Here is a 55,939-nt window from a genome sequence, read left to right as displayed (position 1 = left end):
GGGCGAATAGGTGGTTTGCGCCGTAGATTGGAGGCTGTTCATATCAAGAACCGGCGTCGGTCGCCCCTGGAGTGTCGAACAGCCCGACACGGATATTGCCGATAGAATAAGAATTGCTTTTTTCATTGGTATCCCCCTCCCCGGAAACGGTGAAGGCGGGCCTATATCACTATTTAAAATGTGAAAGAAGGGAGGGGCTAGATATTGCTGTTTCCTTCCATTTCTTCGAGTGCCTTGCGCATTGCCTCGCGGCGCCGCTGCATCGCGTCGCTGAACGCCGCCGCGACGATCCCTGTCGGCAGCGCCACCAGCAGCACGCCCCCGATGGCCACTACCATGCCGATCAGGCGTCCGGCGGGGGTAATCGGGTAGACATCGCCATAGCCTACCGTGGTCAGCGTAATCACCGCCCACCACAAGGCGCGGGGGATCGATCCGAAGGCCTGCGGCTGGATCGCCCCCTCGATCCAGTAGAGCCCCGCCGCGCCCAGCAAAACGAGCACGAAGGCCAGGGTCGCGCAGACCAGCAAATCGTAACTGCGTTCCTTCAGCGCGCCCGCAATTTCGCGCATGGCCGCGGAAAAGCGGCTGAATTTGAGGATCGAGACGATCCTGAGCAGCCGAATCACACGCAGCACAGCGGCATTGGCGATGAAGAAGGGGGCCAGGCTGACGATTACCACCAGCAGATCGACCAGCCCGATCGGCGAGATCACGAACCGCCAGCGCTTGGACCAGTCGGACCCTGGCCCCTCGCGCTCCGGCGCGGCATAGATGCGCGCCAGATATTCGAGCAGGAAGATCGTTCCGAAGATGAGTTCGGCGATCAGCACCTCGCGATTGTAAGGCTCGCGGATTAGCGGTTCGGTCGCCGCGATACTGACGCCCACTGCGGCAAGGATGGTCCAGACCACCACGATGTTGAGCCCCGTGAGCTTGCCGTTCGGCCACGAGCCGATATGCAATTGCTGGTGAAGGCGCTCGCGCAGGGTCATGGTGTCAGATGCCCAGGACTTCATCCATCGTGTAGCGTCCGGCACTGCGCCCGATCAGCCACTCGGCAGCCCGCACCGCCCCGCGCGCGAAAATGCTGCGGTTCTCGGCACTATGAGACAGGGTGATGCGCTCCTCTTCTCCGGCGAGAACGACGCTGTGTTCGCCCGCCACCGTTCCCCCGCGCAGCGCGGCAAAGCCGATCGCGCCTTCCCGCCGCGCGCCGGTATGCCCGTCGCGCCCGCGCTCGGAATGGTCGGCGAGGGTGATCCCGCGCCCCTTGGCTGCTGCCTCGCCCAGCAAAAGGGCGGTCCCGCTGGGTGCGTCGACCTTGCGGCGATGGTGCATTTCGACGATCTCGATATCCCAGTCAGGCCCCAGCCGCGATGCCGCCTCGCGCACCAGATGGGCGAGTAGGGTCACGCCAAGCGAGGTATTGCCCGTCTGCAAAACCGGAACCGCCCGTGCAGCGTCGTCGATCGCTGTGTGATGTCTGTCTTCCAGCCCGGTCGTGCCGATCACAATGGGAATGCCCGCACCGATCGCCGCGTGAAGGTTCGCCTCCAGCGCTGCGGGTGCGGAAAAATCGACCAGCGCGCTGCTTCGATCGGCAAGGCCGGCCACGTCCCCGCCCCTGTCTATGCCGCCGGCCACCGTGTGGCCGCTTTCCGCGATAACCTCGGCGAGCGCCTGGCCCATCGCGCCCTCGTTACCGACTATTCCGATCAGCGCCAATGTGGTCCCCCTTTGTGCGGCAATGGTTCTGTGTCGAGCACTAGCCGTGCGCCCGCAAGGGTCAAATGGTGGCTGTCGAAATAGAGCGGCCTGTCCGCAATTGCGATACGACCGTTTCCATCGTCGAACAAGGCGATGGCGGGATCGACGATAGCGACACCTTGCGCCCGCCATTCATCATAGCGGTGTGTGATCCATGCGGCGCGCTCGCGATACTCTTCCAACGTGCGGGGGGTGGGTAGGGCTGTGCCATAGGCGGCCGAACGGGCAAGGGCGCGCGGCACATCGTATGGCTGCGCGGGAACCGGACCGACCAGCACCACCTGTTTTCTTGCGGCAAGCAGGCGGGAGATGGTCGTATCGAGCAGGTCCACGGCCTGCGCCCGTTCGCTCTCGATCCCCGCCCAGAAGGCGGCGAAATAGACGGTCGTGATTTCCGGGCGGGTCAGTATTTCGGCCAGGACGGCATCGTTGAAGGTTCCGCAATCGCGGTTTCTCCCGTCGACGAAGCCCGGGATCGGCGGGCAACTGCCCAGCGTACGCTGTTCGATCGCACGATCTTCCCGCTCCGCGCGTTCTCCCAGTACCCACGCGAATTCCACCCCGTGACTATCGCCCCACACCACGGCATCCGGAGCGGTATTGGCTCCCAATGTGCAGGCGGCCTGGGGAGGTGCGTATTCGCTTTTGAGACATTGGTCGCGCAGAGGGCTGGTATCCTTCGCTCCACTGGCAATCCGGCCGACCGTTTCCGGAAAGCGCGACGCCCACGGCCCCTGGGCGATCAAGGCGAGGCACAAGGTGCCGAGACCGGCAAACCCGGCTGCGCTCATGGAGAAAATCCCTTTTCGCGAATGACGCTGGCCATCGCGCCAGGGCGTTTCGATCCATTTGAGGCTTGCCCAGGACACCAGGATCGACACCGCGATGACGAGCACCGATTGCCAGGGGGAAAGCGCCGACCCCTGCGCATATTCGGTGAAAACGATCAGGGGCCAGTGCCACAGGTAAAGCGAGTAGCTCATCAGGCCGATCCAGACTGCCGGCCTCCAGGCCAGCGCACGCCCCGCGCTGGTGCCTGGCGCGCAATGGATCAGCAGGGCAGCGCCCAGAACCGGCGGGACGGCGGTGAGGCCAGGGAAGATAGTGGTGCTGTCGTACGTGAAGACGGCGAAGACGATGAGCGCGATCCCGGCCCAGGCGAGCCCCTCTCGCAAGGGCCGGGATGCGACCGGCGGAATGGCCCCGAGTGCCAGCAGGGAACCGGCCAGCAGCTCCCAGCCTCGCGGCGGCAGCATGTAGAAGGCGAAGCCGTCGGGATCGGCTTGTGTGACCAAGGCCCATCCGAAACTCGCCATCGCCGCCAACCACACCATGGCAATGCGCCACCGCGGAACCACCGCCGCGATCAGGACCAGCCCCAGGGGGAAGAAGATGTAGAACTGTTCTTCCACGCCCAATGACCAGGTGTGCAGCAAGGGCATGGTCTCCGCCGCGCCCTGAAAATAGCCTGTCTGGCTGAAGAACCAGAGATTGCCGAGGAAGAACAGCGCAGCGAGGGCCGATTTCGGCACATCCTCGAAATCGCCCGGCAGGAACAGGGCCGAGGCGGCCGCCAGCACGAACAGGACGAGCGCGAACAGCGCGGGGAGAATGCGGCGCGCCCGGCGCTCGTAGAAGTGCCAGAGCGAGAACCGCCCTTCGTCCACCTCGCGCGCGATGATCCCCGCAATCAGGAAGCCGGAGATGACGAAAAAGATGTCGACCCCGACGAAACCGCCCGAAAAACCCGCAATACCCGCGTGATAGAGCACCACCGGGAGCACGGCGAGCGCGCGCAACCCGTCGATGTCGGCGCGGTAGGCGGATTTGCCCTTAGGTTGTATCACTGTTGACCTTGCCACCCTGTCCGTCAGATGGGCGTTCCATGACAGACATTCGCAATATCGTCATCCTTACCGGCGCCGGTGTCTCGGCAGAGAGCGGAATCGACACGTTCCGCGATGCGGGCGGGTTGTGGGAACAGCACAAGGTCGAGGATGTGGCCACGCCCGAAGGCTTTGCGCGCGATCCCGACTTGGTGCTGCGCTTTTACGACATGCGGCGCGAGGCGATCCAGACCAAGCAACCCAACGCCGCGCATGACGCGCTGGCACGGCTCGATGCCGAATGGGATGGCGAACTGCTGATCGTCACGCAGAATGTCGACGATCTGCACGAACGCGCCGGGGCCGGCCGGGTGCTGCATATGCACGGTACGCATCTCCAGGCGTGGTGTACGGCCTGCGACAGGCGCCTGCCCTGGACCGGGCCGATGATCGATCGGCCTGCTTGTCCTGCCTGCGGCGCGCGCAGCCTTCGCCCCGATGTCGTCTGGTTCGGAGAAATGCCCTATGGAATGGGGCGCATCCAGGCCGCCTTGCGGCAGGCCGATCTGTTCGTGAGCATCGGCACCAGCGGGGCGGTTTATCCCGCGGCCGGCTTCGTGCAGGATGCCCGCGCCATGCGTGTCCGGACGCTCGAGCTCAATCTCGAAGCCAGCATGGGGTCGCGCTGGTTCCACGAATCGCGCCATGGCCCGGCAACCCGGATCGTGCCGCAATGGGTCGATGAGCTGTTAGCCGGCTGAGCCGCAGCCCGTACAGGCTGGGTCCTTCGCAATGGTAAAACTCCGCATGCCGGGTTTAAGGCCTTCGAGGAGGTGAACGCGCCCCCAGTCGCCTTCGCCAAGCGCGCTGACCCCATCGAGCAGAATGCGTACCGCCTGCATCGCCGCGAAGGTGGCGACCCATCCGGCCATGGCGCCCAGCATCCCATCTTCGGCACAGGTGTCGCAATCTTCCGCATCGAAGGCGTCGCCGACAAAGCAGCGATAGCACGCCTCGCCTGCCAGATGGCCCGCAAAGGCGCCGACCTGCCCCTGAAAACGCCCCACGGCGGCGGAAAGCAGCGGCACACGTTCCGCGACGCAGGCGTCGGAGACGGCGAGACGGGTGGCGAAATTATCGGTCCCGTCGAGCACGAGGTCCGCCCCGACGACCAGGTCGTGCGCATTGTCGGTCGTGATCCGGCGATCGCTGATGCTCACTTCCAGCTCGGGGTCGAACCCCGTTACCCAGCGCTTGGCCACCACAGCCTTGCCGTGTCCGATATCGCGGGTGTTGAAGAGGGTCTGGCGCTGGAGGTTGCTGACATCGACCCGGTCGTCATCGACCAGCGTCAATTTCCCGATTCCCGCGCCAGCCAGATATTGCAGCGCGGGGCTGCCAATCCCGCCGAGCCCGACCAGCACCAAATGCCTGCCCGCCAGCGCGACCTGGCCCGCGCCACCGATCTCGGGCAGCACGATATGGCGCGCGAAACGGTCGAGCCGGGCGTTGTCGAGGGGCGGGGGCAGGGTCATGGCATCTCTTCCGTCCCGGCAGCCTCCGACGCGCGTTCCTGACGGAAACCATGCATGCCGTGCCACCACTGGAGCGCGATTACCGCGCCCTTGGCCGGTTGCAGCGTCACAAGCATGAAGATCACGGCAAGCGGGAGAGTGATCGCGAGGACGGCGGCGGTCGACAGCGCATAATCGCCTGCCAGCAGGATCAGCACCGGCGCGAGCAGATGCCCGGTCACGAAGATCGAAACATAGGCCGGGAAATCGTCCGCTCGCTGGCCCGAAATGTCGAGCGCGCAGGCCGGGCAATTGTCATGCGGCTTGAGCCATTTGCGAAACAGCTTTGCCTCGCCGCAGCGCGGGCACAGGCAGCGCGTCCCGCGCCACAGCGCATCGCCAAAGGAACGGGGTAGCGAAACGTAGGGACGCATCGGAACAGGGGGGTCTTGCACCATGCGCGCTCCTTGACGCCTCGCGCCGCGCCTGTCGACAGCTCTGTTGAGAAACTGTCGATCGGCGGCGGACGATGTGTGGAGCGGTAGGCGCGTGCCGCCGACTTATCCCCTCAGCTTTCGAGCTGTCTCAACAGGCTACGCACATCGCCATCCATATCGGCATCGCGCTGGCGCAGGTCCTCGATCAGGCGCACGGCGTGGATAACGGTGGAATGGTCGCGCCCGCCGAACTTGCGCCCGATCTCGGGATAGCTGCGCGGCGTGAGAACCTTCGAGAGATACATTGCTACCTGGCGCGGGCGGACCACGGCGCGTGCACGGCGTTTGCTGCTCATTTCTGAGCGGTCGATCCGGTAGAACTGGCAGACCGTGCGCTGGATTTCGTCGATCGTAATCCGGCGGCGATTGGCCGACAGGATGTCGGTCAGCTGTTCCTCTGCCAGTTGGAGCGAGACTTCCTGACCCGTCAACTGGGCATAGGCGATCAGCTTGTTGAGCCCGCCCACCAGCTCGCGGATATTGCGCGTGATGGTTCGTGCGAGGAAATCGAGCACGTCGCCGGGCACCTCGAGCGGCGCGAAACGCGTCAGCTTGGAGGTGAGAATTTTCTTCCTGAGTTCGATGTCGGCCGCCTGGATATCGGCGACCAGACCCATCGAGAGACGGCTCAGCAGGCGCGGTTCGACGCCGTCGAGTGCCTGCGGTGCACGGTCTGCCGCGAAGACCAGACGCTTGCCTTCGGCCAGCAGCGCATCGATCGTATAAAGCAGCTCTTCCTGCGCCGAAGCCTTGCCGATGATGAACTGGATGTCGTCGACCAGCAGCAGGTCGAAGCTGCGCAGGCGGGCTTTGAATTCGAGCATCTGGTTGGCTTTGAGCGCCTGGACGAATTCGACCATGAACCGTTCGGCGCTGCAGTAGAAAATGCGGCTGCGCGGATGGGCCTGCAAAAAGCTGTGGCCGATCGCGTGGAGCAGATGCGTCTTGCCCTGGCCGGTCGCGGCCTTGAGATAGAGCGGCGAGAATTGCGGCTTTTCCGTTGCGCCCATGCGCTGTGCCGCGTTGAACGCGAGCACATTTGCCTCGCCGGTGATAAAGGCGGCGAAGGTCAGGCTCGGGTCGAGACCGACCGAGCTGGTAAAACCGGTGTCGCCCAGCGTGTCCGCACCGATTGCCATCATCGACGTGTCGGCCCCGTCATTGGCCGGACGGCGGCCATCGGCATGCAGCCGCAGATCGGCGACCTGGCGGCGGCCCGGATGCACCTGGATACGCACGTCGCGCACTTCGCTGCGGGCAATCTTCCATGCCAGGCTCAGCCGGTCGGCAAAGCGATCCTTGACCCAGTTGGCGCTGAATTCGGTGGGCAGGAACAGGTCGAGCGTGCCCGTGTCCTTGTCGATGCCGCCAACCTGGATCGGCCTGATCCACTGGCTGTGCAATTGGTGGCCAAGATCCTTGCGGAGCCCCTGGCTGATATCGGCCCAATCCGCAGCCAGGTTTACCGCTTCTTGATCTTCCATGAAATCGTCCTGTGACTGCCGGGCGCCATTATTCGATGCCTTACGCATTCTCTTACCATCCCCCGATCGGCGTCTCGCGACGCCTGTTTCGTTCGCCCGATAGCCACAAGGGCAGGCACAGCACGGCCTCGTCCGGAAAAGGCGTTTCCGGAAGTCCCCTTGGCATATTCGGTTTTTAAAGGGCCCGGGCTGTCCCGCCCCGGGCTGAGAACCATTGTGTAGGTCTCACGCCGGATGAGTCGCAAGGGGGATAACTGCAAAAAATCTGAAATATACTTGTTGACTCGTGCCTAAGCCGCAGACCTTCGTTCAACCCTATGGTTTTATTGGGAAAGGTCCGATTTGACGCTACGAATCGCGGGATTTGCGTGGGTTCGATTACTATGCCGTGACAGGTCCGTATCGGAATGAAACCGGAATACGACAAAGGGGCCGCCGGCAACCCGGCGACCCCTTTCGTTTTCGCGTCCGGACGAGCCGGAAAAGCGAATCAGAGCGCGGCGACGCGCTTCGTCAGACGGCTCATCTTCCGGGCCGCGGTGTTCTTGTGCAATACGCCGCGCGCGACACCGCGGGCGAGTTCGGGCTGGGCGGTCTTGAGCGCGGATTGTGCGCCATCCTTGTCGCCCCCTTCGATCGCGACTTCCACCTTCTTGAGGAAGTTGCGGATACGGCTCATGCGGGCACCGTTGATTTCGGCCCGGCGGGCGTTGCGACGGATGCGCTTCTTGGCTTGCGGCGTGTTGGCCATAAAGGTTCTCGGGTCTGTCCTCGTCAGGCCGCACGAGATGCGCGGCGGGTAATATTATACGATGCGTGCGAAAAGGCGGCACGGGCCGCCGGAAAGCGGCGCACTTAGCGCTGCCCCCCCGAATCGTCAAGCAATTCGTCGACCATTTCCGGAACCGTGTGCACTGGCTCCGGTTGGCCCTATATGAGGTGTTCCACAGGAAAGGACAAGGCGTGCGCGACAAGCCCGAATTGAGCGATGCCGAATGGCGTGAGAAGCTGACGCCCGAACAATACCACATCCTGCGCGAGGCAGGGACCGAACGCGCATTCACCGGAAAGTACGACAAGCATTACGATGCCGGCGAATATTACTGCGCAGGCTGTGGCCAGAAGCTGTTCGAAAGCGACGACAAGTATAATAGCGGGTGTGGCTGGCCGGCCTTTACCGAACCCGCCGGGGGAGAGGCCGTGGATGAGCATCGCGACACCTCGCACGGGATGATCCGCACCGAGGTTACCTGTGCCAATTGCGGCGGCCATCTGGGGCATGTGTTTCCGGACGGACCTCGCGATCGCGGTGGCTTGCGCTATTGCATCAATTCCGCAGCGCTCGATTTCGAACCCGGGGATTGATTGGCCGGATTATGCGCTTTGGCCGTTCACGCGGTGTTAGACCTCGCCATGCGAGTTTGTGACACTTATAGGGCCGCGAACAACAAGGGTGCCTGTATAGCCGATGGATAAAAGAGGGAGCCGCCGCAAGAGCGCGGCGCGCACGAAACGCGCTGGACGGGCGTCCGCCGACAAGCCGCACAGCCGCGTCAGGTTCTGGGCGCGCCGCGTGGCGATCTGGGGCGGCGCGCTGGCGTTACTGGCCGCCTTGTTCGTCGGACTCGCCGTGGCCTTCGCGGCACGCTCCATGCCCAGCTACTATCAGCTCAAAGCGACGCAAACCGCGCAGACCATCGTGGTCCGCGCGCGCGATGGCACGGAAATTGTCGAGCTTGGGCCGAGCTTCGGCAAATGGCTTACAGCGGACGAAATTCCGCAGGTCATGAAGGATGCGATGATCTCGGTCGAGGATCGGCGCTATTATTCCCACTTCGGGATCGACTTCTGGCGCACGGGCGGCGCGATCGTGGAGGGCATTACCGGGTCGCGCTCGCGCGTGGGCGGGACATCGACGATTTCCCAGCAGCTCGCCCGCAATGTCTTTCTCAACACCAACCGCACGCTCGATCGCAAGCTGCGCGAGGCCGTTCTGGCCATGGCGCTGGAAGCGAAGTTTTCAAAGGAACAGATCCTCGAGCTCTATCTCAACAAGGTCTATTTCGGCGGCGGAGCTTATGGCATCGACAGCGCCAGCCGGAAGTTCTTCAGCCATCCCGCTACCGAACTGTCGGTTGCCGAAGCGGCGATCATCGCCGGCCTGGTCAAGGCGCCCAGCCGCTATTCCCCGACCGCCGATATCGATGCCGCAGTTGCCCGTGCGAGCGTGGTGCTGCGTCTGATGAAGGAACAGGGGCGTATCGCGCCCGATGTCACGGTCGATCCCTCCGCAGTTAATCTGAAAGAGGAAGCCGGGCAGAATTCGGTCCGCTACTTCACCGATTGGGTGTTGCCGCAGCTCGATCTGCTGCTGCCGGAAACTTTCGAGCCGATCGAGGTGTGGACCACGCTCGATGTCGGAATGCAGCGCGCGGCGACTGCGGCCGTCCAGTCGAACACGCCGGACAGTGCGCAGGGCGCCCTCGTCAGTATGGACCGCGATGGAGCGGTTCTCGCATTGGTCGGCGGCACCGACTATGTCGAAACCAATTACAACCGCGCCACGGATGCGATGCGCCAGCCCGGCTCCGCCTGGAAGCTGTTCGTCTACCTCGCGGCGCTCGAGGCGGGATACACGCCGGACGACCGAGTGATCGATACGCCGGTTAGGATCAACGACTGGAGCCCGCGCAATTCAAGTGGGCGCAATGTTGGCGAAATCGACCTGCGCACCGCCTTCGCTTATTCGATCAATACGGTCGCGGCGCAGCTTGGCAACGAGGTCGGCTTCGGCACGGTCGCCTCTATGGCGCGGCGTTTCGGCATAAGCAGCGAGATCAATACCTATCCGGCAATGGTCCTGGGCACCAACGAAGTTCGCCTGATCGATATGACGCGGGCCTTCGCGGGCGTTTCGGCCAAGGGTAATTCGGTCGAACCCTATGGCATCCTCAAGGTCGAAACGGGCGAGGGGGAATTGCTGTATCAGCACGAGCAGGCGCGCAGCACGCAGCTCGTGCCCGATTATGTCGCGGCCGGAATCACCGATCTGTTGCAGACCGCCGTTGCCACCGGCACGGGACGCGCGGCGCAGATCGGGCGTCCGGTGGCGGGCAAGACCGGCACAACCAGTTCGAACAAGGACGGCTATTTCGTCGGCTTTTCGTCGGGCATCACCACCGGTGTGTGGATGGGCCGAGACGACAATAAGCGGGTAGGCGGGTTGCAGGGCGGTACCGCGCCGGCGCGCGCCTTTGCCGCCTATATGCGCTATGCGGTGAAAGATCGCCCGGTCGAGGAATTCGATACCGACCTGCAACTGCCCGAATGGCAGCTCGAGCCCGACGATGAATACATGCTCGGCGATCCGGAGGATTATTATTTCATCGACGAGCAGGGCAATCTGATCGAACCGGGCACGTCCGACAGCCCGCGCGAAGATCCTTTCGCGGAAGAATTCGATCGCACGCTCGATCCCGATCGCCAGCGTGCCCCCCCGGTCGTCCCCGCACCCCGCCCGCCGCAGCAACCATCACGTGGGGCCGATGGCGCTCCGCAGGCGGTGGGCGACGATTTTCTCGATGAAGCGACCGGCACCCGTTCAGAGCAACGTCAGCCGCCTGCTCCGCGTTCGACCAATTAGGTTGCCGAGCGCGAAAAAAAAGCGGCTCCCCCAACGGTGTGAGAGGGAGCCGCCCTTATTTGTGCGATTGGCCGCCTTAGCGCAGTCTTACCGCAATATACTGTGCCGGACCGCCACGGCGTTGAGCGCGAAGCAAAACCGCCTCGCGCTTGTCACGCTGTGCCTCGCGAATGGTGTTCTCCAGATCCTCGAGACTTGTCACCGGACGATAATTGGCCGTGAGAATGATGTCGCCCCGGCGCAGACCCTTGCGCGCTGCGTCCGAATTCTGGTCCACGCCTGCCACGACCAGGCCCCTTGTATCGGCGCTGACACCGAGCTGGCGCGCGATCTGCGGAGTAAGCGGGAGCGCTTGCAGGCCGAGCTTCTCCTCGATCACTGCATTGTCGCCCGGCTCCATCGTCTCCTCTTCCTCGGCATCGGGATTGAAGAGCTGCTGCTGGCGCAGTTCCTCTTCGCTCGGCCGCTTGCCCACGGTCACATTAACGCGGCGGGTTTCGCCGTCGCGGATCAGTTCGACCGGAATCATGGTGCCGGGACGGATATTGGCGACGAGGAAAGAGAGTGTCTGGTCGGGCGTCACATCCTGGCCATTGATCTTGGTCACGATGTCGCCGGGCCGGATACCGGCCTCTTCGGCAGGCTCCCCGGGCTGAACCGACTGGATGAACTCGCCCCGGTTCCGCGCAATGCCGAGCGAATCGGCGACATCGTCGGTCACCGGCTGGATTTGCACGCCGAGATACCCACGTTCGATTTCGACCCCGTCGCGCAACTGGCTGACGATCGGCGCGGCGATTTCGGCGGGGATGGCGAAACCAATGCCCACGCTGCCGCCCGAAGGCGAGAAGATGGCGTTGTTGATGCCGATGACATTGCCCTGCATGTCGAACAGAGGGCCGCCCGAATTGCCGCGATTGATCGCGGCGTCGGTCTGGATGTAGCGGTCATAGGCGCCGCCCTGGCCGGTGTTGCGATAGACTGCGGAAACGATGCCCGAAGTCACCGTGCCGCCCAGGCCGAAGGGATTGCCGATGGCAACCACCCAATCGCCCGGGCGAGCCTGCGAACTGTCGCCGAATTCGACGAAGGGAAAGGCTTCGCGGCGTGCGATCTTGAGCACGGCGAGGTCGCTCTGCGCGTCGGTGCCGACCAAATCGGCTTCGTATTCGGTGCCATCGGGCATGGTCACGGTGATTTCTTCCACCGTGCCGCGTCCGCTGGGGCTGACGACATGGTTGTTGGTCACGACATAACCGTCCGCCGAGATGATGAATCCCGAACCGAGCGACTGGCCTTCGCGGAATTGCGGTTCCTGCTGCTGGCCACGGCGGCGGTTGAACAGGCCTTCGAACGGCGTGCCCGCGAAGGGGTTGCCGTTATTGGTCGCTACTTCGATCCGCTGGCGGGTCGAAATGTTGACCACTGCCGGCTGCAATTGCGCGGTCAGATCGGCGAAACTTTCGGGAGCGCCGGCTCGCGGCACGACGCGGGCCATCTGGCTATCGTCGTTCTGGGCGACCTGGGCGCCGGCCGGATAGCCGGTCGCGAGCGAGATCGCGGCGCCGCCCACCAGCAGCGCACTCGTCACGGAATATGCATATCGCACGGGCTTCACGTCCTTTTCGTCCTCTTCCTTAGCTTGCCTGGCTTGCAGCCACGGTATGGCTACCGCTCTGCGCGCCCTGCGTTCCGGCGGGCGACTGTCGCACCCGCCGCTGAATGCCGTTTGAACGACGTTTCTATCGCTCGACGAACGGTCAACGCCGCCCGCGGAACTGTCGCAGATATTCATTGTCCGGCGACAGGATGATGCTGCTTTCTGATGGGTTTTCGCCATTGGAAAACGTGGCGTCGTAGCTCTGCATGGCGCGGTAGAAATCATAGAATTCGGCATCCTTGCCGAACGCGTCGGCATAGATACGCGCCGCTTCGGCGTCTGCTTCGGCGCGAATGATACGCGCATCGCGGCTGCCGCCCGCACGGATCGTGCGCGCCTCGCGCTCGCGATCCGATTCCATCCGGCGGAAGGCCGATTGCAGCGGGGCTTCGGGCAAGTCGGTGCGCATGATCTTCACGTCGACCACTTCGGCGCCATATTGGCGTGCCTGCCGATCGAGATTGGCGCGGACATTGGCCAGCGCGCTGCCCCTTTCGGCGGTCAGCATCGACTGGAAGGTGCGGCGGCCGAGTTCCTGACGCAATACCGAGTTGAGGATCGGCTCGAGCGCGTTGCGCACGCCTTCGGTGGTGCCTGCGCGTTCGACCATGCGAACCGGGTCGGTAATGCGGAACCGCGCATAGGCGTTGACCAGCAGACGCTGCTGGTCGGCCGAAAGCACTTCCTCGTCGTTCATCTCGAGATCGAGCAGCCGCTTTTCGATCCGGCGGACCGAATCGATGAAGGGAATGCGCAGGTAGAGACCGGCATCGGTTTCGCCGCCGGGCGTGTTGACCACGCCGACCGGTTCACCCGTCCGGATTATGACGGCCTGTTCCTCTTCGGGAACGACATAGGCGCTCATCATGAAGGCGACCAGTAATACGCCCAGCGCGATTACGGCGGTGCGATAGTTTTGCAAGAAATTGCTCATGTTACTGCCCCTCCGGTGCCGTCACGGTGGTCGTGGGTTGCTGCGCCCGGCGCCGAATTTCCGGCAAGGGGAGATAGGGAGTCACGTTGCCTGTCTCGACGATGGTTTTGTCGGTCTGGCTCAGTACGCGCTCCATGGTCTCGTAATAGAGGCGCTGGCGCGTCACCTGCGGCGCGAGGCGGTACTGCTCGTATACCTTGTCGAAGGCTTCGGCCTCACCTTCCGCCTGTGCGAGCACCTGCTGGGCATAGCCGCGCGCCTGGTTGCGCGCCGCATCGGCGTTCTGCTCGGCCACCTGCACGTCGCGGAAGGCATCGACCACCTGAGCGGGCGGGTCGGCCTTCTCGATTTCGACACCCAGCACGCGAATGCCCGCGCCATAGCTGTCGAGCGTCGCCTGCATGCGTTCGCGCACGTCCTGTTCGATCGCCGCACGGCCCTGGCCCGAGAAAGTCTCGTCGAGTTCGGTCTCGGCCACCGAGGCGCGCATCGCTGCCTCGGCTGCCTCGTTCACGGTCTCGACCGGATCGACCACGCGGAATTTGAAGCCCTCGAGGTCCTTGATGTTCCACCGCACGATATAGGACAGGTCGACCAGGTTCTGGTCGCCGGTCAGAATCAGTTTGGCCTGATTGTTATTGCCGGGGATCCTGACCGACCGGACACCTTCGACGTCCTCGATATCGACTGTCTCGATGGGGAACGGGGCAGTGAAGTTGAGCCCCGGTTCGAGCGGGCGCGTGTAGTTGCCGAGCGTTTTTACGACTCCTTGCTGTTGCGGGCCGACCAGGTGGACGCTCGTTGCCAGCACACCGATGCCGATCACGGCGATGACCGCGATCGGGAACCAGCTCTTGCCGCCGGGGCGCTGGGGAAAGCGGAAATTGGGTCCGCCGGGGCCTCCGCCACCGCTGCGGCGCGGCCCTTCGGGGCCGCGGCTCTTGAAGATATCCTCGATATTCGGCGCCCGGCGCCCGTCATTGCCGCCCGGTGGCAGCCAGGGATTGCGCGGCCCCTTCGGCTTGTCGCCATCCTGTGCACCCGTTGGCTTGTCGCCATCGCCACCCTTGCCGGAATCACCGCCCCAAGGGTTTTTCTTACCTGTCATCGCGAGGGAAATCCTCTGTCCGAACCCGTCCAAAACTCTCATGGTCCTTGTTATAGGTGTGCTTCGCGGGAAAAACAGGGGTTGCAGCGCGCTTTTCGATGCTACAGCAGCCGCCCTCATGAGTTCCACCGATCCAAAAACGCTACTGCCCCCCAGCCTTGCCGCGCGCGTGAGCGCGCTCACCATCAAGAACGGGAGGGCGATAGCCGTCGTGGATGCCGCCGGGTTGGGCACCAAGGATCGCGCCGATATCGAGCGCGCGATTTCCGATACGCTCGGCCAGCGCGAGGACGTTTCCGAAACCCGCGTGGTCCTGACCGCCGAGCGCAAGCAGCGCCGCCTGATCGCTGTCGGCAGCGGCAAGGGCGGGGTCGGCAAATCGACGCTGACCGCCAACCTCGCGGTGGCGCTGGCCCAATTGGGGCACAAGGTCGGGCTGGTCGATGCGGATGTCTACGGCCCATCGCAACCGGTCATCTTTGGCAATCAAGGGCAGAAGCCGGTCGCGCGCGACGAGAAACTCGTTCCGGTCGATAGCGATATCGGTATCCCCGTTCTGTCGATGGGCCATTTGGTCGAACCGGGCCGTGCGCTTGCCTGGCGCGGGCCGATGGCGGGCAATGCCCTGTCGCAACTGATCGATGCGCATTGGGACGATGTCGATACTTTGCTTGTGGATCTTCCGCCGGGCACGGGGGACGTGCAGTTGACCATGCTCCAACGGTTCAAACCCATGGGCGCGGTGCTGGTCTCTACGCCGCAGGACCTGGCATTGATCGATGCCGCGCGGGCGGGCCAATTGTTCGACCAGGCGGATGTGCCGATCATCGGCCTGGTCGAAAACATGGCGGGCTATGCCTGCCCGCATTGCGGCGAAATGTCCGATCCCTTTGGCAAGGGCGGGGTCGAGACGGCGGCACAGCGGCTCGACCTCCCCTTCCTGGGGCGCATCCCGCTCGATCTCGCCATTCGTGAGGGCAGCGATAAAGGAACGCTTCCGGCAGCAGGCGATGATCTGCTGGCCCAGCCCTTCCATGACATCGCCGCCAAGATCCACGCATGGATTGGCGCGCAAAGCTAGACGAACTTCCGGTCACGCGGCGCCGGTTGATCGCGGGCGCTGCAGTGGGCGGCGGGCTGGCGGTCGCCTGGTGGCTGTGGCCGCGCCACTATTCCAGCCCGCTCGCTCCCCGCCCCGACGAACGCGATTTCGGCGGCTGGATGACGATCGGCAGCGATGGTGTGGTGACCGTGGCTGTGCCGCAGCTCGAAATGGGCCAGGGGGTTACTACGTTGCTCGCGCAGGTCGTGGCGGTCGAACTGGGTGCAGACTGGCGTCAGATAGCGGTGGAACCGGTTCCGCCTTCGGGCCTTTACGCCAATGTCCCGCTCGCGGCGAAATGGGCTCCGTTGTGGTCCAACCTACCCAGCCTAGCGGGTGATGCTGACAGCCTGCTGGCGGAAAACTTCGCGCGCGCAAACGCCTTCGCGGCGACGGCACGGGGCTGCTCGCTTATCGCCTATGAACAGCCGATGCGCGAGGCGGCGGCGAGTGCGCGCGCCATGCTGGCCATGGCGGCTGCCGAACGCTGGGAGGTCGATTGGGAGGAATGCGAGGTCGAAGGCGGGCTCGTGCGACATGGCGAGCGACAGCTCGATTTCGGCGCGCTCGTGGCCGAGGCTGCCGAATTCGACCCGCCCCACCCTGCGCCCTTGCGAGTTCAGCCTGCGAGCGAGGACCCCTCTCCGGCAGAGGCCGAGCTCGATCCCGTCTTCCCGCGCCTCGACCTGCCCGCCAAGGTCGATGGCAGTTTCCTTTTCGCGGGCGACATTCGCCTGCCGGGGCTCGTCTATGCCTCCATCCGGCACGGCCCGCTGGGCAAGCCGGACCTGTCCGCCTTCGAGGCGGGAGCTGTCGAGGGTCTCAGGGGCCTGGTCGGCGTGGTCAAGTCGAAACGCTACCTCGCCGCGGTGGCGGAAAGCTGGTGGATCGCCGAACAGGCGCTGAAGAAAATGCGCCCGGTGTTTGCCGGGCCACCCGCCGTCGAGAGCGCCGCCGCGCTGGAGGCGCTGGAGGCCGCGCATGACGAGGTCGATCCCGAGCGCATACGGGAAGTCGGCAGCCCCGACGATCTTCTCGTTCGGCCCGATTATACGCAAAGCTATTCGGTGGCACCGGCCGTTCACGCGACGATAGAGACCGCAAGCGCGACCGCGCGGTTCGATGGCGATACGCTGGAATTATGGATCGCCGCGCAGGCGCCCGAGCTCACGCGCCGGGCGGCCGCCAGGGCGATCGGCATTTCGCCGCAGGATGTGGTCCTCTATCCCACAGCCGCCGGGGGAAGCTTCGATGCACGGCTCGAACGTCGTCATGCGATCGAGGTGGCGCAGATCGCGAAGCAGATCGGTCGCCCCGTCAATCTGACCTGGCCGCGAGTGCAGGAATTGCAGTCGGTGCCTGTGCGCACGCCGGTAAGCGCGCGCCTCGAAGCCGCATTCCTCCCCGCATCCGGCGGACGGATTGCGGCCTGGCGCTCGCGTCTGGCGATGCCTGCGACCGTCCGTGAATTCGGGCGGCGGCTGTTCGACAACAAGACCCCGCAGGCGGCCATGGAGCACGCGGCGGGGGAGGCCGATGCGCTCGCCTGCGAAGGCGCCGTGCCGCCCTACAGAATAGACCATGTGGCAGTCGATCACCTGCCCGTAACCCTGCCGTTTCCGACCGGGCAAATGCGGGGGAATGCGCAGGCCTACAACGCCTTTTTCTCGGAAAGTTTCGTCGACGAGCTGGCCGAACGCGCCGGGCGCGACCCTTTCCTCTACCGCATGGAAATGCTGTCCGGTCTGCCGCGCATGGCCGACACGCTGCGCCGCGCGACGCGGCTTGCCGGATGGGATGGTGGACGCCGCGGCACGGGGCAGGGGCTGGCGCTGGCCCGCTTCGGATCGCCGGAAAGCGGCGGCTGCGTCGCTTGCGTTGCGCAGGCGGCGTTGGGTGAAGGCGGCCTGCGCGTCAGGCGTCTGCATGCAGCGGTCGATATCGGGCGCGTGGTCAATCACGATATCGCGCGCCAGCAGATCGAAGGCGGCCTGATTTTCGGACTCTCGCTCGCAACCGGAGCGAGCGTGTCCTATGAAGACGGTAAGCCGGTGCCCGCGCGCCTTGGCGGGCTCGCCCTGCCGACCTTGGCCGACAGTCCCGAAATCGTCGTGGAATTGCTGGCCAGCGATGCGCCGGCCTTCGATCCGGGCGAACTCGGCGTGGCCGTGGCGCCTCCTGCGATTGCGAATGCGCTTTACTCCGCGACCGGAGTGCGCTTTCGCCGCCTGCCATTGCTATCGGAGGGCCTATGACCTGGCAGACGCAGAAACTTCCCCTCGATCATCCCCCGGTGAAATCGGGCAGGGTCGGGGTGTTGATCGTCAATCTTGGCACGCCCGACGCGCCCGAAGCCGGGCCGGTGAAGCGCTATCTGGCGGAATTCCTGTCGGACCGCCGCGTGGTCGAAATCCCGCCGATCGCCTGGCAGCCGATCCTGCGCGGGATCATCCTCAACACCCGCCCGAAAAAGAGCGCCCATGCCTATCGCCAGGTCTGGACCGAAGAGGGATCGCCCCTTGCGGTCATCACCCGCAGGCAGGCCGATGCGATGCAGCTGCGACTCGGCGAGCAGGTGACGGTCGACTGGGCAATGCGCTATGGTACGCCGTCGATCCCGGACCGTTTGCAGGCGCTGATGGATGCCGGGTGCGAGCGCATCCTGCTAGCCCCGCTCTATCCGCAATATAGCGGAGCGACGACGGCGACGGTGGTCGACAAGGCGGCCGACAAGCTCAAGGCCATGCGCTGGCAGGCCAGCCTGCGTACCTTGCCGCCCTATCATGACGATCCGGCCTATATCGATGCGCTGGCGAGCGATCTGTCGCGTCAGTTAGGTGCCTTGGAGTTCGAGCCCGAAGTGCTTCTGCTGAGTTTTCACGGGATGCCGCAGCGCACGCTCGATCTGGGCGATCCGTATCACTGCCACTGCCAGAAGACCTCGCGATTGCTGCAGGAGAAACTGGCCCGCCCGGGCCTGCGCTTCCGCACCACGTTCCAGTCGCGCTTCGGGCGAGCCAAATGGCTCGAACCGGCAACCGATGTGGTGCTCGAGGAAGAGGCGAAAGCGGGCACGAAGCGTCTGGCCATCGCGGCGCCGGGTTTTTCCGCGGATTGCCTCGAAACGCTGGAGGAACTCGCTATCCAGGGGCGCGAACAGTTCACCGAAGCGGGCGGGGATCATTTCGCCGCGCTGTCCTGCCTCAACACCTCCGATGCGGGGCTCACCATGCTCGAAACCTTGCTCCGGCGCGAATTGTCGGGGTGGATTAACGCCTAGAAATTACTTACACTGCGGTAAGTTGTCAGGAGCTACCTATGGCCACGCTTGCCTCGCACCAACCCGCCGACCTTGCGCCAACGCACTGGACCGAAGGCAATCCCAGCGACGACGAGCTCGCCCACATTCCGGGAGAGGCGGGCTGGCCGATCATCGGCAACACTTTCCGGATGCTCGCCGATCCGCACGGCATGGCCAAGTCGATGGTCGAGAAATACGGCAGAGTGTACAAGAACAAGGCGTTCGGCGGATGGAACATCGCGTTGATCGGCGCGGATGCCAATGAACTTGTCCTGTTCGACCGGGACAAGCTGTTTTCATCCGAGCAGGGCTGGGGGCCCATCCTCGACAAGCTGTTTCCGCGCGGGTTGATGCTGATGGATTTCGACCATCACCGGGCCGATCGCCGGGCGCTGTCGATTGCATTCAAGCCGGGGCCGATGCGGCATTATTCGGGCGCGCTCAACCGGGGAATCGCCAAGCGCGTGACGGAATGGGGTGCCAATGGCTCCAGAGGCGGGATGCGGTTCTACCCGGCGATCAAGGAACTCACGCTCGATCTCGCGGCGGACAGTTTCATCGGCATCCCCTGGGGCGCCGAGGCAGACCGGATCAATCGTGCCTTCATCGATATGGTTCAGGCCAGCGTGGCCCCCGTGCGCAGGCCGTTGCCCTTCACCCAGATGAAGAAGGGCGTCGACGGGCGCGCCTTTCTGGTCGACTATTTCACCAAGGAAACGCATCGCCGCCGCGCCGAAGGCGGCGGGCAGGACATGTTCAGCCAGTTTGCCACGGCCGAGTACGAGGATGGCAGCCTGATGCCGGTCGACGAGGTTGTCGACCATATGAACTTCCTCATGATGGCCGCGCATGACACGATCACCTCCAGCGCGACCTCGCTGCTGTGGCTGCTTGCCAAGCATCCCGAATGGCAGGACAAGTTGCGGGCAGAGGTCGAGAGCGTAACCGGGGGCGTCGATGCCGATGGCCGTGTGCGCGATCTGGCTTACGAGGATCTCGGTAAGCTCGAGCTTACCGAAATGGCGTTTAAGGAAGCGCTGCGCTTCATTCCGCCTGTGCCCTCCATGCCGCGCCGCGCGCTGCGCGATTTCGAATATGGCGGTTACAGGATTCCTGCGGGCACTCCGGTCGGCATCAACATCCACTGGACGCATCACAGCGAGGATTACTGGGACGAACCGGAAAAGTTCGATCCGATGCGCTTCACGCCCGAAAAGGTGAAGGCGCGCCACAAATACGCCTGGGTTCCCTTCGGCGGCGGCGCCCATATGTGTCTGGGCCTCCACTTCGCCTACATGCAGGTGAAAATCCTGATGGCGCAGCTCCTGCCGCGTTACCGTGTGGAGCTCGTCGGCGGCGACCCGGAATGGCAGGCCTGGCCGATTCCCAAGCCGAAGGACGGGCTGAAAATCGCATTGCGGGCGCTGTGAATCCCCGCGAAGGCGGGGGTCGCTGTCGGGTAGGTCCCCGCTTTCGGCCTGAGACCCCCGCCTTGGCGGGGGATCATCTCTAGAAGTCTATCGCGATACCGTCCTTCACCCAGTCGCCATAGCGGGTTGGGCTCATCTCCTCCTCGTCCTCGCTCTTCTTCGGTTGGGGCGGGGGATCGTTGGTCCAATGGGCGGGTTTCTCGAACCCGTCGGGCCGTTTCGTTGCGCGCTCGGTCATATCTGCAAGATGATGGCGCTGGCGGCTTTGCGCAAGTGCGCGTAAGGCGCACCGCCCATGGCCCAACCCCAAGGTATTCACGCCCGCCGCGCGGCGCTCCGTCTGCTCGATGCGGTCCTGCGCCGTGGCGAGACGCTCGATATTGCCTTTGGTGGCGCGACCAAGGATGTGCGCAAGTTCGAGGACAAGGCGCTTGCCCGCGCCATCGCCAGCGAAGTGCTGCGCTGGATGGTCGATATCGATGCGCTGATCGATTCCGCGACGAAAAAGCCGCTGCCGCACGATGCCAAGGCCCGCATGGTGCTGCGCATGATGCTGGCCCAGTGGTTGCGGCTGGGCACCCCGCCGCATGCGGTGGTGGCGACCGGGCTTGACCTCTTGGCTGGCGGCCCGCGTCGCCTGGCGCATGGTGTTTTTTCGACGCTAACGAGGAATGCGGCGTCGCTGCCCGATGTGCCGACTCTGCCCGAAGAGGCCGCCCTGCGTTGGGGCGAGCGAGCCCAAGCCATCGCCGCCGGTCTCGCGGACCCGCCGCCGCTCGATCTCACGCTGCGCGATCCGGCCGAAACCGAGCACTGGAAGGTCCAGCTTTCCGCCGACAGCCTGATGCCCGGCCATCTGCGCTTGCCGCGGGGCGAGAATGTCGAGAATCTGCCCGGTTTCGCGGAAGGGGCATGGTGGGTCCAGGACCTTGCCGCTTCCCTGCCGGCGCGCTTGCTTGGGCAGGGTGAGGGGCGCCACGTGCTCGATCTGTGCGCGGCACCGGGCGGCAAAACGCTGCAACTGGCGGCACGGGGATGGCATGTCACCGCGCTCGATATCTCCAAGCGTCGGCTCGATCTGCTCAAGGCCAATCTCAAGCGAACGGGCCTGAAGGCCGGCACCGTGCGCGCCGACGCCCTGAAGTGGGAGCCGAAGCACCATTTCGACGCCATTCTTCTGGACGCGCCCTGTACCGCCACAGGCACCGCGCGCAGACACCCCGATGTGTTGCATCGCATCGGTCAGCGGCAGATCGAGGAGATGGCGGAACTGCAGGCCGCTCTGCTGGAACGCGCGCAGGGCTGGCTCAAGCCCGGCGCTACGCTGGTCTACGCGACCTGCTCGCTGGAGCGCGAGGAGGGGGAAGAGCGGGCGCGAGAGGTGCGACTGACACCATCGCCGATCGCCTCGGACGAGCTACCCGAAGGCCTGGCGCCTACCGCCGAAGGCTGGCTGCGCACCGATCCGGGCCTGCTTGCCGAGGACGGCGGCCTCGACGGCTTCTTCGTCGCGCGCTGGGCTAAGGCCTTGGGCTGACCACCCGAGTCCGGGCTCGCAACCAGCTCGCCGAAGTTCGCGGGTGCGTTAGCGTGCGAGCTCTCGTTCGGTTTGTCGAGCAGCCCTGAGACCCGAAAGATGCGCACCGTAGACAGTGGTAGCAAAGGGCCCTGGCGCTGCGTCGCCCGCGAAATGGACACGGCCTTGCAGTGGCTGTGCAAATTTGCGGCGAGCATTCCCGGCGCCTGGTCTGACCGCGCTGAAGCTGCCGAGGGAAAGGGGGTCGGCCGCCCAGTCGTATGATATTACGGCTCCCAGGCGCCCCGCCGCGTTCTTTCCCAACGTCTGCGTTATTCGCTCGATTGCGTAAGCGCGGCGCCCCGCAATATCCTGCCGCGCGAGCTCTGAAGCCAGATCTCCCGATGCGATCAAGGTCAGGACCGGGTCGAACTGATCCGCGACGAGCATTTCGAGATTCCCGGACGCCAGTCTGCAGATGTCGGCATGATATTCTGGAAGCCGGTTCCCCATTCCTTCGAAACGAAAGCCGACCTTGAGGAATTGCCCGACTGTGAACTTGCCCAAAGCCTCAGCTTTGGCTTGGGGCAGGTCGGGGCTAAACCTGATCCCGCCGGACGCAAGAACCGTCGGCGGTACGGCGATGATGACATGTCTGGCGGTCGCGCTGCCCCATTGACCAGATACGGCGATCCGATTCCCATGGTGCCAGTCGACCAATGCCACCCGATGATCCAGGCGTACGGGCACGCTTTTGAAGACTGCCGCGACGAGGGCGCCATAACCCCCTGACACAGTCCGCTCCTCGCCGTCTTCCAACGACAGGAAATCCTCAAACGAGATTCGATCGGGTTGGGCGCCAAGCGAGAAGGCGGCGATTCCGATCATTGCATCGCGCCACTCGTCGCCCGACAGAAAAGGTGCAAGCGAGCTGTCTCCGGGGAGAATGGAAGGAATGAACATTCGGCGTTCAAGATCGCTCGTTGCCTTGTTCATCCGCAATGTGGCGTTCTCGTCCGAGAGCACCTTTCCGGCACAGTAGAGCTGGCGGTCGGAGGTGTCCGCAACCTTCAGCGCGAGCCCTCTGTCTTTGGCGAGTTGCGTGAAGCTGTTGTGCTCGGCGTTATGAAGCCAGTGTGCCCCTTGGTCGAACGGGACACCGAGGCTGTTCGCGTCGGTCCAGGCACGTCCCCCTATACGGTTTCGAGCCTCGAGAACGAGAATTCTCCGACCTTTGGTTGTGAGAGCATGGGCCGCACTGAGGCCTGCGACTCCGGCGCCGACGATGATCGCGTCGAAATCGGTCGGAACTGGTAAGCGTACACAGGCAGGGGCGGCCAACAGGCTCGCGATCCCGGCAACTACCTTCCGACGGGGAAGCACAAGGCGATCTCCAGAAAACTGACAATATTATCACTTTTTATATGACAATATTGTCGCCTTTTCAATTGCCAGATCATATTGGCGCAAGATAGACCACCAGCATGGCGGGCACCGAAGTCATCAAGCCGAAGCAAGAGCGCTCGCGGATGCGCGTCACCGCCCTGCTCGATGCCGCGGAGGAATTGGTTGAAGAGCTTGGTGTCGAGGGCTTTGCAATGTCGGAGGTGGCACGGCGCGCAGGGGCCGCCCACGGATCACTCTACCGCTACTTCGCTTCGCGTGAAGCCCTCCTCGCAGCCCTGCATGAGAGGCAGCTTTCGCAGCTAGAGGCTGCTGTCGTCCAAGCAAGTCAGAAGCTTGGTCTCAAGCAAGCCGCGCCAACTCCAGCGGAGTTTCTCGATGTCTTTCTCGATCCACTACGCGACTTCCTTGCTCGCAACCGGTCCTACCGCCTGCTCAGAGTCGGCATGCCGGGTGCATGGCAGGCGGCTTCTTCGGAAGCGGAATTGGATGCCCGTGTAGTCGATGAACTTGCACGGGCACTGAGGAAACTAGTCCCAGGGCTAGAAGAGAGCAGGCGCGTTCTTGCAGCCACGCTCCTACTGTCACTAACCGATTCCACTATCATCATCGAACACAGGCCTGAAGTTCAGCGCGAGGGCCGCCGTGTTCTGGAATTATACCTCGAGGACCTCGTCTCTAATGTCAGCTGTGAACCATCGCGAACCGGTGGCACGACAAGCTGACATTTTCAGACCTCTTCCTTGAGATACTTCTGGAAGCTCTTGCGCAGCTTCATCAGCTTGGGCGGGATCACGGCGAGACAATAGGGATTGCGCTGGCCTTCGCCGTCCCAATATTCCTGATGATAGTCCTCCGCCGGATACCATTCGCCGCTTTCGATGGTGGTTACGGCCTGCTGGCCCGGATGCTCCTCGTTCCAGCGCGCGATGGCGGCCTTGGCTTCGTCCTCCTGCCCTTCGAGCGGGAAGATCGCGCTGCGGTACTGGGTGCCGACGTCGTTGCCCTGCCGGTTGAGCTGGGTCGGGTCGTGCGTGCCCATGAAGACGTCGTAGAGCTGGGCGAGAGTGATCTGCGTATCGTCGAAGGTCACGCGCACGCCCTCGGCATGGCCGGTGTTGCCGGTGCAAACTTCCTTGTAGGTCGGATCGGGCTTGTCGCCGCCGATATAGCCGCTTTCGACTTCGCTGACGCCGATCACGTCCTTCATCACCGCTTCGGTGCACCAGAAACATCCACCCGCGACGATCGCCTGCCGTTGTGCCATATACGTCATTCTCCTTTGCGAGGAACAGATAGGGTGCCACAACGTCATTGTCATGCAGACCCGCACAAAGAATGCCGTGCCGGTACAAACAGGGGAGAATTTCATGCGTAGACCGATTGCCGCGATGCTTGCGGGCGCCGCCCTGGCCACTCTCGCCGCGCCCGTTGCCGCGCAGCAGCAGGAAGAAAGCAACCAGACCCGTCAGGTTCTGGGCCGGATTCTCGATGTCATCCTTGGCCCCGGCGAGCAGGACCGGAAAGACGGGACCGATGCCGAACGATCGACTGTTGCCCCGCTCACCATGGATCAGGTTCTCGCCGATCCGCGCCGCGACGGTGATCGCGCGCGCGATCAGTTCCGCAACCCCGCGCAAACGCTGTCCTTCTTCCGCGTCGAACCAGGGCAGACGGTCGTCGACTATATGCCGGCAGGCGGCTGGTATACCCGCGTGCTGGTACCCTATCTCGGGTCGGAGGGGCTCTATATCGGATTGACGCCCGATCCCGCCGCAGCGGATAGCGAGCGGTTCGAAAACTATGTCTCTCAACTGCCGGGCCGCTTCCGAGAGGCGGCACCTGGCTGGTCGCTGACCGGCGCGCCGATGGCGGTTTATGGATCGCAGGATCTGCCCGAAGAACTGAACGGCCGGGTCGACCGTGTGCTGATTTTCCGCGAAATGCACAATCTGTTGCGTTCGGGGGCGATGTATACCGAACTCACCCGTATCCGGGGCTTGCTCAAGCCCGACGGCATGGTCGGTATCGTTCAGCACCGGGCCAAGGAAAACGCGCCCGCCGACTATACTCTGGGCGCGAACGGTTATCTGCGCGAAAGCGATGTGGTGGGCCTGATGCGCGTCCACGGTTTCGAACTGGTCGACAGCAGTGCGATCAATGCCAATTTCCGCGACTCCGCAAATCACCCGAAGGGTGTGTGGGAACTGCCCCCCACACTCGGTACGGAGCGCGAGGAATTGCGCGAGATCGGGGAAAGCGACCGGATGACATTGCTCTTCCGCAAACGCTGATCCGTCAGCGGCGGTTCATATGAATGGAGGCAGGCCCTCGATGTAACACCATTACATCGAGGGCCGCATTTTATGTTTCGCAATTGGATTCTCCCGCTCGCAAGTCCGCTTGTTCTGGCCGCCTGTACCGATCGCGTCGATGAGGCGCGGGGCGTCGATCATGGCGAAACGCTGCTCTCGGTCAGTGCTGGCGGGCAGGCCGAGAGCAGGCCTGATCGGGCGCAGTTCCAGGCCGGTATCGAAACCTGGTCACGCAGTGCGAAGACGGCGAGCGAGGAGAACAAGGAAAAGATCGCCGAGATCGTGACGGCCTTGCGCGAGATCGGTGTGGAAGAGAAAGACATCCAGACCCGCGCGGTCCATGTCCGCCGGATCGATTGGGGCGATCGCAAGGGCCAGTTCCAGGCGAGCAATGTGGTCGAGGTGACGATGCGCGATCCGGACAGGGCCGGCGATGCCGTGGCCGCTGTAACCGAAGCGGGGGCGAACATCGTCTCCGGTCCGAATCTCTCGATGACCGATCCCGAAGCAACCGCCAATCTTGCCTATGCCGATGCCTACAAGGCAGCGCGAAAGCGGGCCGAAGCCTATGCCGAGGCAGCCGGAATGGAGGTCAGCCGGGTGCTCTATATCCGCGACGCGGGCGGGACGCAGGGCCAGACCTGGCTCCGCGGTGCCGAGGCAATGAACGAAGCCGTGGTTCAGCGGACGGCACCCGCCCCGCCGCCGCCGATTTCCATGGCGCCGCGCCCGGAAAGCGGTGACGGGATGATGGTCGGCATGACACACTCGAACGTCTATATCCAGGTGGACTTCGCCCTGCGGGAGAAATAACGCTGATCCGATGAGAGAACTGACTGTCGCCGTCCTGCAGCTTGCCCTCGCTCGCGCGGGGGAGGCAGAGAACATTGCCGCCGTATCCGCGCTGGTCGAGGAGGCGGCAGGCAAGGGTGCGCAGGTGATCCTTCCGCCCGAACTGTTCGCCGGCGATTATTTCTGCCGCGAGGAGGAAGAGGAACTCTTCGCTCTGGCGCGCCCGAAGGCGGAGAGCCCGAGCGTGCAAGCGATGCAGGGCCTCGCCGCGAAGCTGGGCGTCGCCATCCCCACCAGCTTCTTCGAGCGCGATGGCCATCACTATTACAACACGCTGGCGATGATCGGCCCCGACGGTGAGATCGCCGGGACCTATCGCAAGAGCCACATCCCCGACGGGCCGGGCTACGAGGAAAAATACTATTTTCGCCCCGGGAATGACGGCTTCAAGGTGTGGGACGTCTTCGGCGCGCGCATCGGCGTGGGGATATGCTGGGATCAGTGGTATCCCGAATGCGCGCGGGTCATGGCGCTGAAAGGCGCCGAAGTTCTGTTTTATCCCACGGCCATCGGATCGGAACCCTATGACGCCGATCTCGATACCAGCCGGATGTGGCGCCGCGCAATGATCGGCCATGCGGTGTCCAATTGCATGCCGGTATGCGCCGCCAACCGTATCGGCCACGAAGGCCCGGCAGATCGCCAGCAGAGCTTTTACGGGCACAGCTTCATTTCCGATGAGTGGGGCGATCTGGTCGAAGAATTCGGTGCCGCCGAAAGCGGTGCGCTGGTCGCGACGATCGACCTCGATCGGGCGGCGAAACATCGCGCGGGCATGGGCTTTTTTCGGGATCGCCGCCCGCAGCTCTATGGCCGGATTTGCGAGGATATCTGATCGTGCCGCCTGGCATCGACCAGGCGCAGCTCGACGCGTTGTTCACCGCCGCTATCGAGGCCGGTATCGCCCGGATCGAGAAAGACGGCACCTTCTTCCCGCTTTTGTTCGAATTGCGTGCAAATGGCGCAATACAGAATGTCGCCGTGCTCGAAACCGGGGCCATCGACGGCGCGCAGACCGTGCTCGACCGCTTCGCCGAATTGCTGAAACCGCGGGCGCGGGAGGGCACGATCCGGGCCGCCGCCATCGTCCTGCATCATGGAAACCGGGACATGATGGAAGTGCGGCTGCGGGCCACCGATTATGCCGGCGATGTCCAGGTTCCTTTCGCCATCGCGCGGGGCGGCCTGCTCAGGAGAAAACGCAGGCTTACGCTGGGCGAGTTCACGCTGAGCGCAGCCGAGAACGAGATATTCTAGCGCCCGGCGAGTTCTTTCAAAACGATGCTCCAATGGTCTAGCCCGTCATAGAAGGCATCGACCCGCATCCTTTCGTTCAGCCCGTGCGCGTAAATATCCTGCGGGCGGCTGGCACCTGCCCCGATGGCCACCGTCTCGTAGCCGAGCGCGCGATAATGCATGCCGTCCGTGCCGCCCGAAGACATCGTCGGTATCATCGGGATGGGCTTGCCGAAGCGCGCTGTCAGCGATTTGGCCAACGCTGCTTCCACCTCGTCGGGAAGCGAGCTCATCGGGCTCTCCGTCGCTTCGCTGCGCTGGCTGACGGCGATCGCCTCGTTGCCGATGATCGTCTCGAGCGTCTCCTTGACCGATTCCACGCCTTCCCCCGGGAAGACACGGCAATTGACCGCCGCGCTGGCCGATTGCGGCAATGCGTTCTCCGCATGGCCGGCCTTCAGCATGGTCGCGACGCAGGTGGTGCGCAGCGTGCCGACGAAGCCGGGATTGGCGCTGATCGTGTCGATGGCGTCGGCATCGCTCGGATCGGCGGCGAAAGCGCGCATGGCAGCGCCGAGTTCTCCGGGAATGCTCTCGCCCATGGCGGCGAAATAGCTGCGTGTCAGGGCGCTCTCGCGCACCGGGAACCGATGCTGCGAAATCCGGGTCAGCGCCGCGGCCAGATCGTAGATCGCATTGTCGCTGCGCGGGCGGGATGAATGGCCGCCCGGATTGGTCGCGGTGATGTCGAATGTGACATAGGTCTTCTCCGCGAGCTGGACCTGCTGGGCGAGCGGGGAATAGTCGTCGGCCAGACCGATCCCGCCCGCGTCGGAATTGAGAACATAGGCCGGATCGACATTGTCGGCGACCCATTTCGCCTGTGCGCGGGTAGAGACCATCCCGGTTTCCTCGTCGCCCGAGAAAACCAGATAGAGATCGCGCCTGGGCGTCCAGCCTTCCTTTTTCAGCCGGATGAACGTCCCGGTGAGATTGGCGACACCATATTTGTTGTCCTGCGTCCCGCGTCCGAAAAAATACCCGCCTTCCTCCACCAGAGTGAAGGGATCGCGTTCCCAATCCTCGGGCAGGGCGTCCACCACATCCATATGCGCCAGCATTACGATGGGTTTCTCGCCCGAAGAACCATCGCCGCGATAGCGCACGATCAGGCCCTGGGTTGCATCGCCATCGCTATCGTAATCGGTGACCATCAGATCCTGATCGGGAAATCCGGCTTCGGCCAGGCGATCGGTCAGATAGGTGACCATTTCATCCATCTGCCCGTGTCCGGATGCGGTTCGGAAGGCGATGATATCGCGATAGATGTCATGCACGCGCTGCTCGTGTTCGGTCAGGTCGCGCGGCGATGCCTCGCTTGCGGCGGCCTGCCCCGAAATCGTCAAGGCACCCGCCAGCAGAAACGCCTTCATTGTCATCGTCCACCCTCCCCGATTGGCTCTTGTCGGTTGCGACGCTAGGGCGGGGATATGAGGGACGCAAGCAAGCATCGCTACCTGATCGCTCTTGGGTCCAACTGCCGGGTGCCGGGCATCGGCGCGCCGCGCGCGGTGCTGGCTTCGGCTGCCGGGGCGCTGGCGGATGCGGGGTGGCGGGTCGATGCCTTCTCGCGTCTCGCTGACAGCGCGCCGGTCGGCCCGTCCTTGCGGCGATACGCCAATGCGGCCGCGGTGATCGTTGGGGATTTTTGCCCGCCCGAAGCGTTGAAAAGCCTGCAGGATATCGAACGGGCTTTCGGCCGGGAGCGGCGCGGACAGCGGTGGCGCTCGCGCACGCTGGATCTGGATATCGTGCTGTGGAATGGCGGAATGTGGCAAGCACCCGGCCTGTCGATCCCGCACCCTCTGTTTCGCGAACGCGATTTCGTTCTGCACCCGGCTGCGCAGATTGCTCCGCATTGGCGCGATCCGGTCACCGGCCTCACCATCCGCCAGCTTGCCGCGCGCCTTTCCCGGCCACTGCGCACAGAATGACGCATGACCCGCTTGACCACCCGCAACAGCGTCCCTAGGTGGCACGCCGTGGTCGGGCCGTTAGCTCAGTCGGTAGAGCAACTGACTTTTAATCAGTAGGTCGCTGGTTCGAACCCAGCACGGCTCACCACCACAATTCGCCCCGAGGCCGGAGCGCCGGCATCCACCGTCCGGAGCATTTGCCTGTGAAGACTCGCGCCGCCGTCGCCTTCGCCCCCAAGCAGCCCCTCGAAATCGTCGAGCTGGATCTGGAAGGGCCCAGAGCGGGCGAAGTGCTGGTCGAGATCATGGCCACGGGTATTTGCCATACCGACGCCTACACGCTCGACGGGTTCGATTCGGAGGGAATCTTTCCCAGTGTACTCGGCCATGAAGGCGCGGGAATCGTGCGTGAGGTGGGCGCGGGCGTGACCAGCGTGAGGCCGGGCGATCATGTGATCCCGCTCTACACGCCGGAATGCCGACAGTGTAAATCGTGCCTCTCCGGCAAGACGAATCTGTGTACGGCCATCCGCGCAACGCAGGGCAAGGGGCTGATGCCCGACGGCACCACGCGCTTTTCCTATAAGGGCGAGCCGATTTTCCACTATATGGGCTGCTCGACCTTCTCTAACTTCACCGTCCTTCCAGAAATCGCGGTCGCCAAAATCCGCGAGGACGCGCCCTTCAAGACGAGCTGCTATATCGGCTGCGGGGTCACGACCGGCGTGGGCGCGGTGACCAATACAGCCAAGGTGCAGGTCGGCGACAATGTCGTGGTTTTCGGCCTCGGCGGGATCGGCCTCAACGTCATCCAGGGCGCGCGGCTTGCGGGCGCGAACATGATCGTCGGCATCGACATCAATCCCGATCGCGAGGAATGGGGCCGCAAGTTCGGTATGACCCATTTCCTCAACACGAAGGGTATGAGCAATGACGAGGTGGTCGCTAAAATCGTCGAGATGACCGATGGCGGGGCGGATTATACCTTCGACTGCACCGGCAACACCGATGTCATGCGCACGGCACTGGAGGCCTGCCACCGGGGCTGGGGCACTTCGATCATCATCGGCGTGGCCGAAGCGGGCAAGGAAATCGCGACGCGGCCGTTCCAGCTGGTGACGGGCCGCAACTGGCGCGGCACGGCCTTCGGCGGGGCCAAGGGCCGCACCGACGTGCCCAAGATTGTCGATTGGTACATGGACGGGAAGATCGAGATCGATCCGATGATTACCCATGTCCTCAGTCTGGAAGAAATCAACAAGGGGTTCGACCTTATGCATTCTGGCAAAAGCATCCGTAGCGTGGTGGTGTTCTGATGGCTGGCAAGATCTATTCCGATGCCGCCGCCGCACTCGAAGGCGTGCTGCGTGACGACATGCTCATCGCGAGCGGCGGCTTCGGCCTCTGCGGCATTCCCGAGCGTCTGCTCACCGCGATCCGCGACAGCGGGGTGAAGGGCCTCACCTTCGCCAGCAACAATGCGGGGATCGACAATGAAGGCATCGGCATGCTGCTGCGCACCCAGCAGGTGAAGAAGATGATCTCGTCCTATGTCGGCGAGAACAAGGAATTCGAACGGCAATTCCTGTCGGGCGAACTCGAGGTCGAGTTCTGCCCGCAGGGTACGCTCGCCGAGCGCATGCGCGCAGGCGGCGCTGGGATCCCCGGCTTCTACACCAAGACCGGCGTCGGCACGCAGGTCGCCGAGGGCAAGGAGCATAAGGAGTTCGACGGCGAAACCTATATTCTCGAACGCGGCATCTTCGCCGACCTCGCCATCGTGAAGGCGTGGAAGGCCGACGAGACCGGCAACCTCGTGTTCCGCAAGACCGCGCGCAATTTCAACCTTCCGGCCGCGACCTGCGGCAAGGTCTGCGTGGTCGAGGTGGAAGAGATCGTGCCGACCGGCAGTCTCGATCCCGACTGCATTCACCTGCCGGGCGTCTACGTCCAGCGCATGATCGTGGGCGCACCCTACGACAAGAAGATCGAATTCGAGACGACCCGCGAAAGGGAGAGCGCATGATGGGCTGGGATCGCAACCAGATGGCCGCCCGTGCGGCGCAGGAACTGGAAGACGGCTATTACGTCAACCTCGGCATTGGCATCCCGACGCTGGTCGCCAACCACATTCCCGAAGGCATGCATGTCACGCTGCAGAGCGAGAACGGCATGCTCGGCATCGGGCCGTTCCCATACCCCGACGAGGTCGATGCGGACCTGATCAATGCGGGCAAGCAGACCATCAGCGAGTTGCCGCACAGCGCCTATTTCGACAGCGCGGCGAGCTTTGCGATGATCCGAGGCGGGCATATCGACCTGACCGTGCTGGGCGCGATGGAGGTCGCGCAGAATGGCGATATCGCCAACTGGATGATCCCCGGCAAGATGATCAAGGGCATGGGCGGGGCGATGGATCTGGTCGCCGGGGTGAAAAAGATCATCGTGGTGATGGATCACAACGCCAAGGACGGCAGCCCCAAGTTCATTCCCGAGTGCACGCTGCCGCTGACCGGGCAGAACGTGGTCGACATGATCATCACCAATCTCGCCGTCTTCCACCGCGTGGATCACGGCAGCCCGTTCCGCCTGATCGAGCTGGCACCGGGCGTCACGGCCGAGGAAGTGGCCGAGAAGACCACTGCCGCATACGAGGTTGCCCTCTAGGCTATGTCGGCGCTGGAGACGGTCGAGGAGCATCGCAGCCATTCCGGCGTGCAGGGCGTCTACCGCCACAGCTCCGCCAGCACCGGCACCGAGATGACCTTCTCGGTCTTCGTGCCCGACCATGCGGAGGGCGCGAAGCTGCCGGTGCTGTGGTTCCTTTCGGGGCTGACCTGCACCCATGCGAACGTCACCGAGAAAGGCGAATATCGCGCCGCATGTGCCGAGCATGGCGTGATATTCGTCGCGCCCGACACCTCGCCGCGCGGCGAAGATGTGCCCGACGACGAAGCCTATGATTTCGGCAAGGGCGCTGGGTTTTATGTCGATGCGACGCAGGAACCGTGGGCGCGGCACTTCGCCATGCGCAGCTATATCGAACGGGAGCTTCCGGCGCTGGTGGGCGAACACTTTCCGGTCGATCTCGACCGGCAGGGCATCACCGGCCATTCGATGGGCGGCCACGGTGCGCTCACCGTGGCTCTGCGCAATCCGGCTCGGTTCCGTTCGGTCAGCGCCTTTTCACCGATCGTCAGCCCGCTGAACTGCCCCTGGGGCGAAAAGGCGCTCGGCGGCTACCTCGGCCCGGACCGCGAAGCCTGGCGCGAATATGACGCCTGCGCGCTGATCGATGATGGTGCGCGGATCGATCACCTTCTGGTCGATCAGGGGACCGGCGACGATTTTCTCGAAACCCAGCTCAAGACCGGGCTTCTCGTCGAGGCATGCGAGAAAGCCGGTATCGCGGCGGATATCCGCATGCAGGATGGCTACGACCATTCCTATTACTTCATCTCGACCTTCATGGCCGAACATGTGAGCTGGCATGCGGAGCGGCTGGCGCGATAATTCTACGACACTGGCGGGATAGTTCGCCTCTCTTCGGGCGTTGGGGTGTCATGTTCATCGACAATACCTGGTTCGATACCGCGCTGCGTGGCGTGATCCTCTCCGCCGCAGCGACCATCTGGATAGTCATGCTGATCCGCATCAACGGGTTGCGCTCGCTGTCCAAGATGACCAATTTCGACTTCGTCATGACGATTGCGCTGGGCAGTCTGCTTGCGGGTGCGGCGCAGGCAAGTGACTGGCAGGGCTTCGGACAGGCGATGGTCGCCATGCTGGGCCTGTTTATCGTGCAATATGGCACCGCACGGCTCCGCAAGGCTTCCGACACGGTTGAAGCCGCAATGCAGAATGCGCCCGTCTTCCTGATGCGCGACGGCGAGTTCCTCGAAGACGCGCTGCGCGCGACCCGGGTGGCCAAGAGCGATCTTGTCGCCAAGCTGCGCGAAGCCAATGTGCTCGACCTAAAGCATGTCCGCGCGGTCGTGCTCGAGACGACCGGCGACGTCTCGGTCCTGCATGGCGATGTGCTCGACGAAATCCTCGTCGAGAATGTGAAACGGATCTAGCGCCGGTCCAGCCAGCGGGCGAAGGCAACGCCGCCGGTGATGAGGAAGGGCACCAGCGCCAGGCTCAATGCGACCTTGGCGATGATTTGGCCGATCAACAGATTGGTGATCGCGAACTGGCCGTAGAAGGCCAGCGTGATGAAGATCACCGAATCGATCGCCTGGCTGAGTGCCGATGCAATCGCGCCGCGTGCCATCAGCGATACGGTGGATGCGCCCTCGGATGATCCGCGCAGCCGCGAGAAAATCCAGACATTGAGCAGCAGCGAAACGATATAGGCGGCCGGTCCGGCCATCCACACGCGCCACAAGGTCGCATGGACGCGCTCGAAGGCGGCGAGATCCTCCGACCGGAATTCGACCATTTCGGTCGAGGCGGGCAGGTTGAGCACGAGCTGCATCAGCACGGACGCCACCAGCAAGGGCACGAAGCCCCACCATACGATCCGGTTCGCCAGTTTTTCGCCGTAAAGCTGGGCAATCGTGCTGGAGATCACCACCAGCAGCAGGAAGGCGAAAATGCCCGATTCGACCGCAAGGTCGGTCGGCCATAACTGCACCTGCTTGAACGCCAGAACCCCTGCGAGCACGGTCATTCCGCCATAAAGCAGCGTATAGACGAACAGGCCCAGCGGCATGGCAGCGGCTGCGAGCCTGGTCTCGTTGGCGGGTTCGGTCATGGAAGGGCCTTGTCGATTTGGTGGACGGCGAGGCCGTCGGCGAGTTGCGAAAATTGACTAATGGAGCGCCGCAAGCAAGACAGCATCCGATTTCATCCGCAACTTGTCTGTCCCAAAGGGAACCCGATGTCCCCCATCCTGATCAATCTCGTCGGTATCGCGGCGATCTTGCTGATTGCCTTCCTGCTGTCGACGGGCAAACGGCGCATCAAGCTGCGCGTGGTGGGCGCGGCCTTCGCCCTGCAGGCGCTGATGGCGCTGCTGGTGCTGCGCACGCCGTGGGGCGTCCAGCTGATCCAGGCGATGTCGAACGGGGTGATCGCGCTGCTCGACTATTCGAAGGTGGGGATCGAGGCGGTGTTCGGCCCGATGGCCGCCAATCCCTTCACCAATACATTCGTCATCGCCGCGCTGCCGGTAATCGTGTTCTTCGCCGCGATCGTTTCGATCCTCTATCACTGGGGCATCATGCAGCGGCTGGTGCGCTGGGTCGGTGGGGCGATCGGCTGGATCACCGGCATCAGCAAGGTCGAAGCGCTAGGCAGCGCGGCCAATATCTTCGTCGGCCAGTCCGAAAGCCCGCTGGTAGTGCGCCCATATCTGGCTGCGCTCACGCCGAGCCGCCTGTTCACGCTGATGAGCGTGGGCATGGCAGGTGTCGCGGGCACGATCCTGGCCGCCTATGCCAGTTTCATCGGCGCGGAAGCGGTGCCCTTCCTTCTGGCGGCGGCCTTCATGTCGGCGCCGGGCGGGATCCTGATGGCGAAGATCATCATGCCCGACGATGAAAGCGACCTGGCGCGCGATGCGGCGGAAATGTCCGGCGTGGACCCCGAGGCCGAGATCGTCTTGCCCGATGCGCGGATCAGCGCGGAAGGACCCGCTGCCCTCACAGAAAGCGGCAAGCCGCACGAGGTCGAAGTCGCGGAAACCTTCGAGGAAGGCCACCGGCCGGCCAATATCATCGAGGCCGCGGCGCAGGGCACGCAAACCGGTGTGAAGCTCGCGGTGGCCGTGGGCGCAATGGTTATGGTCTTCGTTGCCCTGGTCGCGCTTGCCAACGGCATCCTCGGGGGAATCGGCGCGTGGTTCGGCTATCCCGATGTCAGTTTCCAGCAATTGCTCGGCTTCGTCTTCGCGCCGGTGATGTTCCTGATCGGCATTCCATGGGAACAGGCGGGCACGGCTGGCGGGCTGTTCGGCACCAAAATCGTGCTCAACGAATTCGTCGCCTTCATCGATCTGGGTGCGATGGACGCTTCGGTCCTGCCGGATCGCAGCAGGGCAATCGTCACCTTCGCGCTGTGCGGCTTTGCGAATTTCAGCTCCATCGCCATCCAGATGGCGGTCACCGGCGGGCTTGCGCCAAATCAAAGACCGGTCATCGCCAAGCTGGGTATCCGCGCGCTCGCCGCTGGCAGCCTCGCCAATCTGATGAGCGCGGCGCTGGCGGGTCTCTTCCTACCATACTAAAGGGCGCACCCATTATGACCGATTCGAACACCGATATCGCGGTTGTGTCGCTGGCACAGCCGCTCGACAGCATTGCCGACGAGCTGGGCCGCAGCTTCCGGGAATACGGCTTCGCCGTGATCCGCGACCATGGCATTCCGCAGGACCTGATCGACCGGGCCGAAGCCTTGTCGAAGGAATTCTTCGCTTTGCCCGCCGAGGTGAAGAAAGCCTACCACATCCCAGGCGGCGGCGGCGCGCGCGGCTATACGCCCTTCGGGACCGAAAAGGCCAAGGACGCAAAGGTCCATGATCTCAAGGAATTCTGGCATGTCGGGCGCGAGCTGCCGGAGGGTCACCAGCTGTCCGAATATATGGCGGACAATGTCTGGCCGAGCGAGGTCGAGGGGTTCCGTGAAACCTTCACCAAACTCTATTCTGCTTTCGAGGAAGCTGGAGGGCGCGTGCTCGAAGGCATCGCCCTGCATCTCGGACTCGACCGCACCTTCTTTGCGCCCACGGTCGAAGACGGCAATTCGGTCATGCGCCTGCTGCGCTACCCCCCGCTCGAGGGGGAAGAGGCCGAGGGGGCGATTCGTGCCGCAGCGCATGGGGACATCAACACCATCACCCTGCTGCTCGGTGCCGAGGAAGCGGGGCTCGAACTGCTGACCAGGCAGGGCGACTGGAAAGCCGTCGACGTGCCCGAAGGGGCGCTGGTCATCAATGTCGGCGACATGCTCGACCGGCTGACCAACGGCAAGCTGCGCTCGACCACGCACCGCGTTGTCAATCCGCGTGGGCAAGCGGCCTATCGCGCGCGCTATTCGATGCCGTTCTTCCTGCACTTCCGGCCCGATTACATGATCGAAACGCTGCCGTCCTGCATCGATCCGCAGGCGCCCGACGATCATCCCGCACCGATTTCGAGTCACGAATTCCTGTTGCAGCGTTTGCGCGAGATCAATCTGGCGTGACTTGCTGCATTGCAGCAATTTTGGCCGGATGATTTCGCAGATTCGGCAAAAAAGCTCACAAGTTGCAAAAATGCAACTTATCTAAAACATTGATTTATTAGGTATAATCTGCCTGTGTAGGTGTGGGTTTAACATATCTGCCACGCCCGTCTTGACTCTGTCACATTTCCGTAGCTTGGCGGCAACGCATCCCGCCTAGCGGGGTTCTGCCACACCCAACTCCCTCCAGCATCATAGAGACTAAGGGGTCTTTCCTGATGAAGTTCAAGTATCTCTTGGCCGCTTCGGTGGTCAGCACAGCCAGTGCCATGGTCGCCGCCCCGGCCTCCGCACAATCGACCGGTTCGGTCGACTTCGACGACAATGTGATCATCGTATCCGGCGCCCGCGATACCGATGTCGGCGGCGTCGATATTCCCGATTCCCCCAAGGCGAAGGTTCAGCTCGACTCCGAACTGATCCTGCGTCAGGCTCCGGGCCAGACCATCAACGATACGCTCAATCTGGTCCCCGGCGTCAGCTTCACCAACAACGATCCGTTCGGTTCGCTGGGCGGGAGGTTCACCATTCGTGGGTTCTCCTCTGATCGTATATCCCAGACCTTCGACGGTCTGCCGCTGAACGATTCGGGCAATTACGCGCTCTACACCAACCAGATGGTCGATCCGGAAATCATCGGCTCGGTGACCGTTACTCTGGGTTCGACCGACGTCGATAGCCCGACCGCAGCAGCGGCTGGCGGCACCATCAACATTCTTTCGAAGACGCCCGACGACGAATTCGGCGTCACGACAACGACGACGTATGGCAACATCATTTCGCGCGGCGATCCCGGCGACCGGATGATGTATCGCTTCTTCGCCAAGATAGAGACCGGCGAACTGACCGCAGGCGGTTTGAAAGCCTTCTTCAGCGCATCGCGCACGGAAAACGAATCCGCATTTTCCAACTATGGCGGTGTCGACAAGCAGCAGTACAACGCCAAGATTTTCCAGCCGCTCGGCAATGGCGACGACTTCATCTCGATCGCCGGTCACTACAACCAGAACCGCAACAACTTCAACGGCTCGCCCTTCCGCTACACCGGCGAACCCAGCCCGATCCAGGAGCCGGAAGACCGCTTCTACAACCTTTTCGACGGCACGCCCTGCACGGTTGTCGTCGGTGAGGCTGGCGTGCAGGATACCTATAATCGTTGCGGTACTCCGTTCGAACGTCGCTACAATCCGTCGAACACCGGCAACATTCGCGGGGCCTCGCGCTTCACGCTCAGCGATTCGCTCACGCTTACCGTCGATCCCAGCTTCCAGTATGTGAAGGCCAACGGCGGCGGCACTTCGGTTGGCTTCGAAGGCCAATCGCCCGACGGTTTCAACGGTGGCATCTTCACAACGGATCCCCGCAACCCTGCTCGTTCGACCCGTCCGACCCTGTACTATTACTTCGGTGGGCGCGACCTTAATGGCGACGGCGATACACTCGATTACGTCACAATTCTCTCGCCAAGCAACACGCAAACCAACCGTTATGGTGTGATCGCCAACCTGATCTATGAGATCAATCCCGACCACCGCGTGCGTATCGCGTATACTCTGGATCATGCCCGCCATCGCCAGACCGGAACCGCCGGGTCCCTGACGCTGAACGCAGAGCCGGTGGATGTATTCCCCATCAATGATCCGCTTCTCGATGCCGACGGAACCGCTCCGCAGAAGCGCAACCGCAAGTCATTCGCGATCCTGCATCAGGCTGCGGCTCAGTATCGCGGGCAGTTCGGAGGCCTGACGGCCGAGGTCGGTGTTCGAGTGCCGTTCTTCGAACGTGAGTTGAACCAGTACTGCGTGACCACCGATCCGTCGGGCAATGTCAACTGCATCAATGGCGCGACCGACATCGCGGCCTATCTGGTCGCGAACCCGAACTACGTCGGCCCCACTTCCGCGACGTATAAGTATGATGCTATCCTGCCGAACCTCGGGCTTACGTACGAATTCGCCCCGGGAGCCAGCGTGTTCGCCTCTTATGCCAAGAACCTGTCGGTTCCGGGTACGGATGCGCTCTACGGTTCGCTGTTTGTCGGTGTCGCTCCGGAGCCGGAAACCTCGCATTCGGTAGACCTTGGCGTGCGTTATCAGACCGGTACGATCCAGGCGCAACTGACTGGCTGGTTCAATCGGTACAACAACCGTCTTGCCTCTGCTTATGACCCCATTACGGATCGTACCATTACCCGTAACCTCGGACGCGTCGACAAGTACGGTGTTGATGGCAGCATCGCTTGGAAACCGTCCGAGCCGGTCCTGTTCTACGTTTTCGGTTCGTATCTCAAGTCGGACATCGACGAGGACGTCCAGATCGGAGCGACGCAGTTCGCCCCGACCGCAGGCAAGCGTGAAGCGGGCGCGCCCAAGTTCACCATCGGCGCGCGCGCGCAGTTCGAGCTTGGCCCGATTGAAGTCGGTGCGCAGGTGAAACGCACAGGTTCGCGTTACCTGAACGACATCAACACCATCGAACTGCCCGGTTACACCGTGGCGGATTTCGATCTTCGTCTGTCGCTCGGCCACTTCAACGAAAGCCTGGACAAGGCCTACTTCCAACTCAACGTGCTCAACGTGTTCGACGAGGTCTATATCGGTTCGGCACCGACCGGCCTGACCACCTCAGGCGAATTCGTCAATCTCGGCCCGCCGCGGGCCTTCACCGCGTCGCTTATCTGGGGCTTCTGACCCTGAGAACAGCCGGGAAGGCGTTTCCCGGTCGGACATAGAAACTAGGCGGTCCTCTTCACGGAGGGCCGCCTTTTTTCATTCGGGCCGAGCCGTACCGGAACATGCAGGCCCCGACCGCCGTTTTGATCCAATGGACTCTCAGCCGACCCGCTATGCGCAGACCCGCAAGCGCCTCAATCCTTGGGTGATCTTGCTCATTGCCCTGCTGCATGTCGGGCTGTTCTATCTGCTCGTGCGCGCGCTCGCCCCGGCTGCGGTCGACCGTGTCGAGCAGTCCGTGGTTTCCGCCTTCACCGTCACGGTTACCGCGCCGCCGCCGGAGATGGAGGAGGATCCCGCGCCCGAGCCCGAGGGAGCGCAAGGCGATCCGGGGCGCGAGGCGGTGCCTGCACCCGTAACCGCGCCCGAGCCGCAGCGTCCGCTACGCGACGATCCACCGGCCCCGCGAGCAGCCTCGACCGGGACCGCCCAAACCTCGGGTGCCACCGACGATGGCGAGGGAACCGGTCGTGCTGGCGAGGGGCAGGGCACTGGGAGCGGCGAGGGCGGCAGCGGGCAGGGCGCGGGCGCGGCAACCAAGCCTGTCCTGACACGTGCGATAACCGATGCGAGCGCGTTCCCCGTACCGCCGGGCGGGCGCGAGGCGCGTATCGGCAAATCGGTGATCGTCAGGCTGACCGTCTCGGCTCAGGGGCGCGCCACGCGGTGCAGCATCTATCGCCCAAGCCCGTTTCCGGAAACCGATGCCGCCGTCTGCCGCCTTGCGCTCGAGCAGCTACGTTTCGAACCGGCGCGCGACGCACGCGGCAATCCGGTTGCCGCGACCTTCCATTACCAGCAGCGTTTTTTCAATTGAGCTAGCGCGGCAGGCGGGTCAGTCCTGCCCGGCCTGGGTGAGCACTTCGACCAGCTCGTCCTTGCCATAGGGCTTGGTCAGCAGGCCGGACGCACCCAATTCGGCGAGCCGGTTTTCCATCTCGCCATATCCTGTCGCCAGCCAGAAGGGGACACCGATTTCTCTGAGCTTTTCCGCGACCGGCTCGCTGTTTTCCTTGCCGAGATTATAATCGAGAATCGCCAGGGCCGGCGGCGATTTGGCCAGCGCATCGAGAGCTGCCGCGACCGTGCTTTCGACCCGCACCTTCTCCACCCCAAGTTCCTTGAGGCAGTCTTCCGCATCGAGCGCGATAATCATGCTGTCTTCCACCAGCAATACGATGTCGGGCACATTTTCCAGCTTGTCGTTCATGGTCTTCTTCGCTTGCGAGCTACGCCCTTCGCCTTCGGCGCGCGCACGCCACTGGACAAAGCGCGCGGGGATGCAGAAACGCGCTTCTACGCCTTCCAGACGGTAGTGAATTTCCGCAGTCCCTTCGAGTTCGTAGGGGAGCGAACGTTCGATGATCGTACTGCCAAAGCCGCGACGTTTGGGCGGCCTGACCGGCGGCCCGCCGCTTTCGCGCCAGTCGAGGCAGAAATTGTCTTCCGCATCGCGGCTGACCTCGACCTCGAGCTTGCCGGACTGGTCGCTGAGCGAGCCATATTTGGCCGAGTTGGTAATCATTTCATGGATGACCAGTGCCATCACCGTATAGGCTTCGGGCGCGATCATCGCTTCGGGGCCTTTGAGATCGAGCCGGTCTTTCTTGCCCGAAAGATAGGCATTGGCCTCGGTTTCGATCAGTTCCGAAAATGGTGCGTGAGACCAGTTGCCCTTGGTTATGTTGTCATGCGCGGAGGCAAGCGAACTGACCCGCCCGCCGACGATATCCACGAAGGTCCGGATGTCCTGCGCATCGTTCTTCGACTGGTTGATCAGGCCGCGAATGAGGTTGAGGATATTGCGAACGCGGTGGTTGAGTTCCGCGATCAGCAATTCCTGCTGTTCCTGTGCCTTGGCCCGTTCGGCGACCGCCTCGTCGGTCAGCCGCAGGATGACTTCGAGCAGCGTCACCCGCAGACCTTCGGCTATCTCGAGTTCGGCCTGCGACCATTTCTCCGCGCGACCTTCGACCGTTTCCTGCCAGGCTTCGAAACTCTTGCGCGGAGTCAGGCGATCGCCATGCGGGCCGGATTCCACGGGCTTTTCCGGATTTCCGGCCCAGGTCACCGTTTGCGTCAACGGTTTGCGCCACAAGATGAGATAGTCGCGCGGCGTGCGCGATACCGGGATGACCAGAGCCCCGGCCGCGCGGTCGGCGAACCGCATGGCCCGCGGCAGCCGCTCGGCAATCGCTTCGCTGGAGAGCAACCGGCTGGTGGCAGCGCCATTCAGGCTGGCGACGATGGCGCGGAACTCTTCTTCGTTCGGTGCCGATCCGCGCGAATCGTAAATGTCCTCGACGAAAATACTGACCCCGTCATGCGGGATGACCTGCTGGATCACGGGTTCGATCATCGGCAGGCTTGCCGACAGGGGGGTGCCCGCCGCGATGTCGCGCATCAGCCGCGAATGGACTTCGCGCCCCATTTCGCGCCGCTCCGCAATCTGCCGCGCCAATGTGCGGTCCAGCATCAGCGAAAACAGCTCGGAAAACAGCTCTGCGGCAGTGCGCTGCGAATAAGGCAGCAGCTTGGGGCCGTAATGATGGCAGGCGAACAGACCCCAAAGCTTCCCGCCGATGATGATCGAGATCGACAGCGAGGCGCCCACGCCCATATTTTTGAGATACTCGATGTGGATCGGCGATACGGCCCGCAACGTACTCATGCTGAGATCGAGCGGCTCACCGTCGAAGGACACGCCGGGGTCGATCGCGACGGGTTCGGCATCGACATCGGCGATGATGCGAAAGCGATTGCGCAGATAGAGCGCGCGCGCCTGATTGGGGATGTCCGATTTGGGGTAGCGCAGGCCGTGGAATTTCTCGAGATCCTCGCGCGCCGCCTCGGCGATGACTTCGCCGGACAGGTCCTCGCGAAAACGGTACACCATGACCCGGTCGATCTGCAGGGAATGTCGCAGCTGTCGGGCCGCTTCGTCGGCAAGATCCCGCACATCGGTGTATTTTTCCAGCCGCGCCATGATCGGGCGGAGCAGGGCGAGTTGGCGATTGAGATCGTCTTTCGCGTGCGGCTCCACTTCGATGACCGTATTGGCCCCCGAACTGTGCAGGGCGCAGTCATACAGGGTTTCGTCATCGAACAGGTCGATGCCGAACAGGCGTTCGACCTGATCCTTGCCCGACAGCGCGGCAGCGGAACTGCGAAGCTCCTCCAGCGCAGGACGGGCGAACAGTGAGCTGAGACGGTCGCCGATCTCCAGCGTCCGCCCGGCACCGAAGATATCTTCGAGATTGGTCGAAAGATGCGCGGCGAACCAGTCGGCATTTACTGCGATCAGCGCCCCGAACGCCTGGATACGGCCTAGCTGGTGAATAGGCTCGCGGTCGCAGTTTGACAGGTTCACATCCTGCGCATTCATATAGTGGTCTCCGGTGCCCCGACTTGGCTTGCCACGGCGTTGAAATGGGCGAAACTGGCCTGGGCCGCGGCGAGCACCGGCGGATCGTCAACGGGTGAATGCGGTCTTTCTATGAACGGGCGCAAGCGCTGCCAGTATTCGACCACGCGCCGGTCGGACAGGAACGCGACCGGCCATTGAATTTCGGCTTTCACAAGCCGCGCGAGGATGGCCCGGTTACCCAGCGACGACCCCGCCAGCACCCAGCATGTGCCCAGCGGATCGGAATCCGCCGATACATCGAAGGCAGGCGAATGGGAGGGAATCGGTACGCCCAGCTCGGCAAGGTCTCGGGCGATTACATCGGTCTGGCGCGGGGGGGGCGTGTCGGCGCATCGCTCACTCAGCCAGCTTTCGATATTCACGCGCGCACGGTACTGGATGTCGAGAAATCGCGCATAATTGCTCTCATCCCCCTCAACGAGCGCGCCGAGACGCACGTCGAGCGTGTCATGGGCTTCCGCGGTCCCGACCCTGAGGTAATCTCTGGTGGTGCGACCCACCCCGCTCTTCTCCCGCATCCCCTCTGCCTCACTTTCGCTGCGGTATGCCCCATTCCAGCAAAGAAGCGAGCCAGCCCTTTCGCCGGGCGCGAATCCTGCATCGCTATAAAGCGTTTGGCGAACGGATCGGTTCCGGTCTGTGGCAGACTTTTCAATGGTTCTCGGATCGGGCGTTATTTGGCCTCGATCAATTTCTGGCCCTGCTGCCGGATCGCGCTGGCAACCATGGGTTCGAAGAACGATAGCGCCGGCGGCAAATTGACCTCGAAGATCAGCTGGTCTTCCTCGATGATGACGCATCCGTCGATGCCCTGACCCATGGCTTTCACCTGCAGATCCATACGGTCTTCGTGGGGCCAGCTGGTGGTGACATCGGCCATGCCGCCGGGCACATACTTCCCGATTTCATGACTGCGCGATTGCAGGCGGCGGCGGACTTCGTCCTTGCCGATCGAATGGGATATGGGAACGCGCATCAGCTTTTGTCCTCCAGCTGCGGGCTGGTCTGAGCCCCTTCGCCGAACTTGTAGTCGAGGTAGCGGTGCTTGATCGCCAGATCGTCGAGCGATCCTTCGGCAAGCTGGCGGGTGATCGAGTCGATTTCCCCGCTGATTTTTCCAAGGCTGTCGGTCAATTGCTGGTCGGGTGACGAGCCGGCACGCTCCTCGGTCCGCAGGTGCGCGGGGATGCGGCGATAGCTGTCGATCATCTCGGGCAATTGCTCGCCCACCAGGCTGCGCACTTCGCGCGCCTTGGGATGGCTCTGGTCGAGTCCTTCGAGCTGCAACCCCAGCGCATCGAGCTGCACGCCCATGTCGCTCACGATTTTAGCCGCTGGCGGGGGCAGGGCGGGGCGTTGCGCCTCCAGCCACAGCTCGGTGCGGCCGACCATCTGCTGGACATTTCCCTTGTTGATGTCCGCGCGTTTGGGCGTCTTCATCTTGGGATAACTGCCGAGCACGCCCACGGCCACGACACTGGCGATGACCAGCGCCATCACGCCGATGAAGCCGATGCCGTCGACGATCACGCCCAGCACGCCCATTCCGACCCACAGTGCGAAAAGCGCGATGGCGATGTTGCGGACCTTTTTGAGAAGATGGTCGCGCTTCACCTTCGCCGAAGCCTGGCCGATCGAGGGCGCACGGCGATGACGGCCGCCTTCGCGGTTGTCGCGTACCAGCGCCTTACCTTCCGACAGGATGCGTTCACTATCGCGGGTGAGGTCGTTCACGCTCGGGCGTCCCTCAGTCTTCGATGCTCAACAGATTGCTCTCGGCAACCTGCTTTTGCGCCTGCGCCTGACCTTCGGCCCGGGCGATATAGCCTTTCGACTTCTCGACTTCGTCGGTCAGCAGATTGACCGTCTGCTTCATTGAATCGAGCGCGCGCAGCTTGAAATTGTCGACCTCGTCCATCGTGTCGTAGATGTTCTGAAAAGCACGCTGGAGGGTTTCGAGCGGGATGGTGCTGGCGGCGGCCTGCTCGTGGATCTTGCCGGTCTGATCGCGCAGCAGCGTGCTGGTGCTGTCGATGATCCCCGCGGTCGTGTCGTTGAGCGCGGTGATCTGGCCCAGCACGAGGCGCTGATTGGTCATCGCCTCGGCCACGGTCACGGCGGTGCGCAGCGCGCCCACGGTGGTGGTGCTGGCGCGGTCGACGCCCTTCACCAGTTCGACATTGTTCTTCTTGACCAGGTCGAGCGCGAGATAACCCTGCACGCTGACCGCCATCTGTGTCAGCAGGTCCTGCGTGCGCTGGCGGACATAGAACAGCGCGGTTTCGCGCACCGCCTTGGCTTTGGCGGGATCGGTCGCGTCGAGTTCCGCCGCCTTTTCTTCAAGCTTCGCATCAAGCGAGTTGGAGATGTGGATCATCTGCTCCAGATTGCCCATCGCCTCCCACAGCTTCTGCCGTTCCACGTCGATCGCGGCATTGTCCATGATCAGCTCGTCCTTGCCGCTGGCCAGGTTGTTGAGGATCGATTGGATATGTGTCTGCGCGCTTTGGTAGCTGCGGAAGTAATTCGTCAGCTTGTTGCCGAAGGGAATGATGCCGAGGATTTTGCGCGTGCCCGACAGCTTGCCGCGCTTGCCGGGATCGAGATCCTCGACCACCCGGCGCAATTCGGCCAGATTGGCACCGACGCCTTCGTCCTTGTCCATGGCTCGCACAGGGCGGTCGAGAAAGCGGTTGGACATGCCGGCCGCCGCCATAATTTCCTTGCGCCCCATATTGGTGAGCTGATCGACCTTCTTGCCGAATTCGGGCGAATTGGCATCTTCGGCGATCAGGTCGGCAACGAAGCCGTCGACCTTCGTTTCGAGCTTGCTTTTGACCTCTTCCGAAACCGGGACGAGACCGGCGGCCTTTTCCGGTTTGACCTCGGGCACCGGGTCGGGCGGGGTCAGGTCGAAAGCGGTTTCGGTGGCAGTCTGCGTTTTTGTCTCGCTCATCTGGCGGTCGTCTCCGGTTGGCTCGCGGTGGCCGTCAATCCTGTATTAGGGTTGCAATACACGATCTTCAAGCGCGGTTTCGCCGCGATACGCGATCATGCCGCTTGCCCAGCCGGTTGGGCAAGCCAAATCTCGTCGATTCCGAAATCCCTGTTTGAGGGGGAAGACACGGGGATTTTGTCCAATTATGATAATATCTTGCGACTCGTAGGGGGCCGGGCTGTGACCGATCTGTTCATGACCGAATTCGCCGATCAGGCGAACGACATCCTGAGAGGGATCCTCGACCAGACCGTCGAGTGTATCATGCTGGTCAATCTCGACGGCGAACTCGAATATATCAATCCCAACGGACTGCGTGTTCTGGGTTTCGACAGTCTTGCCGATATCGGTGACCGGCGATGGATCGATTTCTGGCCTGTCGAACGCCGAGTACAGGCCTTGGCGGCTTTCGACCGAGCTTGTCGCGGCCAGCAGGACCGGTTCGAAGGGTATTCGCCCGATCGCCATCAGGCGCCTCATTGGTGGGATGTCAGCGTATCCCCGATCGTCGGGAAGGATGGCGCGGTCACGCACATTCTCTCCACCATGCGCGACGTGACGATGGGCGTACAGGAACGGCTTGGGGAGCGCATGAAGCGCGAGGAAGCGGAGCGTTTTGCCAAGCGGTCCGATAGCGTGGCGCGCGAAATGCGGCATCGGCTCAAGAACCAGTTGGCCGTAGTCGCGTCGGTGGCCATGCTGCTGTCGCGCTATTCGGATAGTCCGGCCGACCTTACCGAGCGGCTGACGGTAAAACTGCAAGCCCTGGCGCGCGCGCAGGACCTGCTTACCATCGATCGCGATGAACCGCCCGACATCTGCGTGGCGATTTCACAGATACTCGAAGCGAGCGGAGCGGGCGAGCGGATTGAGGTCGGCACCATGCCGGCAGGCAAGCTGGGCGACGACGCCATCCAGCAACTGGCCCTGGTCCTGGGCGAATTGCAGACCAACTCGCTTAAATATGGCGCGCTATTCTTCGATAGCGGTCAGATTACCCTCACGGGAACGCGCAGCGATGCCGAACTGGCGATACACTGGTATGAGGATACCGGCCGGAAGATCGATCCGCCGGAGGTGGAAGGGTCGGGCTTCAAACTGCTTCAGCGCCTTGGGTCCACCGCTGGGTCGCGTGCCCGGGTGCAGTGGCATTCGCGCGGCCCCAAGATCGATTTCTACGTCCGCGCGCTCGACTAGGCGTTCGGCTCGCCAGTGAAAGCGATCAGGGCTTCCACGATCTCTTCGTGGGCGGCCGGTTTTTCGATACAACGCCGCCTCTTGAAGGGTTCGGGCAAGAGATCGGTTCGGCACTGCGCGCTGACGAAGGCATAGGGCACGCTATGACGCTCGAGCTCTTCGGCGATCGGCCATACATATTCACCGCCGATGTCCACATCCAGCAAGGCGGCGTCGAGATGGTTTTCGCGAACCAATTGCATGCCGGTTCCGACATCGAGCGCGGGGCCGACGGGTTCGGCCCCGACCTCGTCCATCAGATCGCTGATGTCATAGGCGAGGATTGGATTATCCTCGACAATGAGGATGCGTTTACCCGGCAGTTTGTTTTTCATCACGGCAATATGCGTTCTTCAGCGGATGCGACCCGGCTGGTACGGTTAAGAACCGTGTAAGAAGCACGGAGTTCCGCCGAAAAGCGACGAATTGCGAGCCTCGCGCGACGATCTGCGAAGCGCTTGATTTTGTTAAATGTTACGGTGTCGGAAAAGCCTCACGCAGCGAGGTCGAGCGGTTGGATCTCGCCGGCGAGGTACAGTTTTTTCGCTTTGGCTCGGCTCAATTTGCCCGAACTGGTGCGCGGCAGCGTGCGCGGGGGAACCAGTTCGACCACGCAGCTCATGCCGGTAACCCCGCGGACCTTGTCGGCGATCTGATCGCGCAGTTTGATCCGTTCCTCGGGGTCGGACACACGGCAGTGGACCAGCACTGCGGGTGCTTCCTCCCCATTTTCGGTATCGACCGAGAATGCCGCGATGTCGCCATGGTTGAAGCCGGGCAGTTGCTCGACCGCCCATTCGATATCCTGCGGCCACAGGTTTTTGCCGTTGATGATGATCATGTCCTTGGCGCGGCCGACAATGAACAGATAGCCATCGGCCATATAGCCCATGTCGCCCGTATCGAGCCACCCGTCGACGAGGCAGTCCTTCGTTGCTTCTTCGTTGCGGAAATAGGAATGCATCACGCTCTTGCCGCGGCACCAGACCTTGCCGATCTGGTGATCGCCCCTGGCCTCGCCATTCTCGCCGCGGATTTCGACCTCCATCCCGGGGATCGGCTTGCCGCAATTCACGATCGCCCGGTAGCGCGCAGGCTTCGACAGGTCGCGCGGGCGGCCCGACAGGCGTTCCTCCTCGACCAGCTCGACCCGGATCCCTTCGCCCGGAGGCATGACGGTGACCGCCAGCGTCGCTTCGGCGAGCCCGTAGCTCGGGTTGAAGCTGTTCGCCTTGAACCCGGCATCGGCGAATGCGTTGACGAAGCTCTGCATCACGTCGGGGCGGATCATGTCCGCGCCGTTGCCGGCCACGCGCCAGCGCGAGAGGTCGAAGCGATCGGCGACGTGGCTCTGGCTGGAAATGCGCCGCGCACAGATGTCGTAGCCGAAGGTCGGCGAATAGCTGAGCGTCGTGCCCGTGTTGCGGCTGATGAGATCGAGCCACGCGAGCGGGCGGCGCGCGAAATGTTCGGTCTTGATCAGATCGACCGAAACCTGATTGGCGATCAGCGACAGAAAACAGCCGACCAGGCCCATGTCGTGATACCAGGGCAGCCAGCTCACCACGCGATCATTCGTGCCGATGTTCATCGATTCGGCATGGCCGCGCAGATTGTGCAGCAAGGCTTCGTGCGTCACCGCGACGCCGGTCGGGAAACGAGTCGAACCCGACGAATATTGCAGATAGCAGATATCCTCGGGCCGGGCCTCGGGAAGGTCGACCGGGGGGGCGGGGCGCCTGGCAAAATCGTCCCAGCTTTCCCCGGCGCAGCCCTGTTTGTCGGCAGCGGCCTTGGCCATTTCGGCGATCTCGCCGGGATAGATGAGAATTTTCGGATCCGAACTCTGCAATTGCACCGAAAGCTGGTCGATATAGCTTTCCTTGCCGCCGAAGGTGGTCGGCAGGGGCAGCGGCACGGGCCAGGCACCCATTAGCGTGCAGGCGCAGAAAAGCGCGGCAAATTCAGGGCTGGTTTCGGCTACCAGCGCAACGCGGTCTTCCTTCTCGATGCCCATGGCCACGAGCCGATAGGCCGCATCGAGCGCATCCTCGCGCATCTGTGCATAGCGATAAGCCCGATGGAGCGTCCCGCGCATGTCGTGGAAATTGAGGCCTTTCGCACTACGCGCTGCATAGTCGATGGCATCGTTGAAGGTCGCGAAGTCCGAACGGCGGCGCGGCAGCTTGCAGTCGTTCGGCGTCGGCGTCAGTACGGCGTCGGTCATATTTATCGGCGATACCCGTGAATAGCTGGGGCCTTGCGGCCTCCCTCATTACTTGATCTCGCGCGCAATCCACATGGTTGCACGCTCTCCCGCATTTCCCAATCTGAAAGGAGTGTGGCAGGAATATGGCCGATGGATGATGAAGGCGCAACATTCTCCCGCACACGTCGCCCTGCAAAACCGCTTGATCGTACGCGGCTGGAGGAGCTGGCGGTCGCGTATGTCGCGCGTTTCGCAACCAGTGCGGGCAAGCTGAAGACCTATCTCAACCGCAAGCTGCGAGAGCGCGGATTCGCCCAGGGGGAGGACCCCGATGTGGACGGTCTGATCGAAAGGTTCGTCGCCAGGGGCTATGTCGACGATGAGGCCTATGGCCGCGCCAAGGCAGCCGATCTGACCGCGCGAGGCTATGGCGCGCGGAGGGTGGAGGCGAATCTGCGGGCGGCCGGAATCGCCGATGACGTGCGCGGTTCACTGGCACCGGGAGAGGCGGAAAAACGCCAGGCCGCGCTGGTGCTTGCGCGCAAACGCGGCTTCGGCCCTTTCGCCAGGCCGCGTGATCTCGGCCCGGACGAACGCCATAAACTGAAGGAAAAGCGGCTTGCGGCAATGCTGCGTGCGGGCCATGATTTCGAACATGCCAGGCGCGTCATCGAAGCGCGCACCATGGAGGAGCTGGAGGAATGGGTCGCGCAAGCACGGGACGAAGAGGAGTGAGAGCGCTCGGCGCTTGCGCGGGGCTCGCCCTGCTGGTGGCCTGTTCGCCGCAGACGCAGGCGGAACCGCGCGGCGATCAGGCGAGTACGATTGCCGAAACCGCCGCGCCGAATGTGCATCCGGTTTCAGGCCTCGCGATCATCCCCCTTTTGGTGACGAGCGACGGGGAACGAATCGGCTTCCGGGTCGAGGTAGCCGATACACGCGAAGCGCAAGCTCGCGGCCTTATGTTCCGCACCGAGCTGGGCGATTTCGAGGGGATGATTTTCCCCTATGACGGGACCAGGGCTCAAGGTTTCTGGATGAAGAACACGCCGATCCCGCTCGACATCATCTTTGTCGGTCCGGACCGGCGGATCAGCAATATCGCCGCGATGACCGAACCCTATTCGCTCGAATCGGTCTATTCGGTGGGGCCCGTCCTGGGTGTGCTGGAGCTGCGCGGTGGGCGCGCGGGCGAACTCGGCATCGAACCCGGCGATCTGGTGGAATGGTGATCGTCGAACTGGCTTGGCCCGCGCGCGCGAATCCGCTAACCGCGCGGCCATGAGCATCCTCGGCAAGATATTCACCTGGTGGGACGGTGCCACGATCGGCACTCTTCTGTGGTCCTCGCGCAATGGCGAACACGTCGGCACCGACGCGCAGGGCAACAAATACTACCGCTCGAAAAAGAAGACCGGGGACGGTCGCGAGAGGCGCTGGGTAATCTACGAGGGCGCAAACGATGCGAGCCGCGTGCCCGCCGAGTGGCATGGCTGGCTGCACGGTGCCTTCGACGACGTGCCGGAAAGCCACCTGCCCCCGGCCCGCATATGGGAAGCAGACTACACGCCCAATGCAACGGGTACGGCTGCGGCCTATCGTCCGGCCGGCGCGCTGGAGCGTGGCGGCAAGCGTGCCCCCGCAACGGGCGATTACGAAGCCTGGTCGCCCGAGGCGTGACGATGCGCGGGGCGCTTGCCCTCTTCGTCTCGGCGGCGCTGCTCGCATCCTGCGGGCAGGAGGCGGACGAGCCCGCAGGCGCGGCGCCCACGGCCATTCCCGAAAACCTGCAACAGGGCGAATTGCCCGCGCAGCCCGCCGCCGAAGCAGGGATCGGTACGCCGATGGAAGAACGTGTCGCCACGCTCGGCCTGCTCAACAAGCGCAATAATGTCAGCCGCGATCTCGAAATGCGTCCCGGCGAACAGCAGCGTATCGGCGATGTCATCGTCCGCCTGCAGGCATGCGAACGAACCGCGCCTTGGGAAATGCCCAAGGAGACGGGAGCCTTTGTCCAGCTTCTGGTCAAGCAGCGCGGGACCGAGGACGATTTCCGCAAGGTCTTTTCCGGCTGGTTGTTCGCCAATTCGCCCAGCCTGAATGTGGTCGAACATCCGATCTACGATGTCTGGGTCAAGGATTGCGCGATGGCCTTTCCGGGCGAGGAATAGGCGCCGAACCACTCTATCGCATTGGGCAGTGTCACGTCGGGGAACCCGCCCGCACCGGCCAGCAAAGCCATATAACGCGACTGCGGGATCGCCTCTGCGCCTAGCCGCGCCAGATGATCGGTCATGAACTGGCAGTCGAGCAGGGCGTAGCCCGCCGCCCGCATGCCAGCGACCAGCCAAGCGAGCGCCACCTTGCTTGCATCGGTTTCCCGGCTGAACATGCTCTCGCCGCAAAAGACGCGGTCGAAGGCCACGCCGTAGAGCCCACCGACCAGCTCGCGCCCCCGCCAGCATTCGATCGAATGGGCATGCCCGGCAAGGTGCAGAGCGTTGTAGCTGGATTCGATTCGATGGCTGATCCAGCTTTCGGCATGCTCTTCGCGCGGGGCGGCGCAGGCCGCGATGACCGCCGCGAAATCGGCATTGCAGGTCACCCGAAACCTGTTCTGCCGCAATGTCTTCTTCAAGCTTTTCGACAGGCGGAAGCCATCGAGCGGGAGTATCGCCCGCTCGCGCGGTTCGACCCAATAGACCTCGGTATCCCTGCGGTGGTCGGCCATGGGGAACACACCGCCGCGATAGGCGCGCAGCAGGAGGTCGACGGGAATTCGAGAAGTCTTCGGGGCATGCATCGCGCGATCCCATAACACTTCGGAAGGTTGCGCGATATCCGCCTTGCCAAGTGCGAGCGGCCATACTAATGCGCGCCCTTCCTGCAGGGGTGTAGCTCAGCTGGTAGAGCATCGGTCTCCAAAACCGAGGGCCACGGGTTCGAATCCTGTCACCCCTGCCATTTCTTCGAGATGGCCCAAGCACCTGAAAAGCTTCAGGTTTCCCTGCGAGTAAAAACTGCGTGGTACCTTGCTGTGGCACCCCGCCGCGGTCTTGATACGGGCATCATGAATCGGCTTGAGTCGGGATGCAAGTGGGTCATTCGTCTCGCGCCCGATAGTTTCCAACTGGCGCCACGTGCTGTGACTTCGCGCTAGGGGATGTTCGGGCGGAGAGTGATCACCGCTCCCTGCGCTTCTTACATAAGCCGGGAATGGTGACCCCTCCCGAGCCTTTCATACGGGCTTCTCGGGATGCATATCGCTCTGGCACTCGGCTGGCATTCTCGAGGTCATCACCACCAGTGATACCGGCCAACGAAGGCGGAATCCCACATTCTGAGCAACCAAATATGCCGAAATTTCGGACATTTCCGCATACGCAAATGAACGGAGAGAACTGTAAATTATCAGGCAGTTAAGCAGCAGTCGGTGCTGGTGAGCCTCATTTTTAGTTACAAAAAACATGTAACTTTGCTCCTTGTCGGTGAGTTCCCGTTACTGATCATCCTTTCCTCTTACTACAAGTATTGGGCCAGCACTCATGCTGCGATGGTCGCGCCCCAATACTGGCGTTAGGAAAATGTATATGCACACTGCCAAGACTGTGTCGTCCTGCGGCGTTTCGTCATCACAACTGGTTCCGCAGCAGCAAGGTTGGGAGGCTTGGGCATGAAAGTCTCCGCCAGTTGGTCGGCAAACTGCCGGATTACGATGCCAGATGCCGAAGAGATTATCCGCCGTCAGCGCAAAGCCCTCGGAAAGCCGGCCCGCTCCAAGCCGCGAGCGGTCGATCTCGTGCTCAACCATGAGCCGGTGATCCGGCAGCTGCGTGAATCGGGTTACAAGCAGGAGGACGCCGTGCTCCTCCTGCTCGAGCTCGGTGGCGAGAATCACAAGCCGGATACGCTGCGGAAAGCGATCGCCAGCGTCCTCGGGCCGTGGAGCAATCCCGTCGATCACACCGCGGAGGCCATCGCGACGCCGGAAGCGGATGACAACCCGTCGGATGCGGAACTGGCCGAACACGCGCCCGGTGCAGTTCAAGTCCGGTATGACAACACTGTCGCTGAAGGGGACGTGATATGACCAATAAGATCCCCCAGCTCCATACGGTCACGCTCAACGTTCGCGCTCAGGACGATGTGTATTCGGCCATGCCGATCCGCATGCTGAAAGCAGTTGCTGACACCGAGGGCTCGTCTGCGGTTCTAGCCAGTATCGAAGAGAACGGAGGATATCTGCGTCACGTCGAAGGTGCTGACGTCCGCATCATTTCTCCACTGAAGGTCGTCGGCCTCGCAGGGCGTGCGGCGAACCTGGGGGATGTCCTGCTCGTCGACGTTCCCGTGGATCCGGACAATCTTGCAGCCAGCGCGCCCACCCTCGAGGCTTTTCAATCCGAAGCCAAGGGCTCGGGATTGCGCCTCAAGGTTTTCACCATGGAGATGGGGACGCTAGCGCAAGCAGCAGGCGCCCATGGCTCACTCCTTATTGGCAGGGTGATAGTTTACACAATTCGCGCCTTCGATTTCGACCTGATGCAGCTGCGCTCCGAGTACCGGTTTCCATCCATCGAGCGTCGCTGTGACGACTATCTGGATCAGCCGGGACGCCCCCTCCTGAGCTATCTGGATGACGATTACCCCGAAGATGACATCTTCGGTGCATGGCTGGATAAGTCCATCTCCTACGGTCGTAACAGTCCGATCATCCGGTCGATACTCGATCGGCCCTGACGGGGTAATTGCCGGCAAGGGCCGGCAAATTGCTGCCACGCAAATGCCAAACCATTGCCAACACAAATGACGGCAGGGTCCCAACGGATCCTGCCGTTCCCCGTAAATACTTGAAAATACGGGATTGCTCCAAAAGGTGCGCAGGATGATGGTTGTTTACACAACCGATGCTCGGAGGCTTCGCCTTTTCGCATCCCAAGGAGTGTAAGCATGGCAATCAGTAGGCCCAACGTCGTTTCCTTCCGGCTTTCGGCGAAGGAATATGTGGTCATCAAGCGTAAGGCCGGGGCAATGTCCGTTGGCGATTTTGTTCGCCGATCGGCGCTGAACCTGGACGCGGCCGATAGGACCGCCGAGCGTGTTGCCATCGGCAAGGCTATCAGGGCGATCCACAAGGCGATAGCCGCCGGGCTCCCTGATGACCGTGCTGCCGATGCCAAGGCTCTGCTTGCCGAGGCCCTTCGCGTGGTTGAGCCGAGCCAGGCTGTCTCTCCGAAGCAGGTCTCGGAATGACCATCTACCACAAGTGCAAGTCTCGGGAAGCTGCGCGTGCAACGGACATCTCGCGACTGCGCGGAAAGACAAGCGCGCTGATCCACTACGTGTGGCGGGCCGACCTCAGAGCATTGGCGCGTGCGTCGATGGAGACCGCGATCAACAGCTACCACGAGGACCTCTTGCGCTACGTCCAGCGTGACGAGCATCACGAGGAGGTAGCGGCGACGCTCGTACGCAATGTGCTGACGGACAATCCAAATTTGATGACGGGTGAGATGGCGGCCCTAATGGAAGAGGCGGACGCTGGCGACGGCGTCGTCGAGCATGTCATCGTGAGTGTACAGCAGGGCGATGACCTTCTCGGAAATTTCGAAGAGGCCGTCGAAATCCTCGTGGAGGCTCTTGGCGTCGGCAACTGCCCCGTCATCGGTGCGGTCCATGCGGATACGGACCACATGCATTTCCATCTCGTCATAATCCGCGTCGACGTCGATACCGGCGAAGTCGTGGACTTGCCCCAATATGACCAGATTCGAGGTCAACAGGCATTGGCGGTCATGGAGCATCGCTTCGGTTGGAAACGCGAAGAGAATTCGCGCTGGGAGGTGGTGGAGGGCAGGCTGGTCTTAGATGGTACCGCCGACCACGGGCCGGCGGATAATCCGCGCGAATGGCCGGACCGCTACTTTCCGCCTGCCGGTTTGTCCGCGCAGGGAAGGCGGCAAGAGAAGACCTCGGGATATGTCTCGGCCGAGCGTCGAATTCGGGACATTGTCCCTGGTCTTATTGCGAATAACTCCGATCGCGCCTCGTTCTTGGCCGAGCTCGCCAAGGAAGGAATTGAACTGGTGAAAGCTCACAGGGGTGCAGCCTACGTCGTGCACATGGAGGACGAGCGGGGGCGGCATCGCAGGGAACAGGTGAAGGCGTCGGTCATAAGGGGATGGGGCGCGAAAGCCTTGGAGCGGCGGTACGGTCCAATCGGCGCTGGGGATGGGCCTGCAATCCAGTCGAAAAAGACGAGGCCGAAAGGCGGCAACCCGGAATGGCCAAGGTATACGCTTGCCAAATCTCAATATCGTGAGCGGCTAAATGCCATGAGCCAAAACGTGCGCGCTGCTCTTCCTGGGGTTGTCTCCGCCCGTGAAGCCCTTTCAGCTGCGCGATCGGCGTGTGTCTTTCCTACTTTCGAGGAGTGGCAATCTGGGGCAAGGCCGCCAGACATCGGGGCTGCGCTCTTCGCTCATTGTGGAGCTCGCGTGCTGGAGCGAGGCAGCTCTGGTAGTCGGTCTCATGCGGTACCG

The 55,939-nt window shown here is 62.8% G+C and carries 56 protein-coding genes, 2 tRNA genes and 1 pseudogene (2 of these 59 cut by a window edge); 34 read left to right on the top strand and 25 right to left on the bottom strand.

The genetic code is table 11. The annotated features are described in order from the left end of the window. The 4 genes from L5849_RS12325 to L5849_RS12310 form a co-directional block, all read right to left on the bottom strand. Positions 1-42, bottom strand: partial view of a hypothetical protein gene (locus tag L5849_RS12325; protein ID WP_236925823.1) — the beginning only. The gene continues 651 nt to the left of window position 1, outside the view; the window shows 42 of its 693 coding nt (coding positions 1-42); it begins with the start codon at positions 40-42; the stop codon falls past the left edge of the window. A 155-nt stretch (positions 43-197) separates the two neighbouring features. Further along, entirely contained in the window at positions 198-995 is a 798-nt protein-coding gene (locus tag L5849_RS12320; RefSeq protein WP_236925822.1) for an ion transporter, read from the bottom strand. A gap of 4 nt (positions 996-999) precedes the next feature. After that, positions 1,000-1,728 (bottom strand): 4-hydroxy-tetrahydrodipicolinate reductase, encoded by a 729-nt coding sequence (gene dapB / locus L5849_RS12315; protein ID WP_236925821.1) that lies wholly within the window; start codon positions 1,726-1,728, stop codon positions 1,000-1,002. Beyond that, positions 1,719-3,617 (bottom strand): acyltransferase family protein, encoded by a 1,899-nt coding sequence (locus L5849_RS12310; RefSeq protein ID WP_236925820.1) that lies wholly within the window; start codon positions 3,615-3,617, stop codon positions 1,719-1,721. The genes dapB and L5849_RS12310 overlap by 10 nt, the downstream gene beginning before the upstream one ends. 38 nt (positions 3,618-3,655) lie before the next feature. On the opposite strand from L5849_RS12310, the gene L5849_RS12305 reads away from it, so the two are divergent. Then, a complete protein-coding gene (locus L5849_RS12305; protein WP_236925819.1) occupies positions 3,656-4,357 on the top strand; it encodes an NAD-dependent deacylase in 702 nt (233 codons plus the stop codon). Here the strand turns inward: L5849_RS12305 and L5849_RS12300 are convergent. The 4 genes from L5849_RS12300 to rpsT form a co-directional block, all read right to left on the bottom strand. Then, positions 4,346-5,131: a HesA/MoeB/ThiF family protein gene (locus L5849_RS12300; protein ID WP_236925818.1), complete on the bottom strand. Its 786-nt coding sequence runs from the start codon at positions 5,129-5,131 to the stop codon at positions 4,346-4,348. The two genes, L5849_RS12305 and L5849_RS12300, sit on opposite strands and share 12 nt — an antisense overlap. Then, entirely contained in the window at positions 5,128-5,568 is a 441-nt protein-coding gene (locus L5849_RS12295; RefSeq protein ID WP_236925817.1) for a DUF983 domain-containing protein, read from the bottom strand. Before L5849_RS12295 ends, L5849_RS12300 begins: the two co-directional genes overlap by 4 nt. Before the next feature lie 110 nt (positions 5,569-5,678). Continuing rightward, positions 5,679-7,139 (bottom strand): chromosomal replication initiator protein DnaA, encoded by a 1,461-nt coding sequence (dnaA, locus tag L5849_RS12290; RefSeq protein ID WP_115415119.1) that lies wholly within the window; start codon positions 7,137-7,139, stop codon positions 5,679-5,681. A 442-nt stretch (positions 7,140-7,581) separates the two neighbouring features. Beyond that, positions 7,582-7,842 carry a 30S ribosomal protein S20 gene (gene rpsT, locus L5849_RS12285; RefSeq protein WP_115417690.1) on the bottom strand — a complete coding sequence of 87 codons (261 nt, stop codon included), beginning with the start codon at positions 7,840-7,842 and terminating at the stop codon, positions 7,582-7,584. Between the two features lie 212 nt (positions 7,843-8,054). On the opposite strand from rpsT, the gene msrB reads away from it, so the two are divergent. After that, the gene (gene msrB / locus L5849_RS12280; protein ID WP_115417689.1) at positions 8,055-8,456 is read left to right on the top strand and encodes a peptide-methionine (R)-S-oxide reductase MsrB; all 402 of its coding nucleotides are present in this window, start codon (positions 8,055-8,057) and stop codon (positions 8,454-8,456) included. A gap of 103 nt (positions 8,457-8,559) precedes the next feature. Further along, on the top strand, positions 8,560-10,734 hold the full coding sequence (locus L5849_RS12275) for a transglycosylase domain-containing protein (protein ID WP_236925816.1): 2,175 nt from the start codon (positions 8,560-8,562) through the stop codon (positions 10,732-10,734). A gap of 76 nt (positions 10,735-10,810) precedes the next feature. Here the strand turns inward: L5849_RS12275 and L5849_RS12270 are convergent, their stop codons facing one another. From L5849_RS12270 to hflK, 3 genes are all read right to left on the bottom strand, one after another. Then, positions 10,811-12,343: a Do family serine endopeptidase gene (locus L5849_RS12270; protein ID WP_236925815.1), complete on the bottom strand. Its 1,533-nt coding sequence runs from the start codon at positions 12,341-12,343 to the stop codon at positions 10,811-10,813. A 151-nt stretch (positions 12,344-12,494) separates the two neighbouring features. Continuing rightward, positions 12,495-13,328, bottom strand: a complete 834-nt coding sequence (gene hflC / locus L5849_RS12265) for a protease modulator HflC (protein ID WP_236925814.1) — start codon at positions 13,326-13,328, stop codon at positions 12,495-12,497. 1 nt (position 13,329) lies between these two features. Further along, positions 13,330-14,436, bottom strand: coding sequence for a protease modulator HflK (gene hflK, locus L5849_RS12260; protein WP_236925813.1), 1,107 nt, complete (start codon positions 14,434-14,436; stop codon positions 13,330-13,332). Positions 14,437-14,554: 118 nt separating this feature from the next. Here hflK and L5849_RS12255 point away from each other — a divergent pair, with 118 nt between their 5' ends. From L5849_RS12255 to L5849_RS12240, 4 genes are read left to right on the top strand one after another with little or no spacing between them, the layout of a single operon-like run. Continuing rightward, positions 14,555-15,517 carry an Mrp/NBP35 family ATP-binding protein gene (locus L5849_RS12255; RefSeq protein WP_236925812.1) on the top strand — a complete coding sequence of 321 codons (963 nt, stop codon included), beginning with the start codon at positions 14,555-14,557 and terminating at the stop codon, positions 15,515-15,517. After that, positions 15,496-17,793, top strand: coding sequence for a xanthine dehydrogenase family protein molybdopterin-binding subunit (locus tag L5849_RS12250; RefSeq protein WP_236925811.1), 2,298 nt, complete (start codon positions 15,496-15,498; stop codon positions 17,791-17,793). The genes L5849_RS12255 and L5849_RS12250 overlap by 22 nt, the downstream gene beginning before the upstream one ends. Further along, on the top strand, positions 17,790-18,818 hold the full coding sequence (gene hemH / locus L5849_RS12245; protein ID WP_236925810.1) for a ferrochelatase: 1,029 nt from the start codon (positions 17,790-17,792) through the stop codon (positions 18,816-18,818). Before L5849_RS12250 ends, hemH begins: the two co-directional genes overlap by 4 nt. A 38-nt stretch (positions 18,819-18,856) precedes the next feature. Further along, positions 18,857-20,269, top strand: a complete 1,413-nt coding sequence (locus tag L5849_RS12240; RefSeq protein ID WP_236925809.1) for a cytochrome P450 — start codon at positions 18,857-18,859, stop codon at positions 20,267-20,269. 79 nt (positions 20,270-20,348) lie between these two features. Here L5849_RS12240 and L5849_RS12235 read toward each other — a convergent pair whose 3' ends face one another. Further along, on the bottom strand, positions 20,349-20,507 hold the full coding sequence (locus L5849_RS12235; RefSeq protein ID WP_236925808.1) for a DUF1674 domain-containing protein: 159 nt from the start codon (positions 20,505-20,507) through the stop codon (positions 20,349-20,351). Positions 20,508-20,564: 57 nt separating this feature from the next. Between L5849_RS12235 and L5849_RS12230 the strand changes: the two genes are divergently transcribed. Further along, positions 20,565-21,806 (top strand): RsmB/NOP family class I SAM-dependent RNA methyltransferase, encoded by a 1,242-nt coding sequence (locus L5849_RS12230; RefSeq protein ID WP_236925807.1) that lies wholly within the window; start codon positions 20,565-20,567, stop codon positions 21,804-21,806. A gap of 48 nt (positions 21,807-21,854) precedes the next feature. On the opposite strand, the gene L5849_RS12225 is transcribed toward L5849_RS12230, so the two are convergent. Beyond that, a complete protein-coding gene (locus L5849_RS12225; RefSeq protein ID WP_236925806.1) occupies positions 21,855-22,673 on the bottom strand; it encodes an FAD-dependent oxidoreductase in 819 nt (272 codons plus the stop codon). A 144-nt stretch (positions 22,674-22,817) separates the two neighbouring features. Continuing rightward, positions 22,818-23,168, bottom strand: a pseudogene (locus tag L5849_RS16165) (FAD-dependent oxidoreductase); the annotation flags it as partial. A gap of 101 nt (positions 23,169-23,269) precedes the next feature. On the opposite strand from L5849_RS16165, the gene L5849_RS12220 reads away from it, so the two are divergent. After that, a complete protein-coding gene (locus tag L5849_RS12220; RefSeq protein ID WP_236925805.1) occupies positions 23,270-23,914 on the top strand; it encodes a TetR/AcrR family transcriptional regulator in 645 nt (214 codons plus the stop codon). Between the two features lie 5 nt (positions 23,915-23,919). Here the strand turns inward: L5849_RS12220 and msrA are convergent, their stop codons facing one another. Then, positions 23,920-24,456: a peptide-methionine (S)-S-oxide reductase MsrA gene (msrA, locus tag L5849_RS12215; RefSeq protein ID WP_236925804.1), complete on the bottom strand. Its 537-nt coding sequence runs from the start codon at positions 24,454-24,456 to the stop codon at positions 23,920-23,922. 103 nt (positions 24,457-24,559) lie between these two features. Between msrA and L5849_RS12210 the strand changes: the two genes are divergently transcribed. From L5849_RS12210 to L5849_RS12195, 4 genes are all read left to right on the top strand, one after another. Then, entirely contained in the window at positions 24,560-25,483 is a 924-nt protein-coding gene (locus tag L5849_RS12210) for a class I SAM-dependent methyltransferase (protein WP_236925803.1), read from the top strand. Positions 25,484-25,555: 72 nt separating this feature from the next. After that, positions 25,556-26,317, top strand: a complete 762-nt coding sequence (locus L5849_RS12205) for an SIMPL domain-containing protein (RefSeq protein ID WP_236925802.1) — start codon at positions 25,556-25,558, stop codon at positions 26,315-26,317. Positions 26,318-26,327: 10 nt separating this feature from the next. Further along, positions 26,328-27,191, top strand: a complete 864-nt coding sequence (gene aguB, locus L5849_RS12200) for an N-carbamoylputrescine amidase (protein ID WP_236925801.1) — start codon at positions 26,328-26,330, stop codon at positions 27,189-27,191. Positions 27,192-27,193: 2 nt separating this feature from the next. Further along, positions 27,194-27,613: a hypothetical protein gene (locus tag L5849_RS12195; protein ID WP_236925800.1), complete on the top strand. Its 420-nt coding sequence runs from the start codon at positions 27,194-27,196 to the stop codon at positions 27,611-27,613. On the opposite strand, the gene L5849_RS12190 is transcribed toward L5849_RS12195, so the two are convergent. Beyond that, positions 27,610-29,025: a M20/M25/M40 family metallo-hydrolase gene (locus tag L5849_RS12190; protein ID WP_236925799.1), complete on the bottom strand. Its 1,416-nt coding sequence runs from the start codon at positions 29,023-29,025 to the stop codon at positions 27,610-27,612. The genes L5849_RS12195 and L5849_RS12190 overlap by 4 nt on opposite strands. Before the next feature lie 57 nt (positions 29,026-29,082). Here L5849_RS12190 and folK point away from each other — a divergent pair, with 57 nt between their 5' ends. From folK to L5849_RS12155, 7 genes are all read left to right on the top strand, one after another. Then, positions 29,083-29,586, top strand: a complete 504-nt coding sequence (gene folK / locus L5849_RS12185) for a 2-amino-4-hydroxy-6-hydroxymethyldihydropteridine diphosphokinase (RefSeq protein ID WP_236925798.1) — start codon at positions 29,083-29,085, stop codon at positions 29,584-29,586. A 54-nt stretch (positions 29,587-29,640) separates the two neighbouring features. After that, a tRNA-Lys gene (locus tag L5849_RS12180) sits at positions 29,641-29,716 on the top strand. Between the two features lie 55 nt (positions 29,717-29,771). Beyond that, entirely contained in the window at positions 29,772-30,884 is a 1,113-nt protein-coding gene (locus tag L5849_RS12175) for an S-(hydroxymethyl)glutathione dehydrogenase/class III alcohol dehydrogenase (protein WP_236925797.1), read from the top strand. Next, entirely contained in the window at positions 30,884-31,594 is a 711-nt protein-coding gene (locus L5849_RS12170; RefSeq protein WP_236925796.1) for a CoA transferase subunit A, read from the top strand. Before L5849_RS12175 ends, L5849_RS12170 begins: the two co-directional genes overlap by 1 nt. Beyond that, positions 31,594-32,235 carry a CoA transferase subunit B gene (locus L5849_RS12165; RefSeq protein WP_236925907.1) on the top strand — a complete coding sequence of 214 codons (642 nt, stop codon included), beginning with the start codon at positions 31,594-31,596 and terminating at the stop codon, positions 32,233-32,235. Before L5849_RS12170 ends, L5849_RS12165 begins: the two co-directional genes overlap by 1 nt. Positions 32,236-32,238: 3 nt before the next feature. Continuing rightward, positions 32,239-33,081, top strand: a complete 843-nt coding sequence (gene fghA, locus L5849_RS12160) for an S-formylglutathione hydrolase (protein WP_305040843.1) — start codon at positions 32,239-32,241, stop codon at positions 33,079-33,081. A gap of 50 nt (positions 33,082-33,131) precedes the next feature. Continuing rightward, complete coding sequence (locus L5849_RS12155; RefSeq protein WP_236925795.1) at positions 33,132-33,647, top strand: DUF421 domain-containing protein; 516 nt, start codon at positions 33,132-33,134, stop codon at positions 33,645-33,647. Here L5849_RS12155 and L5849_RS12150 read toward each other — a convergent pair. Beyond that, the gene (locus L5849_RS12150) at positions 33,644-34,327 is read right to left on the bottom strand and encodes a queuosine precursor transporter (protein WP_115417667.1); all 684 of its coding nucleotides are present in this window, start codon (positions 34,325-34,327) and stop codon (positions 33,644-33,646) included. The genes L5849_RS12155 and L5849_RS12150 overlap by 4 nt on opposite strands. Before the next feature lie 126 nt (positions 34,328-34,453). Between L5849_RS12150 and L5849_RS12145 the strand changes: the two genes are divergently transcribed. The 4 genes from L5849_RS12145 to L5849_RS12130 all read left to right on the top strand — a co-directional run bounded on the left by L5849_RS12145 (position 34,454) and on the right by L5849_RS12130 (position 40,344). After that, positions 34,454-35,800: a NupC/NupG family nucleoside CNT transporter gene (locus L5849_RS12145; RefSeq protein WP_236925794.1), complete on the top strand. Its 1,347-nt coding sequence runs from the start codon at positions 34,454-34,456 to the stop codon at positions 35,798-35,800. 14 nt (positions 35,801-35,814) lie between these two features. Continuing rightward, complete coding sequence (locus L5849_RS12140) at positions 35,815-36,756, top strand: isopenicillin N synthase family oxygenase (RefSeq protein ID WP_236925793.1); 942 nt, start codon at positions 35,815-35,817, stop codon at positions 36,754-36,756. Between the two features lie 257 nt (positions 36,757-37,013). Continuing rightward, a complete protein-coding gene (locus tag L5849_RS12135; protein WP_236925792.1) occupies positions 37,014-39,485 on the top strand; it encodes a TonB-dependent receptor in 2,472 nt (823 codons plus the stop codon). A 133-nt stretch (positions 39,486-39,618) separates the two neighbouring features. Beyond that, positions 39,619-40,344: a TonB family protein gene (locus L5849_RS12130; RefSeq protein ID WP_115417664.1), complete on the top strand. Its 726-nt coding sequence runs from the start codon at positions 39,619-39,621 to the stop codon at positions 40,342-40,344. A gap of 18 nt (positions 40,345-40,362) precedes the next feature. On the opposite strand, the gene L5849_RS12125 is transcribed toward L5849_RS12130, so the two are convergent. The 5 genes from L5849_RS12125 to L5849_RS12105 all read right to left on the bottom strand — a co-directional run bounded on the left by L5849_RS12125 (position 40,363) and on the right by L5849_RS12105 (position 45,910). Continuing rightward, positions 40,363-42,912 carry an HWE histidine kinase domain-containing protein gene (locus tag L5849_RS12125; RefSeq protein ID WP_236925791.1) on the bottom strand — a complete coding sequence of 850 codons (2,550 nt, stop codon included), beginning with the start codon at positions 42,910-42,912 and terminating at the stop codon, positions 40,363-40,365. Then, positions 42,909-43,454, bottom strand: coding sequence for a biliverdin-producing heme oxygenase (locus L5849_RS12120; RefSeq protein ID WP_236925790.1), 546 nt, complete (start codon positions 43,452-43,454; stop codon positions 42,909-42,911). The genes L5849_RS12125 and L5849_RS12120 overlap by 4 nt, the downstream gene beginning before the upstream one ends. Before the next feature lie 173 nt (positions 43,455-43,627). After that, entirely contained in the window at positions 43,628-43,930 is a 303-nt protein-coding gene (locus L5849_RS12115) for a polyhydroxyalkanoic acid system family protein (RefSeq protein WP_115417661.1), read from the bottom strand. After that, positions 43,930-44,688, bottom strand: a complete 759-nt coding sequence (locus L5849_RS12110) for a hypothetical protein (protein WP_236925789.1) — start codon at positions 44,686-44,688, stop codon at positions 43,930-43,932. Before L5849_RS12110 ends, L5849_RS12115 begins: the two co-directional genes overlap by 1 nt. 13 nt (positions 44,689-44,701) lie before the next feature. Then, a complete protein-coding gene (locus L5849_RS12105) occupies positions 44,702-45,910 on the bottom strand; it encodes a toxic anion resistance protein (protein WP_236925788.1) in 1,209 nt (402 codons plus the stop codon). Positions 45,911-46,132: 222 nt separating this feature from the next. Here L5849_RS12105 and L5849_RS12100 point away from each other — a divergent pair, with 222 nt between their 5' ends. After that, positions 46,133-47,149: an HWE histidine kinase domain-containing protein gene (locus L5849_RS12100; protein WP_236925787.1), complete on the top strand. Its 1,017-nt coding sequence runs from the start codon at positions 46,133-46,135 to the stop codon at positions 47,147-47,149. Here the strand turns inward: L5849_RS12100 and L5849_RS12095 are convergent. Further along, positions 47,146-47,523 (bottom strand): hypothetical protein, encoded by a 378-nt coding sequence (locus L5849_RS12095; RefSeq protein ID WP_236925786.1) that lies wholly within the window; start codon positions 47,521-47,523, stop codon positions 47,146-47,148. The two genes, L5849_RS12100 and L5849_RS12095, sit on opposite strands and share 4 nt — an antisense overlap. 158 nt (positions 47,524-47,681) lie before the next feature. Then, complete coding sequence (locus L5849_RS12090) at positions 47,682-49,415, bottom strand: fatty acyl-AMP ligase (RefSeq protein ID WP_115417656.1); 1,734 nt, start codon at positions 49,413-49,415, stop codon at positions 47,682-47,684. Positions 49,416-49,547: 132 nt separating this feature from the next. Here L5849_RS12090 and L5849_RS12085 point away from each other — a divergent pair, with 132 nt between their 5' ends. The 4 genes from L5849_RS12085 to L5849_RS12070 are packed head-to-tail and all read left to right on the top strand — an operon-like array spanning position 49,548 to position 51,568. Then, positions 49,548-50,132 carry a regulatory protein RecX gene (locus L5849_RS12085; protein WP_115417655.1) on the top strand — a complete coding sequence of 195 codons (585 nt, stop codon included), beginning with the start codon at positions 49,548-49,550 and terminating at the stop codon, positions 50,130-50,132. Beyond that, a complete protein-coding gene (locus L5849_RS12080) occupies positions 50,129-50,629 on the top strand; it encodes a DUF192 domain-containing protein (protein WP_236925785.1) in 501 nt (166 codons plus the stop codon). Before L5849_RS12085 ends, L5849_RS12080 begins: the two co-directional genes overlap by 4 nt. A gap of 49 nt (positions 50,630-50,678) precedes the next feature. After that, a complete protein-coding gene (locus L5849_RS12075; RefSeq protein ID WP_236925784.1) occupies positions 50,679-51,077 on the top strand; it encodes an NADH:ubiquinone oxidoreductase subunit NDUFA12 in 399 nt (132 codons plus the stop codon). 2 nt (positions 51,078-51,079) lie between these two features. Continuing rightward, positions 51,080-51,568: a DUF2155 domain-containing protein gene (locus tag L5849_RS12070; protein ID WP_236925783.1), complete on the top strand. Its 489-nt coding sequence runs from the start codon at positions 51,080-51,082 to the stop codon at positions 51,566-51,568. Here the strand turns inward: L5849_RS12070 and aat are convergent. Next, on the bottom strand, positions 51,517-52,200 hold the full coding sequence (gene aat / locus L5849_RS12065; RefSeq protein WP_236925782.1) for a leucyl/phenylalanyl-tRNA--protein transferase: 684 nt from the start codon (positions 52,198-52,200) through the stop codon (positions 51,517-51,519). The two genes, L5849_RS12070 and aat, sit on opposite strands and share 52 nt — an antisense overlap. A gap of 85 nt (positions 52,201-52,285) precedes the next feature. On the opposite strand from aat, the gene L5849_RS12060 reads away from it, so the two are divergent. The 5 genes from L5849_RS12060 to L5849_RS12040 all read left to right on the top strand — a co-directional run. Then, positions 52,286-52,361 (top strand) — tRNA-Trp (locus L5849_RS12060). A gap of 709 nt (positions 52,362-53,070) precedes the next feature. Beyond that, a complete protein-coding gene (locus L5849_RS12055) occupies positions 53,071-53,487 on the top strand; it encodes a hypothetical protein (RefSeq protein ID WP_236925781.1) in 417 nt (138 codons plus the stop codon). Next, positions 53,484-54,137: a hypothetical protein gene (locus L5849_RS12050; RefSeq protein ID WP_236925780.1), complete on the top strand. Its 654-nt coding sequence runs from the start codon at positions 53,484-53,486 to the stop codon at positions 54,135-54,137. Before L5849_RS12055 ends, L5849_RS12050 begins: the two co-directional genes overlap by 4 nt. A 210-nt stretch (positions 54,138-54,347) precedes the next feature. Next, positions 54,348-54,650 carry a hypothetical protein gene (locus L5849_RS12045; protein ID WP_236925779.1) on the top strand — a complete coding sequence of 101 codons (303 nt, stop codon included), beginning with the start codon at positions 54,348-54,350 and terminating at the stop codon, positions 54,648-54,650. Next, a protein-coding gene (locus L5849_RS12040) for a relaxase/mobilization nuclease domain-containing protein (RefSeq protein WP_236925778.1) crosses the window boundary here: on the top strand, positions 54,647-55,939 show its 5' portion. It continues 414 nt past the right edge of the window; 1,293 of the gene's 1,707 nt are visible here — the first part of the coding sequence; it begins with the start codon at positions 54,647-54,649; its stop codon lies off the right edge, out of view. Before L5849_RS12045 ends, L5849_RS12040 begins: the two co-directional genes overlap by 4 nt.

This window comes from Erythrobacter sp. SN021 (genome assembly GCF_021864455.1).
Note: the sequence above shows the minus strand (reverse complement) of the source record. Positions and strands in the feature narration are given on the sequence as shown.

Coding starts and splice junctions, on each gene's coding strand:
- L5849_RS12320 (WP_236925822.1), bottom strand. CDS start 995: ATGACCCTGCGCGAGCGCCTTCACCAGCAATTGCATATCGGCTCGTGG.
- L5849_RS12305 (WP_236925819.1), top strand. CDS start 3,656: ATGACAGACATTCGCAATATCGTCATCCTTACCGGCGCCGGTGTCTCG.
- L5849_RS12300 (WP_236925818.1), bottom strand. CDS start 5,131: ATGACCCTGCCCCCGCCCCTCGACAACGCCCGGCTCGACCGTTTCGCG.
- L5849_RS12295 (WP_236925817.1), bottom strand. CDS start 5,568: ATGGTGCAAGACCCCCCTGTTCCGATGCGTCCCTACGTTTCGCTACCC.
- dnaA (WP_115415119.1), bottom strand. CDS start 7,139: ATGCGTAAGGCATCGAATAATGGCGCCCGGCAGTCACAGGACGATTTC.
- rpsT (WP_115417690.1), bottom strand. CDS start 7,842: ATGGCCAACACGCCGCAAGCCAAGAAGCGCATCCGTCGCAACGCCCGC.
- L5849_RS12275 (WP_236925816.1), top strand. CDS start 8,560: ATGGATAAAAGAGGGAGCCGCCGCAAGAGCGCGGCGCGCACGAAACGC.
- hflC (WP_236925814.1), bottom strand. CDS start 13,328: ATGAGCAATTTCTTGCAAAACTATCGCACCGCCGTAATCGCGCTGGGC.
- hflK (WP_236925813.1), bottom strand. CDS start 14,436: ATGACAGGTAAGAAAAACCCTTGGGGCGGTGATTCCGGCAAGGGTGGC.
- L5849_RS12255 (WP_236925812.1), top strand. CDS start 14,555: ATGAGTTCCACCGATCCAAAAACGCTACTGCCCCCCAGCCTTGCCGCG.
- L5849_RS12250 (WP_236925811.1), top strand. CDS start 15,496: ATGGATTGGCGCGCAAAGCTAGACGAACTTCCGGTCACGCGGCGCCGG.
- hemH (WP_236925810.1), top strand. CDS start 17,790: ATGACCTGGCAGACGCAGAAACTTCCCCTCGATCATCCCCCGGTGAAA.
- L5849_RS12240 (WP_236925809.1), top strand. CDS start 18,857: ATGGCCACGCTTGCCTCGCACCAACCCGCCGACCTTGCGCCAACGCAC.
- L5849_RS12235 (WP_236925808.1), bottom strand. CDS start 20,507: ATGACCGAGCGCGCAACGAAACGGCCCGACGGGTTCGAGAAACCCGCC.
- L5849_RS12230 (WP_236925807.1), top strand. CDS start 20,565: ATGGCCCAACCCCAAGGTATTCACGCCCGCCGCGCGGCGCTCCGTCTG.
- L5849_RS12225 (WP_236925806.1), bottom strand. CDS start 22,673: ATGATCGGAATCGCCGCCTTCTCGCTTGGCGCCCAACCCGATCGAATC.
- L5849_RS12220 (WP_236925805.1), top strand. CDS start 23,270: ATGGCGGGCACCGAAGTCATCAAGCCGAAGCAAGAGCGCTCGCGGATG.
- msrA (WP_236925804.1), bottom strand. CDS start 24,456: ATGGCACAACGGCAGGCGATCGTCGCGGGTGGATGTTTCTGGTGCACC.
- L5849_RS12210 (WP_236925803.1), top strand. CDS start 24,560: ATGCGTAGACCGATTGCCGCGATGCTTGCGGGCGCCGCCCTGGCCACT.
- L5849_RS12205 (WP_236925802.1), top strand. CDS start 25,556: ATGTTTCGCAATTGGATTCTCCCGCTCGCAAGTCCGCTTGTTCTGGCC.
- aguB (WP_236925801.1), top strand. CDS start 26,328: ATGAGAGAACTGACTGTCGCCGTCCTGCAGCTTGCCCTCGCTCGCGCG.
- L5849_RS12190 (WP_236925799.1), bottom strand. CDS start 29,025: ATGAAGGCGTTTCTGCTGGCGGGTGCCTTGACGATTTCGGGGCAGGCC.
- folK (WP_236925798.1), top strand. CDS start 29,083: ATGAGGGACGCAAGCAAGCATCGCTACCTGATCGCTCTTGGGTCCAAC.
- L5849_RS12170 (WP_236925796.1), top strand. CDS start 30,884: ATGGCTGGCAAGATCTATTCCGATGCCGCCGCCGCACTCGAAGGCGTG.
- L5849_RS12165 (WP_236925907.1), top strand. CDS start 31,594: ATGGGCTGGGATCGCAACCAGATGGCCGCCCGTGCGGCGCAGGAACTG.
- fghA (WP_305040843.1), top strand. CDS start 32,239: ATGTCGGCGCTGGAGACGGTCGAGGAGCATCGCAGCCATTCCGGCGTG.
- L5849_RS12155 (WP_236925795.1), top strand. CDS start 33,132: ATGTTCATCGACAATACCTGGTTCGATACCGCGCTGCGTGGCGTGATC.
- L5849_RS12150 (WP_115417667.1), bottom strand. CDS start 34,327: ATGACCGAACCCGCCAACGAGACCAGGCTCGCAGCCGCTGCCATGCCG.
- L5849_RS12145 (WP_236925794.1), top strand. CDS start 34,454: ATGTCCCCCATCCTGATCAATCTCGTCGGTATCGCGGCGATCTTGCTG.
- L5849_RS12140 (WP_236925793.1), top strand. CDS start 35,815: ATGACCGATTCGAACACCGATATCGCGGTTGTGTCGCTGGCACAGCCG.
- L5849_RS12135 (WP_236925792.1), top strand. CDS start 37,014: ATGAAGTTCAAGTATCTCTTGGCCGCTTCGGTGGTCAGCACAGCCAGT.
- L5849_RS12130 (WP_115417664.1), top strand. CDS start 39,619: ATGGACTCTCAGCCGACCCGCTATGCGCAGACCCGCAAGCGCCTCAAT.
- L5849_RS12125 (WP_236925791.1), bottom strand. CDS start 42,912: ATGAATGCGCAGGATGTGAACCTGTCAAACTGCGACCGCGAGCCTATT.
- L5849_RS12115 (WP_115417661.1), bottom strand. CDS start 43,930: ATGCGCGTTCCCATATCCCATTCGATCGGCAAGGACGAAGTCCGCCGC.
- L5849_RS12105 (WP_236925788.1), bottom strand. CDS start 45,910: ATGAGCGAGACAAAAACGCAGACTGCCACCGAAACCGCTTTCGACCTG.
- L5849_RS12095 (WP_236925786.1), bottom strand. CDS start 47,523: ATGAAAAACAAACTGCCGGGTAAACGCATCCTCATTGTCGAGGATAAT.
- L5849_RS12090 (WP_115417656.1), bottom strand. CDS start 49,415: ATGACCGACGCCGTACTGACGCCGACGCCGAACGACTGCAAGCTGCCG.
- L5849_RS12085 (WP_115417655.1), top strand. CDS start 49,548: ATGGATGATGAAGGCGCAACATTCTCCCGCACACGTCGCCCTGCAAAA.
- L5849_RS12075 (WP_236925784.1), top strand. CDS start 50,679: ATGAGCATCCTCGGCAAGATATTCACCTGGTGGGACGGTGCCACGATC.
- L5849_RS12070 (WP_236925783.1), top strand. CDS start 51,080: ATGCGCGGGGCGCTTGCCCTCTTCGTCTCGGCGGCGCTGCTCGCATCC.
- aat (WP_236925782.1), bottom strand. CDS start 52,200: ATGCATGCCCCGAAGACTTCTCGAATTCCCGTCGACCTCCTGCTGCGC.
- L5849_RS12055 (WP_236925781.1), top strand. CDS start 53,071: ATGAAAGTCTCCGCCAGTTGGTCGGCAAACTGCCGGATTACGATGCCA.
- L5849_RS12050 (WP_236925780.1), top strand. CDS start 53,484: ATGACCAATAAGATCCCCCAGCTCCATACGGTCACGCTCAACGTTCGC.
- L5849_RS12045 (WP_236925779.1), top strand. CDS start 54,348: ATGGCAATCAGTAGGCCCAACGTCGTTTCCTTCCGGCTTTCGGCGAAG.